We start from the raw sequence: 56,308 nt of genomic DNA, 5'->3' as shown, positions 1-56,308 counted from the left end.
TCATAGGCGGCGCGCTCGGCCTCCTGCACACTGTCGAAATAGGCGGTCATGGTCCGGGTCATCTGCGCTCTCCTCTCCGCATTTTCAGGGGGGCCTGGTTGCCGGATGGCATCGGCAGGTCGCCGCCTAACGGATGGGGGGGCATCCCGTTCATTGCGGTGCGCATCGCGCAAGGCAGTAAGCCCGGCAGGAACAAAGCTTCCGTCGGACCATTCAGCCAGTCAGGACCGTGACATGCGGGCGGAAGGCAAGGCGTGATGAAAAACGGTAGATTCAACATTGCCTACTGGGTGGCAGCGCTGCTCGGCCTGTTCGTCATCCAGTACTTCGCGGCGATGAACCAGCAGGTCGCCACCATCCCCTACAGCCAGTTCCAGCAATTGCTGAACGAGGGGAGGGTGGCGGAGGTCGGGGTCTCCGACCGCTTCATGCAGGGCACCCTGAAGGAGCCTCTGCCGGGCGGCCAGACCCGTTTCGCCACCACGCGCGTGGACCCGGAGATCGCGCGGGAGCTGGAAGGCCATGGCGTCCGCTTCACCGGACAGATCGAGAGCACGCTGCTCCGCGACATCCTCTCCTGGGTCATCCCCGTCCTGCTCTTCGTCGGCATCTGGATGTATCTCGGCCGGCGCATGGCGGCCGGCGGCGGGCTGATGCAGATCGGCAAGAGCCGCGCCCGGATCTATGTGGAGAGCGACACCAAGGTGAGCTTCGCCGATGTCGCCGGCGTGGACGAGGCAAAGGACGAGCTGCGCGAGGTGGTGGACTTCCTGCGCGAGCCCGAGCGCTATGGCCGGCTCGGCGGCCGCATGCCGAAGGGCGTGCTGCTGGTGGGCCCGCCAGGGACGGGCAAGACATTGCTGGCCCGCGCCGTGGCCGGCGAGGCGAAGGTCGCCTTCCTCTCCATCTCGGGCGCGGAGTTCGTCGAGATGTTCGTCGGCGTCGGTGCCGCCCGGGTGCGCGACCTGTTCGAGCAGGCGCGCACCCAGGCGCCGGCCATCATCTTCATCGACGAGCTCGACGCGCTCGGCCGCGCGCGCGGGATCGGCGCGGCCTATGGCGGCGGCGGCCATTCGGAGGCCGAGCAGACCCTCAACCAGCTCCTGGTCGAGATGGACGGCTTCGACCAGCGCTCGGGCCTCGTCATCCTCGCCGCCACCAACCGGCCGGAGATCCTGGACCCCGCCCTGCTGCGCGCCGGCCGCTTCGACCGGCAGGTGCTGGTGGACCGGCCCGACCGTACCGGGCGGGTGCAGATCCTGCACGTGCATCTGAAGCGGGTGAAGCTGGCGCCCGATGTGACGCCGGAGCAGATCGCCGCCCTGACGCCGGGCTTCACCGGCGCCGACCTCGCCAACCTGGTGAACGAGGCGGCGCTGCTGGCGACCCGGCGCGGCGCCGAGGCGGTGAGCATGGCCGATTTCAACAATGCCGTGGAGCGCATCGTCGCCGGCCTCGAAAAGCGCAATCGCCTGCTGAACAGGCGGGAGCGCGAGATCGTCGCCTATCACGAGATCGGCCACGCCCTGGTCGCCATGGCCCTGCCGGGAAGCGACCCGGTGCACAAGGTCTCCATCATCCCGCGCGGCATCGGGGCGCTGGGCTACACCATCCAGCGCCCGACCGAGGACCGCTTCCTGATGACGCGGGAGGAGCTGGAGCGGAAGATGATGGTCCTGCTCGGCGGCCGGGCGGCGGAGCTGGTGGTCTTCGGCCATCTCTCGACCGGCGCGGCGGACGACCTGCAGCGCGTGACCGACATCGCCCGCGGCATGGTCACCCGCTACGGCATGTCGGAGGCGCTGGGCAGCGTGGCCTATGAGCGCGACCCGCGCGGGCTGCTGGCCGGCCCGAACCCGCTGCCGGGCGGGCCGCGCGAGCGCGACTATGGCGAGGCGGCGGGCGACGCGATCGATACCGAGGTGCGGCGGATCGTGGACGGGGCGCTGGAGCGGACCGTGGCGCTGCTGCGCGAACAGCGGGAGGCGCTGGAGCGGACGGCGAAGCGGCTGCTGGAGAAGGAGACGCTGGACGAGAAGGAACTGGCGGAGCTGACGGGGCTTCCGGCGCCAACAAGGCAGGCCGCGGAGTAGCGAGGGGCTCTGCCCCTCGCGCCCCCCGCCAAGGGCCGGTTCGACGTATACGTCGAACCCCTTGGATCCCTCGAGTCAGGCCAAGGGCGCCACGGACAGTCCGCGGACCTTGTGCTTCTCGATCAGCTGGGCGACCAGGCCGCTGCGCTTCGCCTCCTCGACGAAGTCGCGCAGCCAGGCGGCGCCCGCCTCGTTCTCCCGCGCCGTGCCGATCGCCTGCTGCACCGCCATGAACTGGCCGTCCAGGATGCGGGCGCCGGGCAGGGTCTCGACATCGCTCAGCAGCCCCGGTCGCAGCCCGGCATAGACCTCCGCCTTGTCCTCGACGAACCTCTTGAAGGCCGCGCCGCCGCCGCCCGGCACTAGCACGAGCTGGGCATTCCTGATGTTCCGCTCCAGCCAGAGCGTATAGGCCGCGCCGGCGCTGGAGACGATGCGGATGCCGGGCCGGTCCACCTGCGCCATGCCGGTGACGGGAGAGCCGGGGGGCACCAGATAGGTCGCCTCGATCTCGCAATAGGCGGCGGTGAAGCTGATCTTCGCGGCGCGCTGCGGCTCGGCGCCGATATTGGCGATGTCCCAGGCGCCGGTGCCGCCGGCATCCGCGATCTCGTTCGGCCGGGCATAGGGCACCAGCTTCACCGGCACGCCGAGGCGCTCGGCGATGGTCCGCGCCATGTCGGGGGAGACGCCATCCGGCTCCCCCTCCGGCGTCCTGCCGGTGACGAGCAGGAAATTGCCCATGTTGATGGCCGCGCGGAGCACGCCGGTCGGGGCCAATTGGGAAAGGACGTCAGGGGACATGCGCGGGATTCCGTCGCTGCGAGGGCCTCGGGCGGCCAGGGGAGTGGCCGTGGCGGCGCCCGTGGCCGCCAGCAGCGCGCGGCGCCGCAGCATTGGCGTCTCCCCCGTTCCGTTCGGCGCGGATTAGATCGCGCCGGCGGCGGGAGGGCAAGCAAGCGCCCGGCGCGTCACGCCTTGCCGATCCCCTTGTTCACCAGGGAGAGGTCGAAAGCGCGCCGCCAGTCCAGCTCCTTCGGCAGGACACCTACCTCGGCGACCGCGGCATGGAAGTGGCGCCAGCGATCCTCTGTCATGGCGCCGATGCCGAGCGTCGCGGCATCGCCCGAGCGGACGATCCCCGCCTCGTTCATCATGCGGGTGCCGAAGGCGATCAGCTCATCCGACATCTCCGGATTCTGCTGCCGGATCAGCGCATTCGCCGCCGCGGTGTCGAAGCCGCCCGCCGGCCCCTTCAGGTACTGGTCCCAGCCTTCCATCGTCGCGTCGACGAAGCGCTGGATCACCTCCCGCCGCTCGGACAGGGTCCTGGCGCCGATATTGATGGTGGTGCCGTAATTCTCGAATCCGGCATCGTGCAGCAGCAGCGTCTCGGGATTCACCCCGGCCTGGCGGATGGAGAAGGGCTCGGAGCCGAGATAGCCCTGCTGCACCAGCATCCTGTCGGCCAGGAAGGGTTGCAGGTTGAAGGTATAGGGGCGGAGCTGGTCCTCCCGCAGGCCATATTTCTTCACCAGGAAGGGCCACCAGGTCACCCGTGCCTCGGCGCCGACCAGGATGGTGCGGCCGCGCAGCGCCTCGAATCCCGTGAAGCCGGTATTCGGATGCGCGATCAGGACCTGCATGTCCTTCTGGAAGATCGCCGCGATGCAGAGGAAGGGGATGTTCTCCCGCACGAAGTTGAGCGCGGCGAGGCCATTGCCCATGGACATGTCCACCCGCCCGCCGAGCAGGAGCTGCGCCGGGTTGATCTGCGGCCCGCCGGTGCGGAGTTCCGCCTCCAGCCCCGCCTTCCGGTAGAGGCCCGCCGCCTGCGCCTGATAGAAGCCGCCATGCTCGGCCTGGGCGCGCCAATTGGTGACGAAGGAGACGCGGTCGAGCCGCGGCTGGGCCCGCACCGGGCCGGGGGCGGCCAGCAGCAGCGGCGCGCCTGCGCCGAGCAGCCCGAGCGCCGCGCGGCGCGAGACGGTGAAGCGTTGGATGCTCATCGGTCGGGTCCCTCCCGCTCCGGACGCTGCCCGCGTCCGCTCCGGAAGGGAAGGTGGCGTGCGCGGGCGCCGGCGCAAGCGCTATCGGCCGGAGGCGGGCCGAAGCGGATGATGGGAGCGGCTGGCACAGCGATCGGCGCGGCAAACCGCGCGCCGTGAATGGTCAGGCTTCGGATGCGGTGTCCTGCGATGCCGTGGGCGGGGCATCTCACCGTTTTCGGGGCGAGCCACCGGAGGCGCTGGCCTACGCGGTGCCACCCTGACCATTGCCGGGAATGTCCTGGATTGTTCGGGATGTCCGGAACCGGCTGCATTTCATCCGGGGCAGCGCTGTCGCCGGCGCCGGCATCGCGCACCCACGCCCTGCAGTGAATTGCCCGCCCTCCTTCCTGCTTGGTAAACTGCGCCCCTGCCTCGTTCACGAGATCGCCGCGGTATGTCTCCACGTCAGCGCTGACATCTCAGGCAGGAGGCCGTCATGGTGGACACTTCCTTTCCCGAATTCCCGGTTCGCAGCAGGAACCGCCTGTGGACCGCTGATGGCACATGGGGCCTTGAGTACGAGCCGGACCGTGATGCCTGGCGCCTCTACAATGCCGATAACGCCGGCAGCGATTATGCCCTCCCTGCCGATATGGTCCGCCGCATCGTTGCCGAGGCAGGGACGGGCGAGAACCTGATGCGTCACTGGGACAATTGGGATAACTCGAGGTAGGAAATCCTGTGTTCCGGCCAGAATGCCGGATGATCGTCGGGCCGACTGCCTGGCCTGATGTTGGCCTGGGACATTGTCTGGAGGGGCAGACCCACGCCTCGGGGATGCCCGCTCTGCGGCGCTCTGCCCTAGGTGCGGAGCCGCAGCGGCCATAGCAGCAGCAGCGCCGTCCCCCAGCCCCAGGCGCCGTTCAGCAGCCCGGCCCGCGCCCAGACCTGCCGGTTGCCGCCGGCGAAGACCGGCAGCCCCTTGAGCCTCGCCACGAGGGTGAAGGCGACCAGGGACAGCGCCAGCGCCCCGAAGACGAAGCCGAAGAGCAGCGCCGGCGGTCGCAGCCGGTCCAGCAGCAGGGCGAGCAACACGCCCCAGACCCCGCCCCAGAAGGCCTGGGACAGCATGGTGGGCACTCCGAAGGGCGGCACCGGCGCCGGATTGAAGGGCGGCCCGACCTGCCCGAACAGCGCGACCGAGGCCGGGATGCCATTGCCGATATGGTGCAGCAGGAAGGCGGTGCCCTGGTGGAAGACCAGGACGGCAAAGAAACCGGCGAGGAAGCCGGACAGGAGCCTTCGTGCCATGCCGGACTTCTACCGCGCCCGCCATGGCCGCGTCATCCGCCACCTTGCGGCCCGGCGCGTGCCCGCGCACCCTGCCGGCCCTGATTGCCTGGAGGGATGACGCCGTGAACGGAGCCGAAAGCCTGGTGAAGACGCTGCTGGGGGCGGGTGTGGATGTCTGCTTCGCCAACCCCGGCACCAGCGAGATGCATTTCGTCGCGGCGCTGGACCGCGTCCCCGGCATGCGCTGCGTCCTCGGCCTGCAGGAGAACATCGTCACCGGTGCCGCCGATGGCTACTGGCGCCTGGCGGACAAGCCGGCCTGCACCCTGCTGCATTGCGGCCCCGGCCTGGCGAACGGGCTGGCCGGCCTGCACGACGCCCGCCGGGCGCGCTCCGGCATCGTCAACATCGTCGGCGACCAAGCGGTCTATCACCGCCCCTTCGACGCGCCGCTGACCGCGGATACCGAGGGCTGGGCGCGGGGCGCCTCCGCCTGGGTCCGCACCTCCACCCGCGCCGAGGATGTCGGGGCGGATGCGGCGGTCGCCGTCCAGGCCGCCCGCACCTCGCCGGGCCAGGTCGCGACCCTGATCCTGCCCTCCGACAGTTCCTGGAACGAGGGCGGCGTGGTCGCCGCGCCGCTGCCGGTGCCGGCCGCGCCGCAGGCCGATCCGCACAGCGTCCACCAGGTCGCCAGGCTCCTGCGGGAGAAGAAGAACGTCCTGCTGCTGCTCGGCGGCCTCGCCTTGCGGGAGGGGGCGCAGGTCCAGGCCAACCGCATCGCCGCCGCCACCGGCGCGAAGCTGATGGCCGAGGGCTCCAACGCCCGCATCCAGCGCGGCCAGGGCCGCCTGCCGCTCGACCGCGTGCCCTATGTGAACGAGCAGGCCGTCGCCGCCCTCAAACCCTATGAGCATATAGTGCTGGTCAACGCCAAGGAGCCGATCGGCTTCTTCGGCTATCCCGGTAAGCCCAGCCAGTTCTGGCAGCCCGGGACCGAGCTGCACATCCTGACCCGCTATGAGCAGGATGCCGAGGCGGCGCTGCGGGCGCTGGCCGAGGAGCTGGGGGCGCCCATGGTCTCCATGCCCGATCCGGGGCCCCGGCCGGAGGCGCCGCGGGGTGAGCTGAGCCCGGAAGGCCTGGCCCGCGCCGTCGCCGCGCTGATGCCGGAGGGGGCGGTGATCGTGGATGAATCCGTCACCTATGGCCGCGGCTTCTTCCCGCAGACCACGGCCGCCCCGGCGCATGACTGGCTGCAGAATTGCGGCGGCGCCATCGGCTACGGCCCGCCGGTCGCGGTCGGCGCCGCCATCGGCGCGGCCGGGCGGCGGGTGATCGCGCTCCAGGCCGATGGCAGCGCCATGTACACCCCCCAGGCGCTCTGGACCCAGGCGCGGGAGAAGCTGCCGGTCACCACCGTGCTGCTCTCCAACCGCAAGTACCAGATCCTGATCGGCGAGTACCAGAATGTCGGGGCCAATCCGGGCCGCACCGCGATGGACATGCTCGATCTCGGCAACCCCGATATCGGCTGGGTCCAGCTGGCCAACTCCATGGGGGTCGAGGCGGCGCAGGCCCGTACGCTGGAGGCACTTGGCGACCTCATGGCGCAGTCCTTCGCCCGGCCCGGCCCCTTCCTGATCGAGCTGCTGATCTGACGGCGGCGCGACCGCCATCCGCCCATACTGCGCCGCGGAATTCAACTCCGCACACTGAACAGGCTTTCCTAAGCTTCAGCTTTCGCGCAATGTGGCGGTAAGCCTGGGGGGCGCATGTCTGATGGAACGTGACGGGCCATCCGTCGCGATCCCTCCGCTCGCATGGCACCGGGCAGAGCGGGGGGCATAGCGCGTGACGATGCGGATAGCGGCGGATCCGGACAGGCAATGAACATGATCCCCCAGCCGCCGTCCGCGCCGGAGGGCGGGGCTTCGAGTCCGCCCGCGCAGACCGTCGCCCGGCTGCCGGCGCCGGTGGCCGAGCCGGCCGCCGAGCCGCCGCAGGACACCCCGGAGGCCGAGGCGCCGCCGCCGCGCCGCCGGCTCTGGATTCCTGCCTTGCTGCTGCTCCTCGCGGCCGGTGGCGGCTATGCCTGGCACGCCTCCCGCCAGGAGGTGCCGATCCCGCACTCCCCGCCGGCCTCGGTGACCGAGCCGCTCTCCCAGGGCGAGTTCCGCCTCTCGGACAATGAGGTGCGGGCCCTCCGGATCGAGGAGATGCAGCTGCGCGACTTCCGCGCCGAACGGGTGGCGGAGGGCCGCATCGCCATCAACGAGGACAGGGCGACGCCGGTCTTCTCGCCCTATAACGGGCGGGTGGTACGCGTCACCGCCCGGCTGGGGGACAGCGTCCAGGCCGGCGACCCGCTCTTCGAGATCGAGACGACAGACCTCGCCGGCGCCGCCCAGGACCTGCTCTCGGCCGCCGATGCCGCCAACAAGGCGCGCGCCACGCTGGACCAGGCGCGGCGCGAGGAGGCCCGGCAGGCCAGCCTGTTCAGCGCCCGCGCCGCCTCCCAGCGCGATGTCGAGCAGGCCCGGGTCGCGACCCTCGGCGCCGCCGCCGACCAGCGCAGCGCCGAGGCGATGCTGGCCGCGGCGCGGGACAAGCTCCGCGTCCTCGGCCGCACGCCCGAGCAGATCGCCCGGATCGAGCAGACCCGCCAGGTCGATGCCGTGGTGCCGGTGACCGCGCCGATCGGTGGCAGCGTGACCCAGCGCCGGGTCGGGTCCGGCCAGTGGCTCTCGACCGGCGCCTCCGAGCCCGTCTTCACCATCGCCGACCTCTCCACCATGTGGCTGGTCGCCGCGGTGCGGGAACTGGACGCGCCGCTGATCCGCGCCGGCCAGCCTGTGAAGGTCACGGTCGGCGCCCTGCCGGGCCGCGAATTCGATGCCCGGATCACCGCCACCAGCGCCGGCCTCGACCCTGTCACCCGCCGCATGACGGTCCGGGCCGAGGTGCAGGACCCCGAGCGGTTGCTGAAGCCCGAGATGTTCGCCACCTTCCGCATCGCGGTGGGAGAGGAGCAGCGCTCCGTCGCCGTGCCGGTGAATGCGCTGATCTATCGCGGCGCCGAGGCCAGCGTCTGGGTCGCGCTCGATGGCGGGCGCTTCATGCTGCGGCGCGTCACGCCGGGCATCCGCGCGGGCGAGATGGTCGAGGTGACCGACGGGCTGAAGCCCGGCGAGCGCGTGGTGACCGGCGGCGCCCTCTTCATCGACCGGGCCGCGCGCATCGACTGAGCCGGCCGCGCCGGTCCCCCCGGCCGGCCGCGCGCCGGCCCATCGCCATCGACCCCGGGCGGGACGGATCCGCCCCGCACCCTGCCGGAATCCCCGCCATGCGCCAGATCGTCGCCTTCTCGCTGCAGCGCAGGCCGCTGGTCATCCTGCTGTTCTTCGCCTTCGTGGTGGTCGGCCTGTTCGGCTTCACCCGGCTGAACATCGAGGCCTATCCGGACCCGGTCCCGCCGCAGGTGGTCATCATCACTCAGAACCCGGGCCAGAGCGCCGAGGAGATCGAGCGCTACGTCACCATCCCCGTGGAGGTGGCGATGGCGGGCCTGCCCAACCTCACCTCGGTCCGCTCCACCAGCCTCTTCGGCCTGTCGGACGTGCGGGTGCAGTTCAACTTCAACTACACCTACGACCAGGCGCTGCAGCAGGTGCTGAACCGGCTGGGCCAGCTCCAGGGCCTGCCGGAGGGGGTGGAGCCGCAGATCTCCCCGCTCTCCCCGATCGGTGAGATCATGCGCTACCGGCTGGTCGGGCCGCCCGGCTATTCGCTGGCCGATCTCAAGACGCTGCAGGACTGGGTGCTGGACCGCCGCTTCAAGCGGGTGCCCGGCGTGGTGGACGTCACCTCCTTCGGCGGCCTGACCAAGAGCTACAACATCATCGTCGACCTGCACCGCATGGCGGCGCATGGCCTGACCCTGCCGCAGGTGATCCAGGCGGTGCGCGCCGGCAATGCGACGGTCGGCGCCGGGACCATCCGCATCGGCCCGCAGGCCGCGGTGGTGCAGGGCATCGGCCTGATCCGCGGCCTGGACGATGTCCGCAGCGTGGTGGTCACGGCCGAGGGGGGCGTGCCGGTCCTGCTCTCGGACATCGCCACCGTCGAGATCGGCAACACCCCGAGGCTCGGCATCGCCGGGCATGAGGGCGATGACGACGTGGTGCTGGCCACCATCCTGATGCGTCGCGGCGAGCAGACCCTGCCCACCATCCGCGGCGTGCAGAAGGAGGTGGAGCGGATCAATGCCGGCGGCGTGCTGCCGCCCGGCGTGAGGATCGTCCCGCTCTATGACCGGGAGGACCTGGTGAAGATCACCACCAGGACGGTGGTGAAGAACATCATTGAGGGCGTCGCCCTCATCCTCTTCATCCAGTGGCTCTTCCTCGGCGATTTCCGCGGCGCGCTGGTGGTGGCGGCGACCATCCCCTTCGCCTTCCTCTTCGCCATCCTGCTGATGCTGAGCCGGGGCGAGAGCGCCAACCTGCTCAGCCTCGGCGCGCTCGATTTCGGCCTGCTGGTCGATGCCACCGTGATCATGGTGGAGAACATCTACCGCCATCTCGGCCTCGCCCGGCAGCACGCCCATCGCTACATCGCGCCCAGCGGCTCGAAGGAGCTCTCCGGCCTCTCGCTGACCGTGCTGCGCGCGGCGGGGGAGGTGGACAAGGCGATCTTCTTCTCCGCCCTCATCATCATCGCTGCCTTCATCCCGCTCTTCACCCTGGGCGGCATCGAGGGGCGGATCTTCGGCCCGATGTCGAAGACCTATGCCTATGCCATCATCGGCGCCCTGCTGGCGACCTTCACCATCACCCCGGCGCTCGCCGCGGCGCTGCTGAAGGAGGACAGCCGGGAGAGGGACACGCCGGTAGTCCGCGCCCTGCGCTGGGCCCATAGCCGGCTCTACGGCCTCGCCATGCGGGCGCGCGCCCTCTGCCTCGGCCTTGCCGCCGCGGTCTTCGGCGGGGCGCTGCTGCTGCTCTCCACCCTCGGGGCCGAATTCCTGCCGGCGCTGGAGGAGGGCAATCTCTGGGTCCGCGCCACCATGCCGGGCACCATCTCGCTCGAGGAAGGCAATGCCACGGTCAACCGCATCCGCGGCGTGCTGATGGAGTTCCCCGAGGTCATCACCGCCACCTCCCAGCAGGGCCGGCCGGATGACGGCACGGACAGCGCCGGCTTCTTCAATGCGGAGTTCTTCCTGCCGCTCAAGCCGCCGCAGGAATGGACCACGGGCAAGAATCGGGACGCGCTGGTGCATGCCATGCAGGAACGCCTGTCGCGCGAGTTCCTCGGCATCGAGTTCAGCTACGCCCAGGCCATCAGCGACAATGTCCAGGAGGCCGCCTCCGGCGTGAAGGGCGCCAACGCCATCAAGGTCTTCGGGCCGGAACTCGACATTATCGCCCGCAAGGCGGAGGAGATCCGCCGGGTGCTGGAGGGCGTGGAGGGCGTCGCCGACCTGGCCGTCTTCCGCTCGCTCGGCCAGCCCACCGTCGCGGTGCAGATCGACCGGGCGCGTGCCGCCCGCTTCGGCCTCTCGGTCGAGGACATCAATGAGGTGGTGCAGGCGGCGATCGGCGGGCGGGAGGCCGGGCGGCTCTACGAGCCCGGCGGCGACCGCAACTTCCCGCTGGTGGTCCGGCTGGACGCGCCCTTCCGCGACAGCCTGGAGACGATCGGCCGCATCCCGGTAGGGGGCACCCGTGCCGCGACGCTGGCCGATGTGGCGGAGATCCGCCTGGTCTCCGGCGTCTCCTACATCTACCGCGAGGATGGCAGCCGCTACCTGCCCATCCGCTTCTCCGTCCGCGGCCGCGACCCGGCCAGCACGGTGGCCGAGGCGCAGGAGCTGGTGGAGCAGCAGGTGCAGCTCCCGCCCGGCTACCGGCTGGACTGGGTGGGCGAGTTCCGCAACCTGCAGGAGGCGCTGGGCCGGCTGTCCGTGGTGGTGCCGGCGGCGCTCGCCCTGATCCTCGTCCTGCTTTACGTGCAGTTCAACACGCTCAGGGAGACGCTGCTGGTCTTCGCCATCGTGCCGCTCTCCCTGACCGGCGGTATCGCGGCGCTGGCGGTGGCGGGGCTGAACTTCTCCGTCCCGGCCGCCATCGGCTTCCTTGCCCTGTTCGGCATCACGGTGATGGAGGGCATCATCATGATGTCCCACTTCAACCACCTGCGGCTGGAGGGGATGCCCTGGCGCGCGGCGCTCGACCAGGCGGGCGTCGATCGCATGCGGCCGGTCTTCATGACCTGCTTCGCCAGCTTCACCGGCCTGCTGCCCATGGCGCTGGCGACCGGCATCGGCGCCGATGTGCAGAAGCCGCTTGCCCTGGTCGTCGTCGGCGGCATCGGCCTGGTGCCGCTCTTCATCCTGGTGGTCTTCCCCGTCATGATCGATCTCTTCGGCAAGCCGCGCCACCTGCGGCGCGAAGCCGCAGCCGCGCGGCCGCTGGGCGCGCGGGCATGAGCCTCCGGCTTGCCGCCGCCGCGGCGCTCGGCCTCGTCCTGCTGGCACCGCCGGTGCTGGCCCAATCCACGGCCCAGGCCGCCGCCGGCAGCCTGCCCCTGCCGGTTGGCCAGGCCGCGCGGCCGCTGACGCTGGCCGAGGCGGAGGCGCTGCTGGTGGAGCGGAACCTCGCCGTCATCGCTGCCCGCCGGGGCGTGGATGCGGCGCAGGCCAACCGGCTGGTCGCAGCCTCCCTGCCACCGCCGCAGGTGGTGGTGGGCAACAGCTTCGCCGAGTTCCGGGAAACGGCTGCCGGCGCCATCAAGGGCGCGCGCTTCATCAGCCCGTCCCACAATATCGCGGCCGGCCTGCAGGTGTTGGTGGAGCGCGGCGGCAAGCGGAGGCTGCGCACCCGCGTGGCGGAGGACCAGATCGGCCAGGCCGAGGCGCTGGTGCTGGATGCGGTGCGCACCCAGCTCTTCACCCTGCGCCAGGCCTTCCTCGGCGCCCTGCTGGCGCGGGCCAATCTGGAGGTCGCGCTCGGCAACCGGATGAGCCTCGACCGGACCGAGGCGCTGCTGCGGCGGCAGTTGCGGGACGGCGCCATCCCGGAGGGCGACCTGCTGCGCTTCCAGGCCAGCCGGCTGCAATTCGAATCCGACGTCACCAGCAACGCCCAGGCCTATGCGGCGGGCGTCGCGGCCGTCGCCGCCCTGCTCTCGGCCGACCCGGCCGCCTTCCAACCGGGCGCGGGGCAGATCCCCGCCCTCGGCATCAACCCGTCCCAGCCCGGCGCGCTGGCGCCGCCGCCGCCCGGGCCGCGCGGCCGCGCCGGCACGCCGCCCGGGCCCGCCAGCGCGCCGACCAGCGTGCAGACCATCCTCTCCCCGGTCGCCTTCGATATCCGCGGGCGCTTCGATCAGGTGCCCGCCCTCGGCATCGGGCGGGAGGAGCTGGCGGCGGCGATCGAGAGCCGGGCCGATGTCGTCGCCGCGCAGCGCCAGTTCGCGGCCGCCAGTTCCAACCGGCTGCTGGCGGAGGCCGGCCGCTCCCGCGACGTGACGCTGAACGGGAGCTGGTCGCGCTCGCGCCTCTCGCAGGACCTGCCGGAATCGACCGACCGGCTGAACGCGGTGAACAGCTTCGGCATCCAGCTCTCCGTGCCGATCTTCACCCGGCAGATCGTCGAGGGGAATGTCGGCATCGCCTCGGCCCAGGCCGGCCAGGCGGAGGCGCAGGCCCGTGCCGCGCTGCTGCAGGCGCGCGCCGAGTTCGCCGCCGCCTGGGCGGGGTACGAGCAGGCGCGGGCGCTGATCAATCTCTATGCCGGCGGCACGCTGAACCGGGCCGAGGCGGCCTATCGCAGCACGGAACAGGCCTATCTGGCCGGCGGGCGCGCGCTGCTCGATGTGCTGGACGCGCTGCGGGTGCTGAACGCGACGCGCCTGCAGGCGAACCAGGCGCGTTACGCCTATCTGCTGGCGCTGGCGCAGCTGGAGCAGGCGACGGGGGTTTCGGGGATCGCGCCGAAGCTGTGAGCCGGGGGGGGCTTGCCCTTCCCGGCCCCCTCCCACCAAGCCAGGGCCGGTGCGGGTCTCGGCACGGTTAGGTGCACACCATCAAGGGCGCGCGAGAGTGGGCGGCGCGGCGTTGCCGCCGGCCGCGGCGCTTCCCAAGCTGGCCTTCCACCACGAAAGGAAGCTTGCCCATGGCCCGGATCGCTCTCGTCGCCAGCCTCGCCCTTCTGCTCCAGGCCTGCAGCCCGACCTTCCGTTCGAGCGAGCCGCGCGACGTCATCGTGGCACCGCCCTCCGGGGCACCTGCCACCGTGGTCAGGTAAGCCGTCCAGGCGGGGCCGGCGTTAGCCGGCCTCGCCGCGCCGTGCGGCGCAGGCGCCCGGAATGGCCGGCAACTGCCCCAGCACCGCGCGGGTGAGCACCACGCCGCCGGCATGGACCGGCAGGCCGGCGCTGCGCAGCGCCTCCGCCGTCCAGGTGTTGCAGGTGTAGAGCAGCGAGTAGCCGCGCGACGACTCGTAGAACAGGCTGTCATGCAGCGGCCGGGGATGGGCCGGCACCGGCCGGCCGGCGGCATCCAGCGCCAGGCTTTCCCACAGGAAGGCCGAGAGGCGCGCGAGGCCGCCCTCCGGCAGGGGAAGGGCGATGGCGCCCTCCGGATAGGCCTCGGGCGGCGCGACGCGGAGGCCCTTCACCTGCACCACGCCAGGGCCGGGCAGGGGGCCAAGCAGCAGCTCCTCCACCGCGCCGGCGCCGGCCAGCATGAAGCTACGCTTGCCGAAGCCGAAGACCACCGTCCCGGCGCCGGGGAACAGCGTGCGGAAGCCGGCCAGTGGGCCGGCGAGATCCGCTGTCCGCAGCGCGATATCGGTGTGCCAGCCATGATCGACCACCCAGGCGAGCGGCCCTTCGGGCGCCGTGGCGCAGGGCAGGGGCGGCGGCGGCGCGGCGCAGCCGGCGAGGGCGGCCAGCGCCAGCGCCATGGCCTTGCGGCGTCCCGGGGCGGCAGCGATAGTCATGCGGAAACAGATGGTCCTGCGCTGGCGGTCCCGAGCGGTTCGCATGCGCGCCGGGCCGGCGCAAGCGGCGCCCACCGCGGGGGAGACGGACATGGATATGGAGATCCGCGGCAAGCGGGTGCTGATCACCGGCGGCTCGAAGGGCATCGGCCTGGCCTGCGCCCAGGCCTTCGCGGCGGAAGGCTGCGACCTTATCCTCGCCTCCCGCGACCAGGCGGCGCTGGAGAAGGCGGCGGGCGAGATCCGATCGCGCCACCAGGTGAACATCGCGGTGCAGGCCGGCGACCTCTCGGACCCGACGGCGCGCGTCGCGCTGCAGGCCGCCTTCCCCGAAATCGACATCCTGGTGAACAATGCCGGCGCCATTCCGGGCGGGACGGTGCATGACATCTCCCTGGAGCGCTGGCAGCAGGCCTGGGCGCTGAAGGTCTTCGGCTACATCCACCTGACGCAGCTCTATTTGCCGGGGATGGAGGCGAAGCGCGACGGCGTCATCGTCAACATCATCGGCATGGCGGGCCGGGCGCCGCGCGCCGACTATATCTGCGGCGCGGCCGGCAATGCCTCGCTCATCGCCTTCACCGCCGCGCTCGGCGGCAAGACGCCGGACAACAATGTGCGCGTCGTTGGCATCGCGCCCGGCGCGACCATGACGGAGCGGATCATCACCATCTCCCGAAGCCGCGCCCGGACGAAATGGGGCGATGAGAGCCGGTGGGAGGAGATGCTCTCCGGCCTGCCGCTGGGCCGTGCGGGCAAGCCGGAGGAGATTGCCGACCTCGCTGTGTTCTGCGCCAGCCCGCGGGGCGGCTACCTGTCCGGCTCGACGCTCGATGTGGATGCCGGCGCGCAATTCAGGGGGTAGGGCAGGGCGGGGCATTCCGTCCCATGCCCACCAGCGCCGGCGGGTGGGGCAGATTTGGCGGAACGGGCGGCAGCGATGGAATTCAGGCTCACCGAGGCGCAGCGCGCGCTGATCACGCCGGTGCGGGAGATGGCGCAGACCCGCTTCCGCCAGCGCGCCCTGCGCTGGATGGACGGCACCTTCCCCTGGGAGAATATTCGCGACCTCGCCTCGCTCGGCGTGCTCGGGATGAGCGTGCCCGAGGAATATGGCGGCCTCGGCCTGCCGGTCTTCGAGACGGCCCTCGTGCTCGAGGAACTGGCGAAGGTCTGCTACCCCACCGCCATGGCGGTGCTGGGCGAGGCGGGGGTGCAGACCCGCGTCATCGCCCGCTATGCGCCGGAGAGCATCCGCAGCCGCATCCTGCCGCAGGTGGTCAGCGGGGAGTGCATCCTCTCCATCTGCATGACGGAGCCGCATGCGGGCACCGATGTGGCGAATTACCGCACCAATGCCGTGCTGCGCGGCGACCGCGTGGTGGTGAACGGCGTGAAGACGCTGATCAGCCGGGCGGAGGAGGCTGGCATGTTCGTCGTCTTCACCCGGATCGATGGCCGGCCGGGGCGGGAGGGCATCGGCTGCGTCCTGGTCGAGCGCGGCACGCCGGGCCTCGCCGTCACCGGCAGCTTCCACACCATGGGTGGCGAGAACCTGCACGAGGTGCGCTTCGAGGATGTCGAACTGCCGCTTGAGAACCTTGTCCTCCGCGAGGATGGCTTCCGGAAGCTGCTGAGCGCCTTCAACACCCAGCGTTGCCTGAACCCGGCGATCAGCCTCGGCCTGGCGGAGGGCGCCTTCGACGAGGCGGTGCGCTATGTCCGGGACCGGCCGGTCTTCGGCAGGCCGATCGCCGATTTCCAGGGCGTGCGCTGGAAACTGGCCGACATGTACAAGGATATCGAGGCGGCGCGTGGCCTGCTCTACCGTGCCTGCTGGACCGCCGATCCCTTCCCGGACCCCTTCCTCGCCGCCACCGCCAAGGTGTTCTGCAACGAGATGGCGATCCGCGTGACGAGCGAGGCGGTGCAGCTGCATGGCGGCTTCGGCTTCACCGACGAGTACCCGGTGTCCCGCCTGTACCGCGGGGCGCGCTACGGCTCGCTCGGCGGCGGCGCCTCCGAGACCCTGCGCGACCTGATCGGCCGCAGGCTGGCGGGCGAGGATCCCGGTCCCGACGGCATCCTGGGCCTGGGATACTTCTAGTACGGATCGCGGACGGGCGTGAAGGCCCGGGAGCGGACTCTGCCCTGCAGCCAGAGACCGACAGCAGAGGGCTGGCCCCCTTGCCTGCGGCAGGTTGCATCTCCGCGCTGGAGGCTCTGCGCCCGTGGCGCCTCCCGCGGCAGGTCCGGCATGATCGGGGCGGGGCGGCCGATCAGGCGCCCAAGGCGGCGTCGAGCGTCACATAAGGGTCTCGCATCCGTCACACGGTCGTCGCGGCCGCTGCATTAGCCAGCCATGCGCGGACAGGAGACCGATCATGGCGCAGCGGGAGAGGGTGCTGTTCATCGCGGACCGGTTTGACGCCCCCGCCCGGCAGAGTCTTTCCATGCACGCTGCCCTTTCCCGCCCTTGGCACGGGCAACGTGGCGGAAAGGCCGTAGTGGTCAAGGAAACCCTGCAGACCATCTATGTGGCCGCCCTCGTCGCCTTCGCGACCTGGGGCTTCCTCGGCTGACCAGGGCCAGGGGCCCGGTTCCGCCATGCAGGAGGCTTCGGGCCGGAGCATCCGGTGCGGCTTCGTGGCCCGAAGACCGTGAAGGGGATCAACCCCATGCCGGGCCGGCATTTGGTCCGGCTTGCGGGATGTCCCGGGCGGCGTCGGCTTCCGGATAGCGACCGGGCCTTCGCGTCCTGCCGGGGAGCGGTGGAAGCGGGGCCGCCCCGCAGGATCTCCCGCGGTCGGCGTCAACCCGGCCCGGGGAAGGCAGGACCTTGCCCGCTACCTGCCGGCTTCCAGGCACTCCACCAGCAAGGTCAGCAGCCTCGCCCCGAACGTCCGCATGTTGCCGATCCGGTCGTCGCTCCCGGTGCGGATCATCAGCGTCCGCCCGACCGGGCCGGCCACCGCGATGCAGGCATGGCCGGCCGGGTCGCCGTAGCGGTTGCCGGTCGGGCCGGTCGCGCCGGTCTCGCCCAGGCCCCAGGTGGTGCCGAGCTTCGCCCGCACGCTCTCGGCCAGCAGCGCCGCATAGGGCTCGCTCGCCGGGCGGATGCCGTCCAGCTTCTCCGCCGGGATGGCCAGCAGCGCCTCCCTTGCCGCGCGGGTATAGACCACGGTGCCGCCGAGGAAATAGGCCGAGGCACCGGGCACCGCGAGCAGCGCCGCCGAGACGAGCCCGCCGGCCGAACTCTCGGCGACGGCGATGGTCTCGCCACGCGCCTTCAGCAGGGTGCCGGCGCGGGCGGCGATGGGCAGCAGGGTTTCCATGGGGCGTTCCTCCGCTTCGCCGGAACGCTAGAGCAGATCGCGGACGGGCGTGAGCGCCCGGGAGCGTGAATCTGCTCTGCAGTTGATGAACTACAGCGGAGTGGTGTGCATCTCCGAATGCAATCCGCAGCAGGCGGGGCCGGGGGGCAGCGACAAGCGCCGCGATTGACAGCCGCCGGGGCACCATGCTCGCCTCCGCCGTCCCGCTTTGAGGGCACGGAGGAAACCCATGGCCGCTTCCCTCCCCGATGCTGCGGTGGCGGAGTACCATCGCCGCGGCTACCACTTCCCGGTCCGTGTCTTCGCGCCCGGGGAGGCCGCCGGCCTGCTGGACCGCCTGAAGGCGACCGAGGCGCGGCTCGGCGGAAGGCTGGCGGGGCGGATGAACCAGAAGCCGCATCTCCTCTTCCCCTGGATGCATGAGGTCGTCGCCCATCCGGCGGTGCTGGACGCGGTGGAGAGCGTGATCGGGCCGGATATCCTCTGCTGGGCCAGCCAGTTCTTCATGAAGGATGCGGGCGATCCTGCCTATGTCTCCTGGCACCAGGACGGCACCTATTGGGGCCTGTCCAGCCCGGATGTCGTCACCGCCTGGATCGCCTTCACCCCGAGCCTGCCGCAGAGCGGCTGCATGCGCGTGGTGCCGGGCACGCATCTCAGCCCGGTGCCGCATACCGATACCTTCGCCCAGGACAACCTGCTCTCGCGCGGGCAGGAGGTGGCGGTGGAGGTGGATGAGCGAGAGGCGGTCGACATCACGCTGCAGCCGGGCGAGATGAGCCTGCACCACGTGCTGATCGTGCATGGCTCCGAGCCGAACCGGGCGAACTGGCCGCGGATCGGCTTCGCCATCCGCTACATCCCGACGCATCTCAGCCAGAAGGATGGCGCGCGCGGCAGCGCCCTGCTGGTGCGCGGCAATGACCGGCATCACCATTTCGAGCATGAGGTCCCGCCGGAAGCGGAGATGCACCCGGATGCCGTCGCCCGGCATGCCGCCGTGCTCGATCGGCAACTGGCCATCCTCTATGCCGGCGCGGCGGGGACGGGGAAGCTGGGGGCGACGCTGCGGCCGGGCTAGGGCGTTGACGGCGCGCCGGGCGGTGCCAGGATCGAGGCAACGGAGGAACAGTCCATGCTCTCGATCGAACCGACCGGCGCGGCGCCGGGCGCCACGCCGGGCCGGTCACCCGGAGGTGGGGTGCCGCACCGCCCCGCCACGGCGGGAAAGGCGGCCGCATGATCGCCCGTCGGACCCTCTTCGCCGCCACGCTCGCGGCCCCTGCCATCGCCCGCGCCCAGGGCGCCTGGCCGAACCGGCCGGTGCGCGTCGTCGTGCCCTTCCCGCCGGGCGGGTCGAATGACGTGGTGGCGCGGCCGCTGGCGGAGCGGCTGCAGGCCCGGCTCGGCCAGCCCTTCGTCATCGAGAATCGCGGCGGCGCGGGCGGCGCCATCGGCGCGGCGCAGGTCGCCCAGGCGCCGGCCGATGGCACTACGCTGATGGTCACCTCCTCCTCCTTCGCCACCTCGGCGGTCATCCAGAAGACGCCCTGGGATGCGGAGGGGAGCTTCGACGCCATCGCCGTGCTGGCCCGGGCGCCCTTCTTCATCCTGCTGAACCCGAGCCACCCGGCGCGGGACGTCGGCTCGCTGGTCCGGCTGGCGAAGGAGAAGCCGGGCTCGATCGACTACGGCAGTTTGGGCGCCGGCGGGATCAACCACTTCATCACCGAGTATTTCTGCCAGGCCGCCGGCATCCGCATGAGCCACGTGCCCTACCGCGGCACGGCGCCGGCGGTGACCGACCTAGTCGCGGGCAACATCCAGCTCCTGATCACGACGGTCGCCAGCGCCAATGCGGCGATCCGGGAGCAGCGGGTGCGCGTCATCGCCGCAACCGCGCCCATGGAGGGCGACAGGGGCGGCGGCCTGCCGCCGGAGGTGCCGCCGGTGCGAACCGTGAAGGAGCAGGGGGTGGATTACGAGGTGGCGATCTGGTGGGGGCTGCTGGCGCCGAAGGGCGTGCCGCCGGAGATCCGGCGCGCCATCCATGCCGCTGCCAACGAGGCGCTGGGCGATCCCACGCTGCGTCGCGTCTATGACGGCGAGGGAGACACGCCCTCGCCGGTCGGGCCGGAGGAATTCGCCAGCCTGCTGCGCGCCGACCTCGCCCGCTGGCGTCAGGTCGCGCAGGCCGCCAATATCCGCGCAGAATGAGCGAGAGACCCGTGCCGCATCGCCGCGAATTCGACCCCGCCGCCACCAGCGCCCTGCAGGGCCTGCGCGTGGTGGACCTCTCGCGCCTGGTCGCGGGCAACCTGCTGACCAAGGTGCTGGCCGATCACGGCGCCGAGGTGGTGAAGGTGGAGCCGCCGGAGGGCGACACGCTGCGCGCCTGGCGCACCCGGGGCATCTCCACCACCTGGAAGACGCTGAGCCGCAACAAGCTCTCGATCTGCCTCGATCTGCGGAACCTGGAAGCGATTGCGGTGGTGAAGCGGCTGGTGGACGGCGCCGCGATCTTCGTCGAGAGCTTCCGGCCCGGCGTGCTGGAGATGATGGGTCTCGCGCCCGAGCTGCTGCTGGCGATCAACCCGCGCCTCGTCATCGTCCGCGTCAGCGGCTGGGGCCAGGACGGGCCCTACCGCCACAAGCCCGGCTTCGGCACGCTGGTGGAGGGCTATTCGGGTTTCGCCGCCGTCAACGGCTTCGCGGACCGGGAGCCGGTGCTGCCGCCGATGTACATGGCGGATGGCTATGCCGGCCTCTATGGCGCGGCGGCGGCGATGATCGCGCTGCGCCATGCCGAGGCGACCGGGCAGGGGCAGGTGATCGACCAGACGCTCTTCGACCCCATCCATGTCATGATGGAGCCGCAGCACGCCAACTGGCAGCTCACGCGCCAGATCAAGCCGCGGACGGGCAGCCGCAGCACCAATGCCGTGCCGCGCAATGCCTATCGCACGAAGGATGGGGGGTGGGTCTGCCTCTCGGCCTCGACGCAGGGCATGACGGAGAAGCTGCTGCGCAGCATCGGGCAATCGGCGCTGATCACCGATCCCCGCTTCCGCACCAACACCGACCGGCTCCGGCACAGCGACGAGCTGGATGCCATCATCGCCGATTACATCCGCGGGATGACGCTGGAGGAGACGCTGGCGCATTTCGACAGGGCGGGTGTCACCATCGGGCCGATCATGGATGCCGGGATGCTGGCCGAGGACCGCTATGTCGTGGAGCGCGAGGCGGTGATCGAGGTGCCGGATGATGAGATGCCGGAGGGGTGGCTGCCGATGCACGGCATGGTGCCGCGGCTCTCCGCCACGCCGGGCATCCTGGCGCGGCCGGCGCCGAAGCTCGGCGAGCACAACCGGGCCATCCTGGAGCCGGTGCTGGGCGAGGCCGAACTGGCACGGCTGCGCGCGGCGGGGGTGGTGCGGGAAGGCTGACGCCCGGCAGCGGGAACACGCCGCGGCCGCGAGCCGGCGGCGGCGGCCGGTGCGCGTATGCCAGGACATAGGCGCCGGAGCTTCGCGATCTCCGGGGAACTGCCCGGCGGCTCGGCAACCGCTCGCCTGCGGAACCAGTTTCCGGAAGCGGGGTTTCCTGCCCGGGCGCACGCGCGCCAGGGAGGGAGGCCGGCCATGCGCCTGGAAGGCGAACGCGAAAGCGGGAATGTCGAGGACCGGCGCGGCCGCGGCGGCTTCGGGGGGCGCGGCGTCCCGATCGGCGTGGCCGGTGGCGGCCTCGGCACGGTGGTCCTGATCGTTGTCGCGCTCTTCCTCGGCGTCGATCCGCGCGTGATCCTCTCGGGTGGCGGTGAGCCGCCGCAGAGCCAGGTCACGGAAAGCCGCGGCAGGCCCGATGTCGCCCAGGATGACGGGCCGCGCCGCTTCGTCGCGCAGGTGCTGGCCACCACCGAGGATGCCTGGAGCGCCATCTTCCGCGAGGCGGGGCGGCAATACGATCCGCCGAACCTCGTGCTGTTCAGCGGCGGCACCCAGAGCGCCTGCGGCTTCGCCCAGACCGCGGTCGGCCCCTTCTACTGCCCGGCCGATCGCAAGGTCTATCTCGACTTCGCCTTCTTCCGCGACATGGAGCGCAAGCTGGGCGCGCCCGGCGAATTCGCCCGTGCCTATGTCATCGCGCATGAGGTCGGGCACCATGTGCAGAACCAGCTCGGCATCCTGCGCCGCATAGACCAGGAGCGGCGCGGGATGGGCGAGGTGGAGTCGAACGCCCTGCAGGTGCGCGTCGAGTTGCAGGCCGATTGCTTCGCCGGACTCTGGGCGGCGCGAACCGAGCAGATGAAGCGTTTCCTTGAACCCGGCGACATCGAATCCGGGATCGCTGCTGCCGCCGCCGTCGGCGATGACCGGCTGCAGCGTCGGTCGCAGGGCTATGTGGTGCCCGAAAGCTTTACCCATGGCAGTTCCGCGCAGCGGGTGCGCTGGTTCCGCATCGGGCTGGAGTCCGGGGATATCCGGCGTTGTGACACCTTCAGCACAAACCGGTTGTGACGGAACGCAGCGATTAGCGGGCCGTTAGGGGCACGCAAGCGGGCAACGGGCCCGCAAGGCCACCACACGGGAAATACCAATGCGCAAGACGATGTTCCGCCTGGCGCTGCTGGGCGCGGTTGCGGCCGTTCCTGCCTATGCGCAGGTCTCGCCCGCGACGCCGGATCGTACCACGCCGAATGCTGCGGCGCAGGACAGCACCACCCGTCCCGGCATGACGACGCCGGCGCCGGATGCGCGCAGCGGCGCCACCGCGCCCGGGCGTGACGCAACGAGCGGCGCCACGACCATGCCGGGCCGCGACACCGCCACCGGCGCCACCACGCCGACCCGCGACACCGATAGCGGCAACGCCGCGGTGCGCACGGATGACGGCACCCGGACCGCGACCACGCCGGCCCCGGGCGCGAACAGCTTCACCGAGGGGCAGGCGAAGAGCCGCATCGAGGCGGCGGGCTTCACCAACGTCTCCGATCTGCAGAAGGACGACCAGGGCATCTGGCGCGGCCGGGCGCAGCGCGGCGGCCAGCAGGTGAGCGTCGCACTCGACTTCCAGGGCAATGTCGTGCCCGGCCCGGCCCGCTGACCCAACAGGAACGGAGTAACTCCATGGCAACCCGCACCATCGCGCGGCTCTTCGACAGCTACGCGGATGCCTCGGCGGCCGTGCGTGATCTGGAAGCCGCCGGCTTCCAGCGTGACGACATCAGCCTGATCGCCAACCGCGGCGACACCGACACCGCGACGACCACGACGACGAGCGACACCACCACCGACCGCGATACCAGCTCCGGCGCCGGAACCGGCGCGACGCTCGGCACCATTGTCGGCGGCGGCGCCGGCCTGCTCGCCGGCCTTGGCGCGCTGGCGATCCCGGGCCTCGGCCCGGTCGTCGCGGCCGGCTGGCTGGTCGCGGCGCTCACCGGCGCCGGCGTCGGCGCAGCGGCGGGCGGCCTGCTCGGCGCGCTCACCGGCGCCGGCCTCTCCGAGGAGGAGAGCCATGTCTATGCCGAGGGCGTCCGCCGCGGCGGCAACCTGGTGACCGTTCGCGCCGATGACAGCCGCTCGGCGGAGATCGAGGCCATCATGCAGCGGCACAATGCCGCCAACACCGAGGAGCGTGCCGCCTCCTACCGTGCCGGTGGCTGGAACCGCTACGACGAGACCGCGGAGCCCTCCAGCGGCATCGGCACCGCGGCCGGCGTCGGCACCACCACCGCGGCGGGGCAGATGGGGACGCGGACCAATACCGGTACGCGCACCGATGCCTCGTTGGTCGGCGGCCCGCCGGATGGCGCGCCGGGCAACCCGCCGGGCACCATGGCCTCGCGAGGCCTGGACAAGGTGGCGGGCACCAATGTCAGCGGCGCGCATCCGGAGAACGAGACCCGCGGCGCCACCGGAAGCAGCAGGAGCACCGCCGGCAGCGGCATGGGCACCAGCGCGCCTGACGGTACGCCGGGCAACCCGCCGGGCACCCAGCTCTCCCGTGCCGCCGATGATGCGCTCGGCACGAACATGAGCGGCGCGCGGCCGGAGCATGAGACGCGCGGCACGACCGGCAGCGGCATGGGCACCAGCGCGCCCGATGGCACGCCGGGCAACCCGCCGGGCACCATGGCCTCGCGTGGGGTGGACAAGGTCGCCGGGACCAATGTCAGCGGCGCCCATCCGGAGAACGAGGCGAAAGGCGCGACCGGCAGCCGGACGCCGGGGACGGCGACGGGCGGCGTGACGCCGGATCGCAATCCGCGCCGGTGAAGGCGAGGGGGCTCTGCCCCCTCGTACTCCCCCGCCAGGGGGCAGGTGACCCCTGGACGCGGCCTGAGCCGCGCAGGCCCCGGCCGCGACCTGCTCCTGGGGCTCTGAACTGGAGCCTTTCCCGGGCTATCGTGCCCGGGCCAGCAGCCGGCGCGCCCGCTCCACCACCGGTTCGTCGATCATCTGCCCCTCGAAGCCGATCGCACCCAGGCCCTGCGCCAGGGCTGCCTCGAAGGCGGCGATCATGCGCTGCGCCCGCGCCACCTCCTCGGGCCGCGCGCCGTATTCCTCGTTGATGATCGGCACCTGGGACGGGTGCACGCAACTCGCGCAGGCGAAGCCGAGGGCGCGGGACCGCCGCAGCATGGCGCGATAGCCCTCGAGGTCCGAAAGCCCGGCCACCGTGCCGATGAAGCCGAGCGGCAGCACGCCCGCGGCGCGCGCCGCGATCACGGCCAGCATCTTCGGGACATAGAGCGCATCCGGCACCGGCTCCATGCCGAGATCGGTCGCCAGATCCTCGCCCCCGGCGCCGAGCGCGACCAGCCGCGCGTCCGCCCGCGCGATCGCCTCCATCACCGCCAGCGCCTGCGCGGTCTCGACCAGGCCGATGAAGCGGGTGCGGCCGACCGGCACGCCATGCGCCGCTTCCGACTCCGCCGTCATCTCCGCCAGCAGCCGGAGATGGTCCGGGCCCATCAGCTTGGTCAGCACCAGCACATCGGCGCCGGCGGCGACCGCCGCCTCGATGTCCTGCGCCGCCATGCGCAGCGGGCGGTTGATCCGCACGCAGACATCTGCGCCGCCCTGGCCTGCGCTGGGCACGGCTTTCGCCAGCGCGGCGCGGGCCGCCGGCTTCTCGGCCGGTGCCACGGCATCCTCCAGGTCCAGGATGATGGCATCGGCGCCGCGGGTATGCGCCTTGGCGACGAAGCTGTCGCGGGTCGCGGGGACATAGAGCAGGGACCGCCAGGTCGGGAGCGTGCGCATGGCCCCGAGGCTAGAGCAGATCGCCGATGGGCGTGAACGCCCGGGAGCGTGACTCTGCTCGAAAAACAAGGAGCACCAGCGGATGGGCGTTCAGGCATGAATGCAATCCGCTGGTGCCCGGTGGCGGGGCGTTGCGAAGCGCTTGCCGGCGCCCTGCATGCACGCGTATGCAATAACCATGGCCCGCACCCTCAAAGCCCCCCCGCCGGAGCCCGCCGGCAGCCTCGCCGACCGGGCCTATGACCTGTTCCGGGAAGGCCTGCGCACCGGCACCTTCCGCCCCGGCCAACGCCTGCTGGAGACCGAGCTCGCGGAGCAGCTCGGCATGAGCCGCACCCCGGTGCGGGAGGCGATCCGCCGCCTGCAGTCGGAGGGGCTGATTGCCCATCTGCCGGCCCGCGGGCTCTGCGTCGCCGCCTATGACGCCGCGCAGGTGGACGAACTCTATGTGATGCGGGAGGCGCTGGAGGGCACCGCCGCCCGGCTCGCCGCCCAGCATGCCGGCCGGCCGGAGATCGCCCTGCTGCAGCGCATGCTGGCGCAGGAGGAAGGGCTGACCGGCGAGGCGGCAGCGGAGCACAACCGGCGCTTCCACCGGGCGCTGCATCAGGCGGCGCATAACCGCTACCTGCTCCGCTCGCTCTCGGCGATTTCGGACGCGCTGCTGCTGCTGGGCCCGACCACGCTGGAGACGGCGGGGCGGGCCGCGGCGGCGCGGGCGGAGCATGCCCGGATCGTCGCCGCCATCGCGGCCCGGGACGGCGCGGCGGCGGAGGCGGCGGCGCGCGCCCATATCGCCGCGGCGCATGAGGCGCGGCTGGCCATGGCGGCGACCGAGCCGGCCTGAGCGCCATGGCGGGGACCGGGGCTGGACAGTGCCGTGCGTCTCTGTATACACGGGTGCACACGCAGGATCGCACAGGGGAACGCCATGGCCGGGACAGGCACCGAGGAATTCGACGTCATCGTGGTGGGCGGCGGCAACGCGGCCTTCTGCGCCGCCCTCTCGGCGCAGGAGAAGGGCGCGCGTGTCTGCGTGCTGGAGCGCGCGCCGGAGGATGAGGCGGGCGGCAACACCCGCTTCACCGCCGGCAACATCCGCTTCGCCTATCGCGGCGTCGAGGACCTGAAGGAGATCATGCCGGACCTCACGGAGGACGAGATCGCCAGCACCGATTTCGGCACCTACACCGAGGACCAGTTCTTCGACGACATGTTCCGTGTCACCCGGAACCGCACCGATCCGAACCTCTGCGAGATCCTGGTCCGCCGCAGCTTCGAGACGATGAAGTGGCTGCGTAGCAAAGGCGTACGCTTCGTCCCGATCTGGGGCCAGCAGGCCTTCAAGATCGATGGAAAGTTCAAGTTCTGGGGCGGCCTGACCGTCGCGGCCTGGGGCGGCGGGCCTGGCTTGGTGCAGGCGGAGACCGAGGCCGCGAAGAAGCGCGGCATCGAGATCCGCTACGCCACCCGTGCGCAGAAGATCCTCCATGACGGTTTCCGCGTGCAGGGCGTGCAGGTGAAGGCGCCGGGCCGCATCTACGACCTCAAGGCGCCCTGCGTGATCCTTGCCGCCGGCGGCTTCCAGGGCGATGCCGAGATGCGCACCCGCTATCTCGGGCCGGGCTGGGAGCTGGCGAAGGTGCGCGGCACCCGCTTCAACACCGGCGACGGCATCAAGATGGCGCTCGATATCGGCGCCAGCCCCTTCGGCAACTGGTCGGGCTGCCATGCCGTGCAGTGGGATTTCAATGCACCGGAATACGGCGACCTCGCGGTCGGCGATGCCTTCCAGAAGCACTCCTACCCCTGGAGCGTGCTGATCAACGCGAACGGCAGGCGCTTCCTGGATGAGGGCGCCGATTTCCGTAACTACACCTACGCGAAGTATGGCCGCATCGTGCTGGAGCAGCCCGGCAACTTCGCCTGGCAGGTTTTCGATGCGAAGGTCGAGAAGCAGCTGCGCGACGAGTACCGCATCAAGCAGGTGACCAAGGTCGAGGCGAACACGCTGGAGGAGCTGGCTTCGAGGCTGGAGGGCGTGGACGGCAAGGCCTTCCTCGAGGAGATCCGCGCCTACAACGCGGCCGTCCGCCAGGACATCCCCTTCAATCCGAACATCAAGGACGGGCGCTGCACCGAGGGCCTGGCGGTCAACAAGACCAACTGGGCCAACACCATCGACGAGGGGCCGTTCAAGGCCTTCCAGGTCGGCTGCGGCATCACTTTCACCTTCGGGGGCCTGCGCATCGATACAGAGGCTCGGGTGCTGGATGAGGATCAGGCGCCGATCCCGGGCCTCTATGCCTGCGGCGAGCTGGTCGGCGGCGTCTTCTACTTCAACTACCCCGGCGGCTCCGGCCTCATCAACGGGGCGGTTTTCGGCAAGCTGGCGGGCGCGACCGCGGTCGCGGACCTCAAGGCCAATGCGGGCGGCATGCCGGCGCCCGTGCCGGCCTGACGCCCCCGCCTTCCCCGCAGGCGGGGAAGGCGCGGCAGACCTGGTCCGGGCGCCCCCACGGCGGCCATTCCCGCCGCGTGGCGCCGCTGGCCCGAACCCTTCCCCCGCAGTGCGGGGGAGGGGCCCCTGCCTATTCCGCCTTGACGTTCGCCGCCCGCACCACCGGGCCCCAGCGGTCATATTCCGCCCGGACGAAGCGGTCGGTCTCAGCCGGATCCATGAACAGCGGCTCGCTGCCCATCTCGACCAGTCGGCGGCGCACCGCCGGCAGGTCCAGGATTTCCTTCAGGGCGGCCGCCATGCGCTCGGTCACCGGCCGCGGCGTGCCGCGCGGGGCGAAGAGGCCGGTCCAGGACCGTACGGCGTAATTCTCCACGCCCTGCTCCTGCACCGTCGGGATCTCCGGCCGGCTTGGCACCCGCACATCCGTCCCGACCGCGAGCAGCCTGAGACGCCCCGCCTCGGCCGGCGGAAGCACCGTCGGCAGGTTCATGAAGGCGAGCTCGATGGTGCCCGACAGCAGATCGGCCAGGGCCGGCCCGCCGCCGCGATAGGGCACATGGGTCAGGTCGAGCCCGGTGCGCAGCTTGAACAGCTCCCCCGCCAGGTGGTTGGAGGAGCCGACGCCGGAGGAGCCGAAGGTCAGGCCCTGCGGCATCGCCCGCACCTTGGCAATCAGTTCCGGGATGGTGGAGACGCCGAGGCGTGGGTTCACCGCGACCACGTTTGGCACATCGACCAGCATGGCGATGCCGGTCAGTGCCTCCCGCACATCGTAGCCGACCTCGGTCGAGATCAGCGGGTGGAAGACATGGTTGGAGGCGGAGGAGACCAGCAGGGTGAGGCCGTCCGGCCGGGCGCGCGCCGACTGGCCCATGCCGATGCTGCCGCCGCCGCCCGGCCGGTTCTCCACCACGAAGGGCTGGCCGAAGCGCGCCTCCAGATGCGGGGCGAGCAGCCGCGCGGCGATGTCGTTGGAGCCGCCCGGCGCCCAGGGAACGATGAGGGTGACGGGGCGGGAGGGCCAGACCTCCTGCGCCCCGGCGGCCAGCGGCAGCAGCAGGGCCGGCGCGGCGAGCGCGGCGCGGCGGCTCAGGCATGGCATCGGGCGTTCCTCCTGAAGATGTTGATCTGCTCGGCTATTAGGCGCGGAGCCGGTCAGGCGGAAAGGGCGGCGCGACGGGAGGTGGCAGGGCTGGCTGCTCTGGCGGCGCGCCGGGCGCTGCTCGGCCGCGACCTGCGGCCAAATGGCCTTGCGGATCCGTTGCCGGGCGGGATGCGCCTGGCTCCTGGTGGGGCCGGACCCGCGGCCAGGCAGGCCGGAAGGCGGGCGTACCGCGCCTGGCACAGGCGGCGGCAACGGGCGGCCGGGCTCGGGGAGGGGCGAAGCGACGACCGGCGGGCCTTCCGCCGGATGGGCCGGACTGCCGCCGCACCACGCGCCCGGCGTCGCGGCGTTGCCGCCGGGCGCGCATGCCGCCGGCATGGCCATTGGCGCGGCCGCGGGCCCCTGGCGCCGAAGGGCGCCGGCGGATGTCAGCTGCGGAACAGGCTGAGCAGCGATTGCGGCGCCTGGTTGGCGATGCCGAGCGCCTGGGTGCCAAGCTGCTGGCGGATCTGCAGCGCCTGCAGCCGGGCGCTCTCCTTCGCCATGTCGGCATCGATCAGCGCGCCCAGGCCGCTTTCCTGGGCATCCAGGATCGCCTTGTTGTAGGTGATCTGGCTGTCGACATAGTTCGCGTAGGAGCCGAAATTATTGAGCTGGGTGAGGGTGCGGGTGATGGCGGTGCCGACCGCGCCGGCCGCCGTCAGCGCCGCCGAGGCGGATGCCTGGTCCCAGCCATCCACGGTGGAGACCTGATCGTAGATCTGCGTCAGCGCGGAGTAGCTGCTGAAGCTGTAGTACTTGCCGCTGCCGTTGGTGATGACCTTCACCGCCGTGGCGCTGGCATCGTCCAGAATGTTGAGGCCGTTGTAGCTGGCATCCTCGATGAAGGTGCGGATGTTGTTGGTGAGCTGCTTGGCCTGGGCCTGGTACTGGGTGCGCTGCTCGTCGGTGATGGTGCCGTCGGCGAGCTTGACGACGATCTCCTTCAGCTTGTTCAGCGTGGTGGACACGTTCTGCAGGGCGGTCTGGGTGACGTCGAGCAGGCCCTTGACGCCGCCGAGCTGCTGGTTGGCGGAGTTGGTGGCCGCCATGTCGCCGCGGATGCGCTCCGCCACCGCGAAGGCCGCGCCGTCATCGCGCGCATCCGCCACGCGGTAGCCTGTCGAGATCCGCTTCTGGGTCGCTGCCAGCTCGTCTGACGTCCGGTTCAGGGACTGCAGCGCGACCATGGCGCCGACATTGGTGTTCACGGAGTTCAGCGGCATGGAGTTTTTCCCCGGCGGCCGCGGCCCGGATTCTCGGACCGCCCGGCAGGAGAGTCGTGCATGGGGGTTAAGACGCGGTTAAGCAGGCTGGGGGATCAGGAGGCCAGGACGGGAATGAGTGCGACCTCGCGGATAATTGACTTCGCCTGGGCTTTGTCCGGGGATGCTGGCAAAGTCAGACAGGCCGCTGCAGCCGGCTCCTGCACACGGAGTTCATTGCTGTCTGCGGCATGTGCCCAGGGGTTGACGGGACCTCGCGCGAAAGACGACTGACATGGGTATGAGCGATCCTGAGCGCGTAGCAGGCAATTTCACGGCAGTGCGGTTTCCCGTGGCTGGCCCGGTGCTGGTCACGCCGCGGCGGTTCGGCGATGCGCGGGGGTTCTTCCTCGAGACCTACAGCGCGCGCGACTTCGCCGCACTCGGGATCCCGGATGTCTTCGTGCAGGACAACCACTCGCTCTCGGCCCGGCCGGGCACCATCCGCGGCATGCATTTCCAGCTGCCCCCGCATGCCCAGGCCAAGCTGGTGCGGGTGCTGCGTGGCGCCATCCTCGACATCGCGGTCGATATCCGCCGCTCCTCCCCCACCTTCGGGCAGCATGTCGCGGTCGAGCTGACGGCGGAGAATGTGCAGCAGCTCTATGTGCCGGTCGGCTTCGCGCATGGCTTCTGCACCCTCACCCCGGATACCGAGGTGGCCTACAAGGTCACCGCGCTCTATGCGCCGGAATGCGACCGCGGCATCGCCTGGGATGACCCCGACCTCGCCCTGCCCTGGCCCTTCGCGGGCGACCAGGTTCAGCTCTCCGACAAGGACCGGCGCGCGCCAAGGCTGCGCGACCTGCCGGTTGCCTTCGACTGAGGCGGCCCGATGACGGCACCGCCCGCGGCGCCGGGATCATACCCCGCCCGCCCAACCCATGAGGCCCGATCCATGCGCATCCTGGTCACCGGCGGAGCCGGCTTCATCGGCTCGGCGGTCACCCGCCTCCTCGTGCAGGAGCGCGGCGCGACCGTGCTCGTCGTGGACAAGCTGACCTATGCCGGCGACCGCCGCAGCATCCGCGACTGCGAGGGGAAGCACGGCTTCCGGTTCCTGGAGGCCGATATCTGCGACACGCCCGGCATGCGCGCGGCGATGGCCGAGTTCCGCCCCGATGCGGTGATGCACCTGGCGGCCGAGAGCCATGTCGACCGCTCCATCACCGGCGCGGCGGACTTCATCCAGACCAACATCAACGGCACCTTCAGCCTGCTGGAGGCGGCGCGCGGCTACCATGCCTCGCTGGCGCCGGAGGCCAAGGCCCGCTTCCGCTTCCACCACATCTCGACCGACGAGGTCTTCGGCTCGCTCGGCCCGACCGGCGCCTTCAGCGAGACCACGGCCTATGACCCGCGCTCGCCCTACTCGGCCAGCAAGGCGGCTTCCGACCACCTGGTGCGGGCCTGGCACGAGACCTATGGGCTGCCGGTGCTGGTCACCAACTGCTCCAACAATTACGGCCCCTACCACTTCCCCGAGAAGCTGATCCCGCTGATCATCCTGAATGCGCTGGAGGGCAAGGAACTGCCCGTCTATGGCGATGGCAGCAACATCCGGGACTGGCTGCATGTCGAGGACCATGCCCGCGCCCTGGTGACGGTGGTCGAGCGCGGGACGGTGGGCGAGACCTACTGCATCGGCGGCCGGGCCGAGCGGCGCAACCTGGAGGTGGTGCAGACCATCTGCGACCTGCTGGACCAGCGCCGCCCGGCGGCGCGGCCGCGGCGGGAGCTGATCCGCTTCGTCGCCGACCGCCCCGGCCACGACCAGCGCTACGCGATCGACTGCGGCAAGATCGAGCGCGAGCTCGGCTGGCGCCAGCAGCAGAGCTTCGAGAGCGGCATCGCCGCCACCATCGACTGGTACCTGGCCAATGAGTGGTGGTGGCAGCCGCTGCGCGACAAGAAGTACAGCGGCCAGCGCCTCGGCCTGCTGACGGAAAAGGCGGGCTGATGCGCGTCCTCGTCATCGGCCGCACCGGCCAGATCGCGACCGAGCTGCTGCCGCGCCTCGCCGCCGCGGGACATGCGGCGGAGGCGCTGGAGCCGCCCGGCTTCGACATGACCGACCCGGCCCAGGTCGCCGCGGCCTTCGATCGCTTCCGGCCGGAGACGGTGGTGAACTGCGCCGCCTACACGGCGGTGGACAAGGCCGAGGACGACCGCGCGCTGGCCTTCGCGGTGAACGCCACCGGCCCACGCCTGCTGGGCGAGGCGGCGGCCCGCGCCGGCGTGCCCGTGCTGCACTACTCCACCGACTACGTCTTCGACGGCACGAAGGACACGCCCTATACCGAGGCGGACCCGCCCGACCCGGTCGGCGCCTATGGCGCCTCCAAGCTCGCGGGGGAGCTGCTGCTGCACAATGCCCAGCCCCGCAGCGTGACACTGCGCACCGCCTGGGTCTGCTCCCCCCATGGCGGCAATTTCGTCAAGACCATGCTGCGCTTCGGCAAGGAGCGGCCGGAGCTGCGGGTCGTCGCCGACCAGCATGGCGCGCCGACCTTCGCCGCCGACCTGGCGGAAGCGGCGGTGACCCTGCTGCCGCGCCTCGTCGCGGCGCCGGCCGGCGACCCGGTCTTCGGCATCACCCATCTGACGGGCACGCCCTGGACCACCTGGCATGGCTTCGCGGAAGCCATCTTCGCGGGCGCCGCGCGGCGCGGCCAGGCGGCGCCGAAGGTGACGGCCATCACCACCGCCGACTACCCGACCAAGGCGCGCCGCCCGGCCAATTCCCGCCTCGACTGCACCCGCGCCGCGACCGTGCTCGGCATTCCCCCGAAGGACTGGCGCGAGGGCCTGGAGCGCTGCCTCGACGCGCTGATGAAGGAATCCACCCCATGAAGGGCATCGTCCTCGCCGGCGGCAGCGGCACCCGGCTCTACCCGGCGACGCTTGCCGTCTCCAAGCAGCTGCTCCCGGTCTTCGACAAGCCGATGGTCTACTACCCGCTCTCGGTCCTCATGCTGGCCGGGATCCGGGAGATCATGATCATCTCCACCCCGCATGACATGCCGCTGTTCCAGCGCCTGCTCGGGGATGGCAGCCAGTGGGGCCTCAGGCTCGAATACCAGGTGCAGGAGAAGCCGAACGGCATCGCCATGGCGCTGGTGCTGGCCGAGCAGTTCCTCGCCGGTGGCCCCTCCGCCCTGGTGCTCGGCGACAACATCTTCCACGGCGCCGAGCTCGACCAGCGCATGGAGGAGGTGCGCGCCGAGCGGGGGGCCGCGGTCTTCGCCTATCGCGTCGCCGATCCCGAGCGCTACGGCGTGGTCGAATTCGATGCCGAAGGCCGCGCCCTCAGCATCGAGGAGAAGCCGGCGCAGCCGAAGTCGGACTGGGCGGTGACCGGCCTCTATTTCTATGACGGCCGCGCGCCGCAGATCGCCCGCGCCCTGAAGCCCTCGCCGCGCGGCGAGCTGGAGATCACCGACCTGAACAAGGTCTATCTCGAGGAAGGCTCGCTGCGCGTCGCCCGGCTCGGCCGCGGCTATGCTTGGCTCGACACCGGCACGCACGAGAGCATGCTGGAAGCCGCCGAATTCGTCCGCGTCATCGAGGCCCGCACCGGCCAGAAGGTCGCCTCGCCGGAGGAGATCGCTTGGCGCAAGGGCTTCATCAGCGACGACCAACTCCGCGCCGTCGCCAGGCCGCTCCGCAACAGCGGCTATGGCCGGTATCTCGAGAACCTGATCCTGCACGCGCACGGCTGACCGCCCCCGACATGCCGGACGGCGTCCCCCCGCCCGGGTCCGGCCTGGTCCACGCGACCCGCGCCCTGCTCGGCCGTGATCCGGCCGAGGCGGAGGCGCGCGCGCGCCCGGCCGACCCGATCGCCGCGCTGGCGGCCTCCCAGGAATTCGGCGCCCAGCTCCTCCGCCTCGCCGCCGGGCTGCCGACGCGCCACGTCACCCTGCCGCCCTCTGCCCTGGCCGCGGCCTGGGACTGGGCACGGGCGAGCGGCCTGCTGAGCGGGGCGGCGGCGGCGCTGCCCGCCTCGCCGGGCGCGCTGCTTCCCGGCCTGCTGCACCTGCCGCCCGTCGCGGCGCGCATCGCCGCGCTGCCCGGGGCGCAGCAGGCGGCGCTGCGCCAGGCGGCGGCCGAACCGGGCCGCACGGCGGGGCACCTGCTGACGCGCGCGGCCGGGCCGGAGGATCATGCAAGGCTCGCCGGCCTGCTCTTCGGCCCCGGCGCCATGGCGGCAGCCGCCGCCGAGGCGCCCGCCGTGCCGCTGCTCCTGCCGCTCCGCCACGCCCTGGGCAGCGAGCGCTTCCGCCAGGCCATCCTGCGCCCACTGGCAGAGGGCGGTCCGCTCCCGGGGGAGGGGCTGTCCGGCCCCGACCTGCTGGCCTGCGCCGAGTGGCTCGCGCGGCGGCTCGGCGCCGGGCCCAGCCCCGGCGCGCCGCCCTTCCATGGCGCGCTGCTCGCCACCCTGCTGCGCCTGCCGGCGGTGGCGGAGATGCTCGGCGGGCTCTGGCCGGTCGAGCGGGCGGCCGTATCGGCCGCGCTGCCGGATGTCGCCGCGGGCCTGCACCAGTTGCGTATGCCGGTCCTGCCGGATGACGCGGCGCATGCCTCGCTCGCCGTGCTCGGCCGCCCGCTGCAGGGAGAGCCGCCGCCGGTGGCCGGCACGCGCTGGGACCTGCTGCGCGGCCTGCTCATGGGGGCGGAGTTCCGGGGCGAGGTGCTCCATCGGCTGGTGGAGGAGGCCGCGCCACCGCATGCCGGCCTCTCGGCCGGGCAGTGCCGCATGGCCGCCGCCTGGTTGCGGGACCGGCTGGCGCTGCATCCGCCTGCGCCCGGGAGCGAGCCGCCAGGTGGCGTCACCCTGCTGCGCCGCCTGCTGGCCCTGCCGGCCATCGCCGGGGAGCTTGCCCGGCAGCATGGCTATCTCTGGACGGATGCCGAGGAGGCGCTGGCGCGCCAGGGCGAGGCGGAGGCGGCAGGCCTCGCCGGCGGCATCGACTACGTCACCGGCGACCGGATCGTCGGCTGGGCCCGCCGCGGCGACGGCACGCCGGCCGAGGTCGAGGTGCTGTGCAACGGCCGCCTCCTCGGCACCGCCCGCGCCCACACGCCGCGCCCCGCCGCCGAGGATGGCGCGCGCGGCTTCCGGCTGGCCTGGGACGGACGCCGGACGATCGAGGGCCGGGCGCGCTTCCAGCTCCGCGAACCCGGCACCGGCCGCCCCATCGGCGCCGCCTTCGCGCTGGACCCGCTGCTGGCCGAGGCGCGGCCGGCGCTGCAGGCGATCACCACCCAGCTTGCCGAGGCCCGCGCCACGCTGCAGCGGCTGGAGGGGATGCTGCCGCAACTCGAGAGCTTCGCCGCCTGGCCGCCCGAGCTCTATGCGCAGTTCCGCCGCCAGCACGCCGTGCCGCCGCCCGGGCCGGTCCCGGACGGCCCGGTGATCGACATCGTCATCGATGCCACCGCCGGCACGGTGCGCGGGTTGCGGCGGACGCTCGACAGCCTCGCCGCGCAGGGCTGGGCGCGCTGGACGGCGACGATCCTGGCGCCTCCCGCGGCGCGGGCGCTCGCGGATCAGGCGGCGGCGCGCGACCCGCGCATCCGCGCCTGGCCGGTGGAGGCGGATGCCTCCCGGGACGAGCGCGCGGCCGCCGCGGCCGGGCAGGGCGGGCTGGTCCTGCTGCTGCCGGCCGGCACCCTGCTGGATCCCGCCGCGCTCGCCTGGTTCGCGCATGCCGCGAGCCTCGCGCCCGGCGCCGCCGGCTTCCTGGTGGACGAGGACGAGGCGGTGGAACCCTTCCGCGGTCTCACCTCGCACCGCGCGCCGGTGCTGCGCGGTGCGCTCGACGAATGGTCGCTGGCCTTCGCCGATCCCGGCGGCGCGCTGCTCTGCGCCGCCCGCCCGGCCCTCGCCGCCGCCTGGGCGGCGCCGGGCACAGAGGAATCACGTTGGGCGCTCTGGGCGGCGCTGCGGCGGCAGGGGCCGGTGGGGCACATCCCGCGCCGCCTCGCCTCCGTGCTGCGGGCCGAGCAACCCGCGCCGGCGGCACCCGTCGGCCCGCCGGCCGCGCTGCGCTGCCTGCTGCGCCGTCCCTGGCTGCTGGACGACCCGGCGCAGTGGGAGGCGCCGCCGAGCCGCATCACGGTCATCGTCCCGACCCGCGATGGCGGCCCGCTGCTGCGGCAGGCGCTGGCCTCGCTGGCGGCGAAGGCCGCCGATCCGGCGCTGCTCGACGTCCTGGTCATCGACAATGGCAGCACGGCGCCCGAAACGCTGGCGATTCTCTGCGCGGGCGAGGCGGCCGGGCGCTTCCGCCTGCTGCGCCTTGCGGAACCCTTCAACTGGTCCCGCCTGAACAACCTTGCGGTGCGGGAGGTGCCCGGCGACCTCCTGCTCTTCCTCAATGACGACACCCGCATGCTGACCGCCGGCTGGGACCGCATCCTGCGCCGGCTGCTGGCCGAGCCGGAGGTTGGCGCGGTCGGCGCCCGGCTGCTCTATGAGGACCGGACCATCCAGCATGCCGGCGTGCTCTGCGGCCTGGAGAGGCTGGTCGGCCATGAGGGGGTCGGGGAACCGGGGGAGGCGCCGGGTCCCCTCGGCCGCTGGCAGACCCTGCGGGCGGCGGGCGCCGTCACCGGCGCCTTCCTCGCCTGCCGGCGGGAGGCTTTCGAGGCCGCCGGCGGCTTCGACGAGCAGGCCCTGCCGGTCAGCTTCAATGATGTCGATTTCTGCCTGAAGCTGCGCGCCGCCGGCCTCGCGGTGCTCTACGAGCCGCGCATCGCGCTGCTGCACTACGAATCGAAGAGCCGCGGGCATGACGATGCGGACCCGATCAAGCAGGAGCGGGCGGAGGCCGAGCAGGGCCGGCTGATCGATCGCTGGGGGGAGGCACTGCTGCTCGACCCCGGCTGGAACCCCCATTGGAGCCGCTGGACGAGGCCCTTCGCGGCGTTGCGCGAACCAAGCCCGGAGGAGATCGCGCGGCATCTGGCGGCGAGCTGCCGCGAGAGGCCCTGGGCGCTGTAGGGCGAAGCGCGGGACGCCGCGACCGGCCGCGCGCGTGAACCTGCCCGCAAACCGGAAGGCTGCAGCGGAGTGGCGCTCCGTCCCGAACGCCATCCATCCTCGCCGCGCCCTGTGCCGGAGGGCGCGGCCCGGTCAGCAGGCCGCGCTGACGCTCGGCTCCGCCGCTGCGCGCTCGGTCACCGGCTCGGCAGGCGCCGCGACCACGCATCCCGCCGGCAGGCGGATGATGCAGCGCAGCCCCTCGGCCCGCCACTCCCGGCTGATGCGCCCGCCGAGCTGGTCGCGCACCGTCGCCTCCAGGATGCGGGTGCCGAAGCCGACGGGCGCCGTGCCGGCCGGCGGCGGCACCGGGCGGCGCTCCTGCCAGATCAGCTCCAGGCCACCTTCGGGCAGCGGCTGCCAGGTCAGGGACAGCGTCCCGCCCGGCTGCGCCAGCGCGCCGAACTGCAGCGCATTGCTCGCCAACTCATGCAGCACCATGGCCATGGGCTGGGCCGCGACGGAGGAGAGCAGCACGGGCGGCCCGGCCAGCACGGGCATCGGCGCCTCTCCGCCGGGCCGGCGCCGCTGGAACTCGGCCGCGACCAGGCGATGCAGCGCGGCGCCCTGCCAGCGGGACTGCGCCAGCAGGGTATGGGCGCGGGCGAGGGCGGCGATGCGCGCCTCGACCCGCGGCAGGAAGTCGGCGGGGTCCTCCGCGCGCGTCAGGCGCAGCAGCGCCTGGACGACCGCCAGGGTGTTCTTGGCGCGGTGGTCCACTTCGCGGAGCAGGCGCTGCTGCTGCTCCTCCGCCCCGCGGCGCGCGGTGATGTCGCCGATCACCCCATGGAACAGCGTGCCGCGCGGTCCCCGCCAGGCCTGGGCGCGCAACTCGATCCAGCGGGGTGCCCCACCGGCGGACGGACGCAGGCGGAGCGCGCATTGCGTCGGCTCCCCGTTGCGGCGGGCGCTGGCCAGCGCGGCGTCGAGGATCGCGTGGTCGCCCGGCTCCAGACGGTCGCGCAGCGCGGCGATGGGCACCTGCCCGAACGGGTGCCAGCCGAGGATCGCCGCCGCCCTGGCATCCCAGCTGACATCGTCGGCCGCCTCGTCCCAGGACCAGCAGCCGAGCTCGGCCGCGCCGAGGGCAAGGCGCAGCCGCGCCGCGCTCTCGGCCAGGCTGGCATTGCGCAGCGCCTCGCGCCGCTCCTCGGCCGCGGCGGCGGCCAGGCCGCGCTGCTCCCGCCGCCAGGCCAGCAGGGCGAGCAGCAGCATGGCGAGGACGGCGGCGCCGACCGCCAGCAGCCCGGTGCTGGCCGGCGGGGCGGCGGTGCGCGTGGCGAGAACCAGCAGGGGCCAGCCCTCGACCGGCTGCCGGACGGTGAGGACGGGGTCCTGCTCCGTCACGGCAGGCTCCGCGCTGCGCGCCAGAACCTCCCCATCCCGGGTCAGCAGGTCCAGGCGGATGCCGTCCAGCTGCTGTCCCGGGCCGCGCAGCGCGGCCGCGAGCACAGCCGGATCAGGCTCGGCCCGCAGCAGCCGGCTGATGCGCCGCGCCGACTCGCCGGGTTCTTCCGGCAGGCCGGCCAGCGCATCCTCGATGCGCCGCAGCGCCTCGGCCTGCCGGGCCAGGGCGACCGCCACGCGGCCGGCGGCGGCGCTGGCGTGGTGGCTCAACTGGCCGGCCTCGGTCCAGAGCGTCGGGACCAGGCGGCCGAGCGGGATGAGGCAGAGCGGCAGCAGCAGGGCGGCGAGGGACAGCAGGACGGAGGCCCTGACCTGGAGCCGGCGCAGGACGGCGCGGGACGGGGCGCCGGGCGCCGCCATGACCGGTAGCCGATGCATGGTGCTGCTGTAGCCCACCGTGGCATCCGTCGATTCTGCACCGGGCCCCCTTGCCCGGTGCGGCAGGACGGCAATCTGCGCCTTCGGGCGAACGGTGGCAGTTCGAAATATCGTGAAAAGAGAATTGCTCGAGGCTTCGTGTAACCCATGGGTTCATCGACAGCGGCGGCAAGGGGCTCCTATCCTGTGCGGCCGGCCGCCTCACCCCGGCCTCCCCTCGGCAGATCATCCCTGGCCCGACTGCCGGCGGCAGTCCAGTCGCCAGCGGCGGAGACCCGACCGCATGCCCGACGCGCCCCGCGACCTTGCCCCCGACCAGCCCGCGCCGGGCGAGGTGCGCCTGCTGCAGCCCGGCCTGCTGCGCGCCCGCATGCCGCTGCCCTTTCCGCCGGGCCATGTGAATATCTGGCTGCTGGAGCATGACGGTGGCTGGCTGGCAGTGGATACCAGCGTCTCCAGCCTGACCACGCGCGGGTTGTGGGACCAGGTTCTGGCGCAGCCGGCGCTGGGCGGGCGGCCGCTGACCGGGCTGCTGGTGACCCATTTCCACCCGGACCATATCGGCCTGACCGGCTGGCTCTGCGGGCGCTTCGGCCTGTTCCCGATGATGACGCGCATCGAATGGCTGATGGCGCGCGCACTCTGGTACGACAGCGGGCCGGACATGATGGCGCAGCAGATCGTGCACTACACCCGCGCCGGCTGCCCGGCGGAATACCTCTCCTTCGTCGAGGGGCGCGGGCCGCTGTACCAGCGGGCGGTGGCGGAACTGCCGCGGGCCTTCCACGCGCTGAAGGATGGCCGCCCCCTGCGGATCGGCGGCTCCGAATGGCGGGTGATGACGGGGGCGGGGCATGCGCCGGACATGGCGACGCTCTACTGCGCGGAGCGCGGCGTGCTGATCTCGGCCGACCAGATCCTGCCGCGCATCTCACCCTATATCGGCCTGCATCCCGGCGAGCCGGAGGCGGATCCGCTGGGCGACTTCCTCGCCTCCAACGAGCGCTTCCGGGCTCTGCCGGAGGACACGCTGGTCCTGCCCCCCCATGGCGAGCCCTTCTCCGCGCTGCATCGGCGGCTGGACCAGCTGGCCGGGCACCATGCGGAGCGGCTGGACACCCTGGCCGAGGCCTGCCGGGAGCCGCTGACCGCCTGCGAGGCGGCGCAGGTGCTCTTCCCGCGCGCCGCCGGCGAACTGCCGCAGATGGGTTTCACGGTCGGCGAGACGCTGGCGCATCTGCGCCGGCTGGAGCGCCAGGGCCGCGTGGTGGCGGAGCCCGGCCCCGCCGAGGCGGTACGCTACCGCATGCGGGCCTAGTGCAGATCGCGGAGGGGCGTGAACGCCAAGGCGCGAGACTCTGCTCGAACAGCAAAGAGCACCAGCGGATGGCGTTCAAATAGGAACGCCATCCGCTGTAGGGCACAGAACGGCTGCGTGGACCCATGCAGGCGACGTGACGGGGTCGTCCCAGGCAACGGGCCGGACCGCGTGGACACACGAAGAAGAATGAAGGGTTGCAGGGGGAGAGTTCTCTCTCCCTGCTTCAGCGGTGGATGGACACTGAGGTTCTGATCATCGGTGCCGGGGCCGCCGGCATTGCGGCGGGCAGGCGATTGCGGGCGGTCGGCCGCTCCTGCCGGGTGCTGGAGGCCGGCGGCCGGCTCGGTGGCCGGGCCTGGACGGACACCGCCTCGCTCGGCGCGCCCTTCGACCAGGGGGCCTCCTGGATCCATGTGGCGGAGCGCAATCCGCTGACGCCGATCGCCCGTGCCATGGGTTTCACGCTGCGGGATGAGCGGCGGCGGGTGCGGGACATCCTGCTGGTGGGTGGCCGGCGGGCGAGCGCGGCGGAGCGCGCGGCGCATGACGCCGCGGCCGAGGTCTGGGAGGCGGCGGCGGCCGCGCGCCTCGCCGCGGGCGGACCCGATATCCCGCTGGCCGAGGCGGTGCCGCGGGACGGGCCCTGGGATGCCACCCTCTCCCACTGGTTCAGCGCCATCATCTCCGGCGTGGAGGCGGAGAGGTTCAGCCTGCGGGACTATGTGGCGACCGCGCTGGACGGGGCGAACCTGCAAGTGGCGGAGGGTTTCGGCACGCTGGTGGCGCGGCTGGGCGAGGGGCTGCCCGTCACGCTGCAGGCGCCGGTCGCCCGGCTCCGCTGGGGCGGGGACGGCGTGGCGGCGGAGGGGCCATGGGGTGTGCTGCGGGCGCGGGCGGCGATCGTCACCGTCTCGACCGGCGTGCTCGCGGCGCAGGGCATCCGCTTCGCGCCGGACCTGCCCGAGGCAGTCCAGGCCGCGATCGCCGGCCTGCCGCAGGGCCTGCTGTCCAAGATCGCGCTGCGGGCGGCGGGGGCGGGGCGGCTCGGCCTCGGCCCCTTCGCGCGGCTGGGGCGGCGGGTGGAGGGGCCAGGGGATCACCCGATGTCCTGGATGCTCTGGCCCTGGGGCCGCGACCAGGCAGTGGGCTTCATCGGCGGCGAGGCCGCCTGGGCGCTGGCGCGGGAAGGGCCGGCGGCAGCCGAGGCCTTCGCGCGCGCCGAACTGGCCCGCTACTTCGGCGCGGCGGAAGTCGACCGGAGCTTCGCATCCGGCGCGGTGGTGACGGGCTGGGCGGAGGACCCGCTCTTCCGCGGCGCCTACAGCCATGCGCGCATCGGGTGCCATGGCGCGCGGGCGGTGCTGCGGGATGCGGCGCTGGCGGAGGGGCGGCTGCGCTTCGCCGGCGAGGCCTGCCATACGCGCCGCGCCGGCACGGTCGGCGGCGCCTGGGAGAGCGGCGAGCGGGCGGCGGAGGCGGTGAGCGCCGCGCTGGCGGGGAAGCCGGCTGCCTGACGAGGGCGGATTGCCGTCATGCCCGAACGCCAATCCGTCGGGGATCATGGATGGCCGGTCGGTTTTGCGCTCCCGGGCTTTCGCGCTGCTCCGCGACGGGCACCGGCCGCCTGGGGAATTATCCGCCCGCCCCACGCTGACGACGCCGCGCGGGCGGGGCATGCTGCGCGCAATGACTCGCACCGAATTCGCCGCGCGCGCCGCGGCCCAGGCCGAAGGCGTGGTGGACGTGACCCGGGCGCCGGTCGCCCTCGCTTCGTCCAGCCCGCCCGGCGATACCCGCACCTGCGCCGAGGCCGCCGCGCTGCTCCGGCAGGCGGTGCCCCGCATGGCGGTGGCGCTGCACGCAACCTCCGATCGCGTCCCCCATCCGCTCGCGCGGCTCCGGGTCGGGGGCCCTGGCCGGCGCCTGGTCCTCGACGGCCATCCCGGTAGCTGCCCGGTCATGCTGCGGGATGGACGGCGCTGCAGGCGCGGCACGGCCGACATGACGGGCGGCATCGTCGCTCCTGTCCTGGCGCTGGCCGCGCCCGACCTGCTCCCGGCGTGACCGGCATGGGAAACGTGCCGCGGGCGATGCTGTGGATGCTCGCCTCCGGCCTGCTCTTCACCTGCCTGAACGCGCTGCTGCGCGCGCTGGCCCAGCAGCTCGACCCCTTCGTCGCGCAATTCCTGCGCTACGGCGCGGGGCTGCTGGTCATGCTGCCCTTCATCCTGCGCGCCGGCCTGGCTGCCTACCGGCCGAAGGGCCTCGGCGGCCAGCTCTGGCGAGGCGCGGTGCACACGGCCGGGCTGATGTTGTGGTTCGTCGCCGTGCCGCATGTGCCGCTGGCGGAGATGACGGCGCTCGGCTTCACCACGCCGCTCTTCATCATGTTCGGCGCGATCCTCTTCCTGCGGGAGAGGATGGTGCTGGCGCGCTGGATCGCGGCGCTGGCCGGCTTCGGCGGCGTGCTGGTGGTGGTCTCCCCGGGGCTCACCGGCGCCGGCAATCCCTATGCGCTGGTCATGCTGGCCAGCTCGCCGCTGTTTGCCGCCTCCTTCCTCATCACCAAGGCACTGACGCGGCGGGACTCGCCCGCCGTCATCGTCGCCTGGCAGGCGATCACCATCACGCTCTTCACCCTGCCGCTGGCGGTCTGGGCCTGGACCTGGCCGACGCCGCTGCAATGGGGGCTGTTCCTGCTGGCGGGCGCGCTGGGCTCGGCCGGGCATTTCTGCCTGACGCGGGGCTATTCGCTGGCCGATATCTCGGCGACGCAGCCGGTGAAGTTCCTGGAGCTGATCTGGGCCTCGCTGATGGGCTTCGCGGTCTGGGGCGACCTGCCCGGGCCGGCGACGCTGCTCGGCGGCCTCATCATCTTCGCCGCCACCACCTGGATCGCGCGCCGCGAGGCGCGGGCGCGCAAGGAGAGTGCCGCATGACCGAGCCGCCGCTGCTGCCCGAGATGCCGCTGGTCCCGCCGCGGGCCGAGTTCGTCTGGGAGGCGCTGGTGGAGATCGCGCCGACGCGGATGCTGGGGGAGGGGCCGCTCGGCGAGCGGCGGATCGTGCCCATCACCGGCGGGCGCTTCGCCGGCCCGCGCCTCCGCGGCCGGGTGCTGCCGGGCGGCGCCGACCGGCAGCTCCTCCGCCGCGACGGGGTGAAGCGGCTGGAGGCGCTGTACGAGCTGGAAGCGGAGGACGGCGCGGTGATCACCGTGCTCAACCGCGTTGTCATCGCGCCGAGGGAGGGCCTGCCGGACTACCGCGCCTCGACCCTCGAGATCACGGCGCCGGAGGGACCGCATGGCTGGCTGAACCGGCTGGCCTTCGTCGGCACGCTGCACCCGCTGGCACCAAGGCCGGCTGTGCTCGTGCGGGTGTTCAGCCTGGGGCTCTGAGCGGCGCGGCTTGCCTCCTGCCGGCCGGTTCACGCCTCCGCGCTGCGCCCTCCGGCGACCGGACGGCTCAGGCGCGCTCGATATGCCCGCGGATGGCGCCATCCCGGTTCACCCAGCCCTTCTTCGTGGCATAGGCGAGCATGCCTTCGAAGCCCTGCGTCCATGCCGCGTCGCCGGCGCGGCCGGAAGCCTGGCGCAGCCAATCGGGCGAGATCCAGGCATGCTCGTCCTCCAGGGTGCCGGCGCTGCCGAGCGCGCGGGCAAGGGCTTCGCCCTGCAGCCCGTCCGTGACGAGCAGCTTGAAGCCCTTCAGGTCCTCGGGCGCGTCGAGCCGCGCGCCCTGCGCCGAGACATGGACGATCATCGGCCGTTTCCTCCCTGGTCGGTTGGCCCTTTCGGCCAATTCGCGGGATCCAAGGGGTTGGACGTGTACGTCCAACCGGCCCTTGGCGGGTCGGCGGCACTGCCGCCGACGGCTGGGGAAGGCAGAGCCTTCCCCAGGGCATCACCCGCGCGCCTTCGCTTCGCGCCGGCGCCTGTGCAGGACGAACTCGGTGTAGCCGTTGGGCTGGGTCGCGCCCTCGAAGACCAGGTCGCAGGCCGCCTTGAAGGCCGGGCCGTCGAAGGCCGGCGCCATCGGCGCATAGGCCGGGTCGCCGGCATTCTGCTTGTCCACCACCACCGCCATGCGGCGCATGGTCTCCTCGACCTGTTCCCGCGTGGCGATGCCGTGGCGCAGCCAGTTGGCGATGTGCTGCGCGCTGATGCGCAGCGTCGCGCGGTCCTCCATCAGGCCGACATCGTTGATGTCCGGCACCTTGGAGCAGCCGACGCCCTGGTCCACCCAGCGCACGACGTAGCCCAGGATGCCCTGGGCGTTGTTGTCGAGCTCCGCCTTCACCGCATCGGCCGGGAAGTTGGTGTCCACGGCCAGCGGGATGGTCAGGATGTCGTCCAGCTTCGCGCGACGGCCGCCCTTCGCCAGCTCCTCCTGCCGCGCGGCCACGTCCACCTCGTGGTAGTGCAGCGCGTGCAGCGTCGCGGCGGTGGGGGAGGGGACCCAGGCGGTGTTGGCCCCGGCCTTGGGATGGCCGACCTTCTGCTCCAGCATCGCCGCCATGGCGTCCGGCGCCGCCCACATGCCCTTGCCGATCTGCGCCCGGCCGCGCAGGCCGCAGGCGAGGCCGGTATCGACGTTGTTGTCCTCGTAGGACCTGATCCAGGCCGCGCCCTTCATGTCGTTCTTGCGGATGACGGCGCCCGCTTCCATCGAGGTATGGATCTCGTCGCCGGTGCGGTCGAGGAAGCCGGTGTTGATGAACACCACGCGGTCGCGGGCGGCGCGGATGCATTCCTTGAGGTTCACCGTGGTCCGGCGCTCCTCATCCATGATGCCCATCTTGAGCGTTGCGCGCGGCAGGTTGAAGGCATCCTCGACGCGGCCGAAGAGCTCGTTCGCCCAGGCCACCTCTTCCGGCCCGTGCATCTTCGGCTTCACGATGTAGACGCTGCCGGTGCGGCTGTTCAGCTTCTTCACCCGCAGGTCGTGCAGGGCGATGGCGACCGTCGCCATGGCGTCCAGGATGGTCTCCGGCGTCTCGGCCCCATCCAGCGTCACCGCATCCGTCATCATGTGGTGGCCGACATTGCGCACCAGCATGAGGGACCGGCCATGCAGGGTCAGGCCGCCGCCCGAGGGCTTCAGCCAGATGCGGTCGGCGTTCAGCCGGCGGGTCAGCGTCTTGCCGCCCTTCTCGAAGCTCGCCTCCAGCGTGCCGTTCATCAGGCCGAGCCAGTTGCGGTAGACCTCGACCTTGTCCTCGGCATCCACTGCCGCGACGCTGTCCTCGCAATCGACGATGGTCGTGACCGCGCTCTCCATCACCAGGTCGGCGATGCCGGCCGGATCCTCCTTGCCGATCGGATGGTCGCGGTCGATGTGCAGCTCGGCATGCAACCCGTTATGGACGAAGAGCAGCGCGGCGGGCGCATGCGGCTCGCCCTGGTAGCCGACGCACTGACCGGGTTGGGCGAGGCCGACCGAGCGGCCGTCCTGCAGCGCGACGGCCAGCGCGCCGGCGGCGATGGCATAGGACTTCGCCTCGCGGTGGGAGGCGCCGCCGGCGAGCGGCGCGACCTTGTCCAGCACGCCGCGGGCGTAGTCGATCACCTTCTTCCCGCGCGTGGGGTTGTAGCCCTTGCCGCGGTCGGCGCCGCCCGTCTCCGGGATCGCATCCGTGCCGTAGAGCGCGTCATAGAGGCTGCCCCAGCGGGCATTGGCGGCGTTCAGCGCGTAGCGGGCGTTGGAGACCGGGACGACGAGCTGCGGGCCGGCGATCTGGCCGAACTCGGCATCCACATTGGTGGTGCCGACCTGGAAGTCCGGCCCCTCGGGCACGAGGTAGCCGATCTCCTGCAGGAAGGCCTTGTAGGCGGCGACATCGACGGGCTTCGCCGGGTTGGCGCGGTGCCAGGCATCGATCTTCGCCTGCAACTCGTCACGCTTCCTGAGCAGCGCGGCGTTGCGCGGGGCGAGATCCTTCAGGATGGCGGCGTAGGAGGACCAGAAGCGCTCCGGCGTCACGCCGGTGCCCGGAAGCGCCTCGTTGTCCAGGAAGTCGCGCAGGGTACGCGCGACCTTGAGACCCGCAACCTCGACCGTATCCGCCACTGACCGTCTCCGTTTCCGCTTGTCCCGGGGCCCCGGAGGCCGGGGCGAGCGGGCTACCTAGGCGGAAACCGGGCGGGCGCAAAGGGGTACCCGGGGACGCCGCCCTCCCGGACCGGTCCGGGCCGGCCGCTACGCCGCCAGGGGGCCCGTTTCGGCCGCCGCGGCGCGGAGGCGGGGCAGCACCTCCCGGCCGAAGCGGATCAGGGATCGCTCGACCGCAGCGCCGGGCAGGCCGGTGAAGCCCATATACAGGCTGTAATGGGTCGGGCGGAGCAGGCGCATATCGGCGGCCAATTGCTCGACGATCCTCTCCGGCGCGCCGATCAGCCCGTGCTCCAGCAGCCAGTCCACCGTCGGCTCCCCCTCGAAGGCGACGGGGCGGAGATGCACGCCATCCCGCGGCGGCACGGCGGCGCGGAGCGAGAGGGTGTTGCGGGCCATGTTCAGCAGCCCCTCGGCGGCCTGCCGCGCCTCCGCCCTGTCCTCCGTCACGAACAGGTAGCGCTGGATGCCGAGCGGCATGGGCGCCGGCCCGCCCGCGGCGCCCCAGCCCTCGAGGATGCCCTGCCGCATCGCCACCGTCTGGGCGCCGAGCCGGTAGCCCTGGCTGATCATCGGCGTCGCCCCGGCCCTGACGCCGCGCGCCAGCACCGAAGGCGTGGCGGTGGCGACGAACATCGGCGGCATCCGGCCGGAGAGGGTGCGGGCCGCGACCGGCGTGTCCTCGATCCGGTAATGCTCGCCCATATGGTGCACGCGCCCGGTGGTCAGCGCCTGCTCGACGATGTCCCAGCCCTCCAGCAGGCGGGCGTAGCGCGAGTCGAAGGGCACCTGGAAGCTGCGGAATTCATGCGGCTGGTGGCCCGGCCCGAAGCCGAGGAGAACGCGTCCGCCGCTGATCTGGTCCAGCATCGCCACTTCCTGCGCGACGCGCAGGGGATGGTGCAGCGGCAGCACGACGACGGCGGGGCCGAGCAGGATGCGGCTGGTCACCGCGGCGCAGTGCATCGCCATCATCAGCGGGGAGGCGCAGACCGAGGCGGAGGAGAAGTGGTGCTCCGCGAACCAGCTGGCGTCGAAGCCAAGCTCCTCGGCCAGCCGAACCTGGCGGACGGTATTCGCCAGAACCTCGGCCGGCGTCTCGCCCGGATGGTTCATCGACATCAGGTTGAAATAGGCGAATTGCATGCCCGGTCCCGCGGCTTGTGCGATGCGGCAACACCTCGCATCGGGCGCGGCCGGGCGCAAGGCATCCTGCCCCCGGCCGGCCTCTGGCGGGCTGCGTTCCGGACCGAACGGCAATCCGCTGCGGCCCCTTGTTCCCGGGCGGATTCCCGCCGTCTGCGGTCTGCTCCGGACCACCCGATGCGCGGGGTGACGCGCGTCGGGCGGCCCACCTGCTGTCTGGACGAGCGGATGACGCCGCCTGGGCGGATCCACTCAGGCATCGTTTGCTCTACAGCGGATTGCGTGCGGAACTGAACGCCCATCCGCCGCAGGTCATTGATGGCAGAGCAGAGGCTCGCTCCCGGGCGTTCACGCCCGTCCGCGATCTGCCCTAGCGGTCCAGCACCGAGCGGTCGTTCTTGGCGACCAGGCTGCGGAAATGCGGCTCCAGCTGCGGCTCGGAGAGGCCCCAGCTCCGGGCGAACTGCATGACCAGCTGCTGCTCGCCCTGCTCGGCCTCGCCATCGCTCATGGCGCTGTCGATCATGTTCAGCAGGATACAGAGCTTCTGCTCCGGCCGCAGCCGCGCGGCGCTGTCGGCCAGGAACTGCGCCGGCGGCGTCGCGCGGACATAGCGCAGCGCGGCCTCGAGCTGCTGGCGTGTCGCGCCGCGGCCGAGGACGGAGACGAGATGGCCGATCTCCTCCTCATCCATCTCGCCATCCGCGCCCATGCAGTAGATCAGCGAGACGGCGAGGCAGGTGCGCGGCGTGAGGTCGAGCGAGGCAGATTGCGGTTTGAACAGGCCGAACATGCGGTGAGTTCCCGGTGGATGGCCGCGCCAGCGGGCCGGCGCGGAGGGCGGGGCACTTACCGGATGATTACGGCTCTGTCACGCGCCGCCTCACGGCAAGGGGCGGGGTCCTTGAAGCAGGTGGACCGGCCGGACCGGGCACGCATCGTGCCCCCGGACCGGCGGGTGGGGGCGCGATCCGCAGCCGCTGGCACCCGCCTACAGCCCGGCGCGGTCCAGCCGCAGGATCGCCCGCGCCATGGCCTGGGCGCGCGGCACCATGCTGGCGACTTCCAGGTACTCCTCCGGGCTGTGCGCCTTGCCGCCGACCGGGCCGACCGCGCAGATGGTCGGGGCCCCGACCGCGGCGGTGAAGCCGGAATCGGCGCAGCCGCCGGAGAACTCGCCGGTGATGGAAAGGCCGCTCTCACCGGCCGCCGTCCGGTACATCTCGAACAGCTTCGCCGCCGCGGGGGTCTGGGTCAGCGGCAGGAACTCGCCGCGGATGGTGAGTGTCGCGCGGGTGCCGGGGACGAAGCTCTTCGCCACGATGTCGTGGATCCTGCCCATGATCTCGTCGCGGTCGACCGGCTCGACATAGCGCAGGTCGATCTGGCCCTGCGCCCAGGGCGCGACGGTGTTGACGCTCTGCCCGCCGGAGACCAGGCCGACATTCAGCGTGATGCCGCGCTTCAGGTCGGTCAGCGCATGGATCGCCTGGACCTTGCGGGCCAGCTCCTCGATGGCGCTGATCCCGGCCTCGAAATTCCCGCCGGAATGCGCCGCCTTGCCCTCGATCTCGAAGATGGAGAAGACGCCGCCCTTGCGCCCCGTGACGACGCCGCCGGAGGGGCGGCCCGGCTCGCTGTTGAACACCACCCGCGCCTCGCGCGCCGTGCTCTCGATGACCTCGCGCCCCTCCGGGCTGCCGATCTCCTCATCCCCGGTGAAGAGGCCGAGCAGCGGGCCGGGCGCGCCGCCGAATTTCTGGAAGGCCGCCAGGACGAACATGTTCATCACCAGCCCCGCCTTCATGTCGGCGACGCCGGGGCCGGTGGCGATGCCGTTCTCGATCCGGAAGGGGCGGCGCGCCGGCTCGCCCTTCGGGAAGACGGTGTCGCGATGGCCCATCAGGACGATGGAGCGCTGCATGTTGCCGCTCGCGGGCGCATCGCCGCCCGCGACGCGGGCCTTGAGGCAGTCGCCATGCTTCTCGCGCGGCACCACCTCCACCGGGATGCCGTGCCCGGTCATGAAATCCTGGACGATTCTGCCGACCGCATCGACGCCGGCCTTGTCGTAGCTGCCGCCATCGGTGTTCACCATGGCTTCCAGCACCTTCAGCATCGCCTCCTGCTGGGTGGCGAGCCAGGCGGTGATGGCGGATTCGGTGCTTTCGGCGGTCATGCGTCGCTCCGGCGGCTGGGGCAGGTCGCGCAGGGGCGTGACGGCCCGCGCGCAGGATCCTGCCCGACGAAGAAGGATCCATGGCGGGCCGCATCCGGCCTGGACGCGAACCGCCATGGAAGGGGCGCGAAGCCTGCGGCCCGCCGCCGGGACGCGCAAGCCCCGCCGGCGCGCCCTACTCGATCTTGCCGATGCGTTGCACCGCCCGCACCAGCCGGGCGGTGTCGGCGCGGAGGAATTCCTCGAAGGCCGCGCCGTCCCGGTAGTCGAGCGCGTTGCCGCCGGCGGCCAGCGCGCGCTGCAGGTCCGGATCGCGCGCGACGGTCGCCATGGCCTGCCGCAGCGCCTCCCGCAGCGGGGCGGGCGTGCCGGCGGGGGCGAAGATGCCGGCCCAGATGTAGTATTCGGCCTCCGGGAAGCCCCGCTCCATCAGCGTCGGCACCTGCTCGAAGCCGGCGATCCGTGTCGCGCCCCAGCTTGCCAGCACCCTGAAGGCACCGCTGCGGAGATGCGGCGTGATCGGCCCCGGCCCGCTCGCCATCAGCTGCACCTGGCCGGAGAGCAGCGCGGTCAGCGCCGGCCCGCCGCCCTGGAAGGGGACATGCAGCAGGTTGACCTGCGCGGCGGTGGTCAGCATCGCCATCGGCACGTGCAGCGCGCCGTAATTGCCCGAGGAGGAGTAGGGAATGGCGCCCGGCCGGCGCCGGGCATCCTCCAGCAGCGCCTCCAGCGTCTGCCAGGGCGCCGCGGCCGGCACGACGAGGAAGGTGGGATCGGCGGTGAAGAGCGCGATGGGCGCGAACTGCTCCATCTCATAGGCCGGCTGGCGGCCGAGGAGCTTCGCCGCCTCCGGGATCACCGCCATGGAGGAGAGGCCCATCAGCAGCGTATGCCCATCCGCCGCGGCGCGGGCGACCGAGGCATTGCCGATCTCGCCCGCCGCCCCGGCGCGGTTCACCACCGGCACGGGCTGCTTCCACAGCCGCTCCAGCCCCGCCGCGACCGGGCGGGCCACCACATCGCCCTGCCCGCCGGGCGGGAAGGAGACCACCATGGTGACGGCGCGGGCCGGGAAGTCGCCGGCCTGGGCGCGGGCGGCAAGGGGCGTGGCCGCCGCGGCGAGGGCGGCCAGCAGGGGGCGGCGGTGCAAGGGCGTCTCCCGGGTTATCGTTCTGCCCGGGAGGATAGGCGGTCCGGCGCGCGGATTCACGCCTCCGCAGGGCGGGGCGGCGCCCCGCCCCCCGCGGCGACCGGCTCCGGGTCAGCCGACCGGGTTCTCCAGCACGCCGATCCCCGGTACCTCCACCCGCACGATATCGCCGGCCCTGAGGAATTTCGGCGGGGTGAAGCCGATGCCGACGCCGACCGGCGTGCCCGTCGCGATCACATCGCCCGGCTCCAGCGTGATGCCGGCGGAGATCGCCTCAATCAGGGTCGGGATGTCGAAGATCAGGTCGGCGACCGAGGCGTCCTGCCGCTTCTCGCCGTTCACATGGGTGATGACCCGCAGCGCCTTCGGGTCCGGCACCGCATCCGCCGTCAGGATGGCCGGGCCCATCGGGCAGAAGCCGTCGATCCCCTTGCCCAGCACCCATTGCCGGTGGCGGTGCTGCAGGGTGCGCGCCGTGACGTCGTTGACGATGGTGTAGCCGAAGACGTGGCGCAGCGCGTCCGCGGCCCTGATGCCGCGCCCGCCATGGCCGATGACGACGGCGAGCTCGCCCTCGTAATCCACGGAACTGGTGGGGTCGAGATGCGCCGGGATCGTCTCGCCATGGGCGATGATGGCGGTGGCGGGCTTGGAGAAGACCACCGGCGCTTCCGGCACCACCTCCTTCGCGCTGGCATCGAAGCCGGAACCGGCGAATTCCCTGGCGTGCTCGTGGTAGTTCTTGCCGACGCAGAAGACGTTCTTGGGCGGCCGGGGGATCGGGGCGCAGAGGGTCGCGCCCTCCGCCACCGGCGCCTTGGTCGCCGCCGCCTTCGCATGCTGCAGCGCCGCCGCACCGCCGGCGATGAAGGCCGGCATGTTGCCGCCCGAGAGCGCCGGATCGGCTGCCGCGAGGTCGAGCACCGCCCCATCCTCCCGCAGCGCGCCGATATGGGTGCCGAGCCTCTGGGGATATTTGAACGTCACCAGCCGCATGGGGCTTTCCTCTCCCGGCTCGCGGCGGGCTGCCTCGGCCAGGCGGCCCGCCGCGGCATGTTGTCGTCCGGCCGCGATCCGGTCCGGGCGCGCTGAAAAGCAGACTCAGCCCGGATTGGCCAGGGGGATGGCGGTCGGCAGTTCCGCCGCCCGCTCCAACGCCCGCGCGGCGCGGAAGGCCAGGTCGTCCCGGTAGAGCGCCGCCGCCACCTGCACCGCCCGCGGCATGCCGTGCTCATCCAGCCCGACCGGCACGCTGATGGCCGGCTGGCGCGTCAGGTTGAAGGCGAAGGTCCAGGGCGCCCAGTCCCGCCACAGCGCCTCGGTCGGGCGCAGCGTCGGCTGGTCGGCGGCGAAGGCGGCGGTCGGGGTGCAGGCGGTCAGCAGGATGTCGTAGCGTTGGTGGAAGCGGGCCATGGCATGCGCCGCCTCGATGCGCAGCGCCTCGGCGCCGAGGAAATCGGTAGCCAGCATGCCGCGCTCGCGCTCCGCCACCTCCTCCAGCCCCCGATCCAGCAGCGGGCGCTTCTCCGCCGGGGTGGTGGCGACCAGGCGGGCGAGGGCCACGCCCCAGACCCGGCCGAAGATGGCGCGCGTGTCGGGCAGGCCGGGATCGGCCTCCTCGACGATCGCGCCCTGCTCCTCCAGCAGCTTCGCCGCGCCCACCAGCGCCGCCTCGCCATCCGCGTCCAGCGGCGGCTCGAAGCCGAGGCGCCGGACGAGGCCGACGCGCATCCCGGCGACGCCCTCCTCGATGCCGCGGCGCCAGTCCTGCGGGTCATCCGGCAGGCTGAAGGGGTCGCGCAGGTCGTGCCGCGCCATGGCCGAGAACATCAGCGCCGCATCGCGCACGGTGCGGGTCATCGGCCCCGCCACGGCGACATTGGCGAAGGCGCCGAGCGGCCATTGCGGGATGCGGCCGAAGCTCGGCTTCACGCCGACCAGGCCACAGAAGGCGGCGGGGATGCGGATGGAGCCGCCGGCATCCGTGCCGATATGCAGCGGCCCGAAGCAGGCCGCGCCCGCGGCGCCGGCGCCGCTGCTGCTGCCGCCGACGGTCCGCTCGCGGTTCCAGGGGTTGCGGGTGATGCCGTGCAGCGGGCAGTCGCCGGGCGATTTCCAGCCGAATTCCGTGGTGGTGGTCTTGCCGAGGATGACCGCGCCGGCCTGCTTCAGGCCGAGCACCGAGGGCGCGTCCTCGGTGGCCGGGGTCGCATCCGTGGTCTTGCTGCCGCGCCGGGTCGGGAAGCCCGCCAGGTTCAGCAGGTCCTTCACCGTCGCCGGGATGCCATCCAGCAGGCCCATCGGGCGGCCGGCCATCCAGCGCGCCTCGCTCTCGCCGGCCTGCTGCAGGGCGCGGGGATTCATGGCGGCGAAGGCGTTGACCCAAGGGTTGTAGAGCGCGACCCGCTGCAGCACCGCCTGCAGCACCTCCACCGGGGAGAGGGCGCGGCGGGCATAGAGGCCGAGCAGCGTCTCGGCGGACATCAGGGCGGGGTCGGTCGGGGGCATCGGGCATCCTGGGCCAGTCCGCGCCAATCTGCGCCGCGGGCGGCGTCGGGGAAAGCCCCGATGGCAGGCCGGCCCAGGGCCCCGCCCAACGGCGCGCCAGCGCCGGTCCGGCGCTGCGGCCCGGCCATCCCCGCGCCGCGGCGGCGAGGCACCACCCGCGTGAGGCTCGCCGCCGATTGACATTCAGGAAAACCCCACAAGTTCTCGCGACAATCGGCGGGATATGGCTGGGGAGCCTTGATGGACCGCGCAGAGGCCGAGCGCATCGTGCTGTCGAAGGGATGGCTGGCCGGGCAGGCGCCCGCCTTCCAGGCGGCGCTGCTGCGCGTGGCGGAGCTCCTTCGGTTCCAGAAGGGCGACTGGGTCTTCCGCTTCGCGGATCCGCCGGGCGGACTTTACGGCGTCACCGCCGGATCCTTCGGCGTCTACATCGTCACGCCGCATGCCGGTCCGGACCTGTCGCACATCCTGCGGCCGGGCTGGTGGTTCGGGCAGGGGCCGATCCTTGGCGGCAGGCAGCGGCTCTTCGGGACCCGCGCCATGGAGGCCTCCTGCGCGCTGCACCTGCCGCTGGAGGCCGGCCGGGAACTGGTCCGCGATCCCGAGGCGGCGCGGGCCATCAGCCAGATCGGCCAGATCGGGATGCAGGTGGCCGTGGAGAATGTCTCCGACCTGATGATCCGCCGGGCGGATCGCCGGATCTGCGCCGTGCTGCTGCGGGTGACCGGCGCGATCGAGGATGCGGTGCTGCGGCCGACCGGGGAGGTGCGGCTGACCCAGTCGGAACTGGCGCGGATGGCCAATGCCTCGCGCGACCTCGTCAACCGCACCCTCGCGCGGTTCGAGGCCGCGGGCTGGCTGCGCCTCGGCTACAACAAACTCGCCATCCTCGATCCGGAGGCGCTGGCGGATTTCGCCTATGCGCGGAAGAACGGGCGGCCGGCAGCGCCGCCCGCCCCATGGACCTCCTCCCGCCCGGGCCTGTAGCGCGGGGCGGCGGCCCGCCCGGCGGTCAGGCGGCCATCCTCACATGGCTGCGGCACCGCATCAGCGGCTGGATGCGCTGGCCGAACCGGTCCATGCCTTCCAGGAAGTCGTCGAAGGTCAGCATGATGCCCTTCACCCCGGGCATGCCCGCCGCCTCATCCAGCATGCGCGCGACATTGGCATGGGAGCCGACCAGCGTGCCCATGTTGAAATTGATGGGGGAGGGGGAGCGCTGGATGGCGGCCGCCATCGAGGTCGCTTCCGTGTTCACGTCCTGCGCCGCATGGCCCAGCAGATGCGCCAGGGCCTCCCTGTCGGCGCCCCGGTTGTAGAGGTCCCATTTCGCCATCGCCGCCTCGTCCGTCTCGTCGGCGATGACCATGTAGAGGATGTAGGAGCCGACATCGCGCCCGGTCTTCGCGGCATGCTCCAGCATCCGGCGCGGCACGTCGATGCATCTGGTCGGCTCGTTCACCCCCTCGCCGAGGGCGAAGTTCACGTCGCAATACTTCGCCGCGAATTCCATGCCGCGGTCGCTCTGCCCGGCGGCCACCAGCGGGATGCCCTGCTTCGGGCGGGGGCTCAGCTTGCAGTCCTCCATCCGGAAATACTCGCCCTTGAAGTCGCTGTGGCCGCTCTCCCACAGCTCCTTCAGCACCTGCACATACTCGGTGCTGTAGTCGTAGCGCTTGCCGAAATGCTGGTCGCCCGGCCAGAGCCCCATCTGGCTGTACTCCACCTTGTGCCAGCCCGAGACGATGTTGACGCCGAAGCGGCCGCCCGAGACGTCGTCGATGGTGCTGGCCATCCGGGCGACGATGGCGGGCGGGATGGTCAGCACGGCGGTGGTGGCGAAGAGCCGGATGCGCTTCGTGACGGCGGCCAGCGCCGACATCAGGGTGAAGCTCTCCAGCCCGTGATCCCAGAATTCCGTCTTCCCGCCGAAGCCGTGCAGCTTGATCATCGAGAGGGCGAAGTCGAAGCCGTAGCCCTCGGCCTTCTGCACCACCTGCCGGTTCAGCTCGAAGCTCGGCATGTACTGGGGGGAGGTGGCGGAGATGAGCCAGCCATTGTTGTTGATGGGAATGAAGACGCCGATATCCATCGAACCCCTCCTGCGCAGGATTGCCGCGAAGCCTCGCGCTGCGTCACAGCAATCGCCGTGCCAGGAGCGGCGCATGGGGGAGGAGCAGGCATGAGCAGCACCGCAGCAAGGCCGTGGGAATGGCCGGAACCGCAATGGCGCCGCATCGTCGGCAATGCCCGCGCCGGCCGCAGCCTGCGCCCGCATGGCTGGCCGGACGGCGCGCGCTGCGCCGTCGCCCTCTCCTTCGACGCGGATCACGAGACGCTGACGCTGCGCGACGGCGATGAGAGCCCGATGAAGCTGAGCCAGGGCCAGTACGGCAACCGGCAGGGCGTGCCGCGCATCCGCGCGCTGCTCGCGCGCCACGGCATTCCCGCGAGCTTCTACTACCCGGCCGTCTCCGCCCTGCTCTATCCGGAGGAGGTGCGCGCCGTCGCCGATGAGGGTCACGAGATCGGCATCCATTCCTGGATCCATGAGACCAACACCACCCTGCCGCCCGGCCTGGAGCGCGAGCTGACGCTGCGCGCCGCCGATGTGCTGGAGAGGCTTGCGGGCCGCCGTCCCGTCGGCATCCGCACCGCGAGCTGGGACTTCTCGGTGGATACGCTGTCCATCATCCGGGAGATGGGGCTGCTCTATGACAGCAGTCTGATGGCCGATGACGAGCCCTATGAGCTGCTCGACCAGGGCGAGCCGACCGGCATCGTCGAACTGCCGCCGGAGTGGATCCGCGACGACGCGCCCTATTTCATGTTCAACCGCACGGGCTCGCAGCGCCCCTACACGCCGCCTTCCGCGGTGGAGGAGATCTTCCGCGCCGAGTTCGACGGCGCCTGGGAGGAGGGCGGGCTGTTCCTGCTGACCATGCACCCGCACATCATCGGGCACCGCAGCCGCATCGCGCTGCTGGCCCGGTTGATCGAGCACATGCAGGCCAGGGGCGGCGTCTGGTTCGCCACCCATGAGTCGGTGGCGCGCCATGTCAAGGCGGCGGCGGGGCTCTAGCAGCCTGTCGGGTTTGGGTTTGCTGGCGACGGGTTTGTTGGATTGTGGATCAGGCGGCTGGCCGCAGGCGATGCAGCCTACGGCAGTTGTAGGCGAGGGCGACGAGGGTCCATTC

49 protein-coding genes (1 of these 49 cut by a window edge) are annotated in these 56,308 nt (G+C 72.0%); 30 read left to right on the top strand and 19 right to left on the bottom strand.

Annotation, left to right across the window (positions count from 1 at the left end; genetic code table 11):
• A protein-coding gene (locus tag LHA35_RS15755) for a YsnF/AvaK domain-containing protein (RefSeq protein ID WP_226609590.1) crosses the window boundary here: on the bottom strand, positions 1-62 show its start. 790 nt of this gene lie to the left of the window's left edge; 62 of the gene's 852 nt are visible here — the first part of the coding sequence; the start codon lies at positions 60-62; its stop codon lies beyond the left edge, outside the window.
• Between the two features lie 195 nt (positions 63-257).
• Here LHA35_RS15755 and ftsH point away from each other — a divergent pair, with 195 nt between their 5' ends.
• Complete coding sequence (gene ftsH, locus LHA35_RS15750; RefSeq protein WP_264185574.1) at positions 258-2,093, top strand: ATP-dependent zinc metalloprotease FtsH; 1,836 nt, start codon at positions 258-260, stop codon at positions 2,091-2,093.
• Positions 2,094-2,168: 75 nt separating this feature from the next.
• Here ftsH and LHA35_RS15745 read toward each other — a convergent pair whose 3' ends face one another.
• Both LHA35_RS15745 and LHA35_RS15740 read right to left on the bottom strand, forming a co-directional pair.
• Positions 2,169-2,897 carry a transporter substrate-binding domain-containing protein gene (locus LHA35_RS15745; protein WP_226609586.1) on the bottom strand — a complete coding sequence of 243 codons (729 nt, stop codon included), beginning with the start codon at positions 2,895-2,897 and terminating at the stop codon, positions 2,169-2,171.
• A 167-nt stretch (positions 2,898-3,064) separates the two neighbouring features.
• Positions 3,065-4,102: an ABC transporter substrate-binding protein gene (locus tag LHA35_RS15740; protein ID WP_226609584.1), complete on the bottom strand. Its 1,038-nt coding sequence runs from the start codon at positions 4,100-4,102 to the stop codon at positions 3,065-3,067.
• Between the two features lie 478 nt (positions 4,103-4,580).
• On the opposite strand from LHA35_RS15740, the gene LHA35_RS15735 reads away from it, so the two are divergent.
• Positions 4,581-4,817 (top strand): hypothetical protein, encoded by a 237-nt coding sequence (locus LHA35_RS15735; RefSeq protein WP_226609582.1) that lies wholly within the window; start codon positions 4,581-4,583, stop codon positions 4,815-4,817.
• 128 nt (positions 4,818-4,945) lie between these two features.
• On the opposite strand, the gene LHA35_RS15730 is transcribed toward LHA35_RS15735, so the two are convergent.
• Positions 4,946-5,395 (bottom strand): hypothetical protein, encoded by a 450-nt coding sequence (locus LHA35_RS15730; RefSeq protein WP_226609580.1) that lies wholly within the window; start codon positions 5,393-5,395, stop codon positions 4,946-4,948.
• Positions 5,396-5,499: 104 nt separating this feature from the next.
• On the opposite strand from LHA35_RS15730, the gene LHA35_RS15725 reads away from it, so the two are divergent.
• The 5 genes from LHA35_RS15725 (at position 5,500) to LHA35_RS28670 (ending at position 13,689) form a co-directional block, all read left to right on the top strand.
• Positions 5,500-7,038 (top strand): acetolactate synthase large subunit, encoded by a 1,539-nt coding sequence (locus LHA35_RS15725; protein ID WP_226609578.1) that lies wholly within the window; start codon positions 5,500-5,502, stop codon positions 7,036-7,038.
• Positions 7,039-7,266: 228 nt separating this feature from the next.
• Entirely contained in the window at positions 7,267-8,625 is a 1,359-nt protein-coding gene (locus LHA35_RS15720; protein WP_226609576.1) for an efflux RND transporter periplasmic adaptor subunit, read from the top strand.
• A 98-nt stretch (positions 8,626-8,723) separates the two neighbouring features.
• Entirely contained in the window at positions 8,724-11,870 is a 3,147-nt protein-coding gene (locus LHA35_RS15715) for an efflux RND transporter permease subunit (RefSeq protein ID WP_226609574.1), read from the top strand.
• Positions 11,867-13,387 carry a TolC family protein gene (locus LHA35_RS15710; RefSeq protein ID WP_226609572.1) on the top strand — a complete coding sequence of 507 codons (1,521 nt, stop codon included), beginning with the start codon at positions 11,867-11,869 and terminating at the stop codon, positions 13,385-13,387. The genes LHA35_RS15715 and LHA35_RS15710 overlap by 4 nt, the downstream gene beginning before the upstream one ends.
• 170 nt (positions 13,388-13,557) lie before the next feature.
• Positions 13,558-13,689 carry a hypothetical protein gene (locus tag LHA35_RS28670; protein WP_264185573.1) on the top strand — a complete coding sequence of 44 codons (132 nt, stop codon included), beginning with the start codon at positions 13,558-13,560 and terminating at the stop codon, positions 13,687-13,689.
• Positions 13,690-13,710: 21 nt separating this feature from the next.
• Here the strand turns inward: LHA35_RS28670 and LHA35_RS15705 are convergent, their stop codons facing one another.
• Positions 13,711-14,385, bottom strand: coding sequence for a DUF2459 domain-containing protein (locus tag LHA35_RS15705; protein ID WP_226609570.1), 675 nt, complete (start codon positions 14,383-14,385; stop codon positions 13,711-13,713).
• A gap of 91 nt (positions 14,386-14,476) precedes the next feature.
• Between LHA35_RS15705 and LHA35_RS15700 the strand changes: the two genes are divergently transcribed.
• The 3 genes from LHA35_RS15700 (at position 14,477) to LHA35_RS15690 (ending at position 16,967) form a co-directional block, all read left to right on the top strand.
• Positions 14,477-15,250, top strand: a complete 774-nt coding sequence (locus LHA35_RS15700; RefSeq protein WP_226609567.1) for an SDR family oxidoreductase — start codon at positions 14,477-14,479, stop codon at positions 15,248-15,250.
• A gap of 75 nt (positions 15,251-15,325) precedes the next feature.
• Positions 15,326-16,492, top strand: a complete 1,167-nt coding sequence (locus LHA35_RS15695; protein ID WP_226609565.1) for an acyl-CoA dehydrogenase family protein — start codon at positions 15,326-15,328, stop codon at positions 16,490-16,492.
• Positions 16,493-16,769: 277 nt separating this feature from the next.
• The gene (locus tag LHA35_RS15690; RefSeq protein WP_226609563.1) at positions 16,770-16,967 is read left to right on the top strand and encodes a hypothetical protein; all 198 of its coding nucleotides are present in this window, start codon (positions 16,770-16,772) and stop codon (positions 16,965-16,967) included.
• A 264-nt stretch (positions 16,968-17,231) separates the two neighbouring features.
• Here LHA35_RS15690 and LHA35_RS15685 read toward each other — a convergent pair whose 3' ends face one another.
• Positions 17,232-17,720 carry a CinA family protein gene (locus tag LHA35_RS15685; protein WP_226609561.1) on the bottom strand — a complete coding sequence of 163 codons (489 nt, stop codon included), beginning with the start codon at positions 17,718-17,720 and terminating at the stop codon, positions 17,232-17,234.
• Positions 17,721-17,949: 229 nt separating this feature from the next.
• Here LHA35_RS15685 and LHA35_RS15680 point away from each other — a divergent pair, with 229 nt between their 5' ends.
• The 6 genes from LHA35_RS15680 (at position 17,950) to LHA35_RS15655 (ending at position 24,001) form a co-directional block, all read left to right on the top strand.
• Positions 17,950-18,801: a phytanoyl-CoA dioxygenase family protein gene (locus LHA35_RS15680; protein WP_226609558.1), complete on the top strand. Its 852-nt coding sequence runs from the start codon at positions 17,950-17,952 to the stop codon at positions 18,799-18,801.
• A gap of 158 nt (positions 18,802-18,959) precedes the next feature.
• The gene (locus LHA35_RS15675) at positions 18,960-19,937 is read left to right on the top strand and encodes a tripartite tricarboxylate transporter substrate-binding protein (protein ID WP_226609556.1); all 978 of its coding nucleotides are present in this window, start codon (positions 18,960-18,962) and stop codon (positions 19,935-19,937) included.
• Positions 19,934-21,169 carry a CaiB/BaiF CoA transferase family protein gene (locus LHA35_RS15670; RefSeq protein ID WP_226609553.1) on the top strand — a complete coding sequence of 412 codons (1,236 nt, stop codon included), beginning with the start codon at positions 19,934-19,936 and terminating at the stop codon, positions 21,167-21,169. The genes LHA35_RS15675 and LHA35_RS15670 overlap by 4 nt, the downstream gene beginning before the upstream one ends.
• A gap of 195 nt (positions 21,170-21,364) precedes the next feature.
• Positions 21,365-22,240, top strand: a complete 876-nt coding sequence (gene ypfJ / locus LHA35_RS15665) for a KPN_02809 family neutral zinc metallopeptidase (protein WP_226609550.1) — start codon at positions 21,365-21,367, stop codon at positions 22,238-22,240.
• A 79-nt stretch (positions 22,241-22,319) separates the two neighbouring features.
• Positions 22,320-22,826 (top strand): hypothetical protein, encoded by a 507-nt coding sequence (locus LHA35_RS15660; RefSeq protein WP_226609548.1) that lies wholly within the window; start codon positions 22,320-22,322, stop codon positions 22,824-22,826.
• Between the two features lie 23 nt (positions 22,827-22,849).
• Positions 22,850-24,001 (top strand): general stress protein, encoded by a 1,152-nt coding sequence (locus LHA35_RS15655; protein WP_226609546.1) that lies wholly within the window; start codon positions 22,850-22,852, stop codon positions 23,999-24,001.
• Positions 24,002-24,127: 126 nt separating this feature from the next.
• Here the strand turns inward: LHA35_RS15655 and LHA35_RS15650 are convergent, their stop codons facing one another.
• Positions 24,128-24,991: an HpcH/HpaI aldolase/citrate lyase family protein gene (locus LHA35_RS15650; protein WP_226609544.1), complete on the bottom strand. Its 864-nt coding sequence runs from the start codon at positions 24,989-24,991 to the stop codon at positions 24,128-24,130.
• Positions 24,992-25,169: 178 nt separating this feature from the next.
• Between LHA35_RS15650 and LHA35_RS15645 the strand changes: the two genes are divergently transcribed.
• Positions 25,170-25,838, top strand: a complete 669-nt coding sequence (locus LHA35_RS15645) for a GntR family transcriptional regulator (RefSeq protein ID WP_226609541.1) — start codon at positions 25,170-25,172, stop codon at positions 25,836-25,838.
• Between the two features lie 84 nt (positions 25,839-25,922).
• Positions 25,923-27,452 carry an FAD-dependent tricarballylate dehydrogenase TcuA gene (gene tcuA / locus LHA35_RS15640; protein WP_226609539.1) on the top strand — a complete coding sequence of 510 codons (1,530 nt, stop codon included), beginning with the start codon at positions 25,923-25,925 and terminating at the stop codon, positions 27,450-27,452.
• 130 nt (positions 27,453-27,582) lie between these two features.
• On the opposite strand, the gene LHA35_RS15635 is transcribed toward tcuA, so the two are convergent.
• Positions 27,583-28,557 (bottom strand): Bug family tripartite tricarboxylate transporter substrate binding protein, encoded by a 975-nt coding sequence (locus LHA35_RS15635; protein WP_226609537.1) that lies wholly within the window; start codon positions 28,555-28,557, stop codon positions 27,583-27,585.
• 431 nt (positions 28,558-28,988) lie between these two features.
• Entirely contained in the window at positions 28,989-29,825 is an 837-nt protein-coding gene (locus tag LHA35_RS15630) for a flagellin (protein WP_226609535.1), read from the bottom strand.
• Between the two features lie 280 nt (positions 29,826-30,105).
• Here LHA35_RS15630 and rfbC point away from each other — a divergent pair, with 280 nt between their 5' ends.
• From rfbC to LHA35_RS15605, 5 genes are all read left to right on the top strand, one after another.
• Entirely contained in the window at positions 30,106-30,690 is a 585-nt protein-coding gene (gene rfbC, locus LHA35_RS15625) for a dTDP-4-dehydrorhamnose 3,5-epimerase (RefSeq protein WP_226609532.1), read from the top strand.
• 72 nt (positions 30,691-30,762) lie between these two features.
• Complete coding sequence (rfbB, locus tag LHA35_RS15620) at positions 30,763-31,824, top strand: dTDP-glucose 4,6-dehydratase (RefSeq protein ID WP_226609530.1); 1,062 nt, start codon at positions 30,763-30,765, stop codon at positions 31,822-31,824.
• Entirely contained in the window at positions 31,824-32,717 is an 894-nt protein-coding gene (gene rfbD, locus LHA35_RS15615; protein WP_226609528.1) for a dTDP-4-dehydrorhamnose reductase, read from the top strand. The genes rfbB and rfbD overlap by 1 nt, the downstream gene beginning before the upstream one ends.
• Complete coding sequence (gene rfbA / locus LHA35_RS15610) at positions 32,714-33,586, top strand: glucose-1-phosphate thymidylyltransferase RfbA (protein WP_226609526.1); 873 nt, start codon at positions 32,714-32,716, stop codon at positions 33,584-33,586. Before rfbD ends, rfbA begins: the two co-directional genes overlap by 4 nt.
• Before the next feature lie 11 nt (positions 33,587-33,597).
• On the top strand, positions 33,598-36,873 hold the full coding sequence (locus tag LHA35_RS15605) for a glycosyltransferase (RefSeq protein WP_226609523.1): 3,276 nt from the start codon (positions 33,598-33,600) through the stop codon (positions 36,871-36,873).
• A 132-nt stretch (positions 36,874-37,005) separates the two neighbouring features.
• On the opposite strand, the gene LHA35_RS15600 is transcribed toward LHA35_RS15605, so the two are convergent.
• A complete protein-coding gene (locus LHA35_RS15600; RefSeq protein ID WP_264185572.1) occupies positions 37,006-38,697 on the bottom strand; it encodes an HWE histidine kinase domain-containing protein in 1,692 nt (563 codons plus the stop codon).
• A gap of 283 nt (positions 38,698-38,980) precedes the next feature.
• Between LHA35_RS15600 and LHA35_RS15595 the strand changes: the two genes are divergently transcribed.
• The 5 genes from LHA35_RS15595 to LHA35_RS15575 all read left to right on the top strand — a co-directional run bounded on the left by LHA35_RS15595 (position 38,981) and on the right by LHA35_RS15575 (position 43,415).
• Positions 38,981-40,015 carry an MBL fold metallo-hydrolase gene (locus tag LHA35_RS15595; RefSeq protein ID WP_226609521.1) on the top strand — a complete coding sequence of 345 codons (1,035 nt, stop codon included), beginning with the start codon at positions 38,981-38,983 and terminating at the stop codon, positions 40,013-40,015.
• Positions 40,016-40,251: 236 nt separating this feature from the next.
• Positions 40,252-41,532, top strand: coding sequence for a flavin monoamine oxidase family protein (locus tag LHA35_RS15590; protein WP_226609518.1), 1,281 nt, complete (start codon positions 40,252-40,254; stop codon positions 41,530-41,532).
• 172 nt (positions 41,533-41,704) lie between these two features.
• Positions 41,705-42,082, top strand: a complete 378-nt coding sequence (locus LHA35_RS15585; protein WP_226609516.1) for a zinc-binding metallopeptidase family protein — start codon at positions 41,705-41,707, stop codon at positions 42,080-42,082.
• 5 nt (positions 42,083-42,087) lie between these two features.
• Positions 42,088-42,957 carry a DMT family transporter gene (locus tag LHA35_RS15580; RefSeq protein ID WP_226609663.1) on the top strand — a complete coding sequence of 290 codons (870 nt, stop codon included), beginning with the start codon at positions 42,088-42,090 and terminating at the stop codon, positions 42,955-42,957.
• Complete coding sequence (locus LHA35_RS15575; protein ID WP_226609513.1) at positions 42,954-43,415, top strand: DUF3237 domain-containing protein; 462 nt, start codon at positions 42,954-42,956, stop codon at positions 43,413-43,415. The genes LHA35_RS15580 and LHA35_RS15575 overlap by 4 nt, the downstream gene beginning before the upstream one ends.
• A 67-nt stretch (positions 43,416-43,482) precedes the next feature.
• On the opposite strand, the gene LHA35_RS15570 is transcribed toward LHA35_RS15575, so the two are convergent.
• The 8 genes from LHA35_RS15570 to LHA35_RS15535 all read right to left on the bottom strand — a co-directional run bounded on the left by LHA35_RS15570 (position 43,483) and on the right by LHA35_RS15535 (position 53,111).
• Entirely contained in the window at positions 43,483-43,779 is a 297-nt protein-coding gene (locus LHA35_RS15570) for a hypothetical protein (RefSeq protein ID WP_226609511.1), read from the bottom strand.
• A 141-nt stretch (positions 43,780-43,920) separates the two neighbouring features.
• Positions 43,921-46,086, bottom strand: coding sequence for a malate synthase G (locus LHA35_RS15565; RefSeq protein WP_226609509.1), 2,166 nt, complete (start codon positions 46,084-46,086; stop codon positions 43,921-43,923).
• A gap of 129 nt (positions 46,087-46,215) precedes the next feature.
• Positions 46,216-47,274: an LLM class flavin-dependent oxidoreductase gene (locus tag LHA35_RS15560; protein ID WP_226609506.1), complete on the bottom strand. Its 1,059-nt coding sequence runs from the start codon at positions 47,272-47,274 to the stop codon at positions 46,216-46,218.
• A gap of 370 nt (positions 47,275-47,644) precedes the next feature.
• Positions 47,645-48,067, bottom strand: coding sequence for a tellurite resistance TerB family protein (locus LHA35_RS15555; protein ID WP_226609504.1), 423 nt, complete (start codon positions 48,065-48,067; stop codon positions 47,645-47,647).
• Between the two features lie 198 nt (positions 48,068-48,265).
• Complete coding sequence (locus LHA35_RS15550; RefSeq protein WP_226609502.1) at positions 48,266-49,453, bottom strand: M20 family metallopeptidase; 1,188 nt, start codon at positions 49,451-49,453, stop codon at positions 48,266-48,268.
• Positions 49,454-49,628: 175 nt separating this feature from the next.
• Positions 49,629-50,603 (bottom strand): tripartite tricarboxylate transporter substrate binding protein, encoded by a 975-nt coding sequence (locus LHA35_RS15545; RefSeq protein ID WP_226609500.1) that lies wholly within the window; start codon positions 50,601-50,603, stop codon positions 49,629-49,631.
• Positions 50,604-50,714: 111 nt separating this feature from the next.
• A complete protein-coding gene (locus tag LHA35_RS15540; protein WP_226609497.1) occupies positions 50,715-51,599 on the bottom strand; it encodes a fumarylacetoacetate hydrolase family protein in 885 nt (294 codons plus the stop codon).
• A 105-nt stretch (positions 51,600-51,704) separates the two neighbouring features.
• Positions 51,705-53,111 (bottom strand): amidase, encoded by a 1,407-nt coding sequence (locus tag LHA35_RS15535; protein WP_226609495.1) that lies wholly within the window; start codon positions 53,109-53,111, stop codon positions 51,705-51,707.
• 240 nt (positions 53,112-53,351) lie between these two features.
• Here LHA35_RS15535 and LHA35_RS15530 point away from each other — a divergent pair, with 240 nt between their 5' ends.
• Positions 53,352-54,098: a Crp/Fnr family transcriptional regulator gene (locus LHA35_RS15530; RefSeq protein WP_226609492.1), complete on the top strand. Its 747-nt coding sequence runs from the start codon at positions 53,352-53,354 to the stop codon at positions 54,096-54,098.
• Positions 54,099-54,123: 25 nt separating this feature from the next.
• On the opposite strand, the gene rutA is transcribed toward LHA35_RS15530, so the two are convergent.
• The gene (gene rutA / locus LHA35_RS15525) at positions 54,124-55,203 is read right to left on the bottom strand and encodes a pyrimidine utilization protein A (protein ID WP_226609490.1); all 1,080 of its coding nucleotides are present in this window, start codon (positions 55,201-55,203) and stop codon (positions 54,124-54,126) included.
• Positions 55,204-55,293: 90 nt separating this feature from the next.
• Here rutA and LHA35_RS15520 point away from each other — a divergent pair, with 90 nt between their 5' ends.
• Positions 55,294-56,193, top strand: coding sequence for a polysaccharide deacetylase family protein (locus LHA35_RS15520; RefSeq protein WP_226609488.1), 900 nt, complete (start codon positions 55,294-55,296; stop codon positions 56,191-56,193).
• The last annotated feature ends 115 nt before the right edge of the window (positions 56,194-56,308 follow it).

This window comes from Roseicella aerolata, assembly GCF_020523605.1.
Lineage (GTDB): Bacteria > Pseudomonadota > Alphaproteobacteria > Acetobacterales > Acetobacteraceae > Paracraurococcus > Paracraurococcus aerolatus.
This window is presented reverse-complemented; position numbering and strand designations above follow the sequence as displayed.

Coding starts and splice junctions, on each gene's coding strand:
- ftsH (WP_264185574.1), top strand. CDS start 258: ATGAAAAACGGTAGATTCAACATTGCCTACTGGGTGGCAGCGCTGCTC.
- LHA35_RS15745 (WP_226609586.1), bottom strand. CDS start 2,897: ATGTCCCCTGACGTCCTTTCCCAATTGGCCCCGACCGGCGTGCTCCGC.
- LHA35_RS15740 (WP_226609584.1), bottom strand. CDS start 4,102: ATGAGCATCCAACGCTTCACCGTCTCGCGCCGCGCGGCGCTCGGGCTG.
- LHA35_RS15735 (WP_226609582.1), top strand. CDS start 4,581: ATGGTGGACACTTCCTTTCCCGAATTCCCGGTTCGCAGCAGGAACCGC.
- LHA35_RS15730 (WP_226609580.1), bottom strand. CDS start 5,395: ATGGCACGAAGGCTCCTGTCCGGCTTCCTCGCCGGTTTCTTTGCCGTC.
- LHA35_RS15720 (WP_226609576.1), top strand. CDS start 7,267: ATGAACATGATCCCCCAGCCGCCGTCCGCGCCGGAGGGCGGGGCTTCG.
- LHA35_RS15715 (WP_226609574.1), top strand. CDS start 8,724: ATGCGCCAGATCGTCGCCTTCTCGCTGCAGCGCAGGCCGCTGGTCATC.
- LHA35_RS15710 (WP_226609572.1), top strand. CDS start 11,867: ATGAGCCTCCGGCTTGCCGCCGCCGCGGCGCTCGGCCTCGTCCTGCTG.
- LHA35_RS28670 (WP_264185573.1), top strand. CDS start 13,558: ATGGCCCGGATCGCTCTCGTCGCCAGCCTCGCCCTTCTGCTCCAGGCC.
- LHA35_RS15705 (WP_226609570.1), bottom strand. CDS start 14,385: ATGACTATCGCTGCCGCCCCGGGACGCCGCAAGGCCATGGCGCTGGCG.
- LHA35_RS15700 (WP_226609567.1), top strand. CDS start 14,477: ATGGATATGGAGATCCGCGGCAAGCGGGTGCTGATCACCGGCGGCTCG.
- LHA35_RS15695 (WP_226609565.1), top strand. CDS start 15,326: ATGGAATTCAGGCTCACCGAGGCGCAGCGCGCGCTGATCACGCCGGTG.
- LHA35_RS15690 (WP_226609563.1), top strand. CDS start 16,770: ATGGCGCAGCGGGAGAGGGTGCTGTTCATCGCGGACCGGTTTGACGCC.
- LHA35_RS15685 (WP_226609561.1), bottom strand. CDS start 17,720: ATGGAAACCCTGCTGCCCATCGCCGCCCGCGCCGGCACCCTGCTGAAG.
- LHA35_RS15680 (WP_226609558.1), top strand. CDS start 17,950: ATGGCCGCTTCCCTCCCCGATGCTGCGGTGGCGGAGTACCATCGCCGC.
- LHA35_RS15675 (WP_226609556.1), top strand. CDS start 18,960: ATGATCGCCCGTCGGACCCTCTTCGCCGCCACGCTCGCGGCCCCTGCC.
- LHA35_RS15670 (WP_226609553.1), top strand. CDS start 19,934: ATGAGCGAGAGACCCGTGCCGCATCGCCGCGAATTCGACCCCGCCGCC.
- ypfJ (WP_226609550.1), top strand. CDS start 21,365: ATGCGCCTGGAAGGCGAACGCGAAAGCGGGAATGTCGAGGACCGGCGC.
- LHA35_RS15660 (WP_226609548.1), top strand. CDS start 22,320: ATGCGCAAGACGATGTTCCGCCTGGCGCTGCTGGGCGCGGTTGCGGCC.
- LHA35_RS15655 (WP_226609546.1), top strand. CDS start 22,850: ATGGCAACCCGCACCATCGCGCGGCTCTTCGACAGCTACGCGGATGCC.
- LHA35_RS15650 (WP_226609544.1), bottom strand. CDS start 24,991: ATGCGCACGCTCCCGACCTGGCGGTCCCTGCTCTATGTCCCCGCGACC.
- LHA35_RS15645 (WP_226609541.1), top strand. CDS start 25,170: ATGGCCCGCACCCTCAAAGCCCCCCCGCCGGAGCCCGCCGGCAGCCTC.
- tcuA (WP_226609539.1), top strand. CDS start 25,923: ATGGCCGGGACAGGCACCGAGGAATTCGACGTCATCGTGGTGGGCGGC.
- LHA35_RS15635 (WP_226609537.1), bottom strand. CDS start 28,557: ATGCCATGCCTGAGCCGCCGCGCCGCGCTCGCCGCGCCGGCCCTGCTG.
- LHA35_RS15630 (WP_226609535.1), bottom strand. CDS start 29,825: ATGCCGCTGAACTCCGTGAACACCAATGTCGGCGCCATGGTCGCGCTG.
- rfbC (WP_226609532.1), top strand. CDS start 30,106: ATGAGCGATCCTGAGCGCGTAGCAGGCAATTTCACGGCAGTGCGGTTT.
- rfbB (WP_226609530.1), top strand. CDS start 30,763: ATGCGCATCCTGGTCACCGGCGGAGCCGGCTTCATCGGCTCGGCGGTC.
- rfbD (WP_226609528.1), top strand. CDS start 31,824: ATGCGCGTCCTCGTCATCGGCCGCACCGGCCAGATCGCGACCGAGCTG.
- rfbA (WP_226609526.1), top strand. CDS start 32,714: ATGAAGGGCATCGTCCTCGCCGGCGGCAGCGGCACCCGGCTCTACCCG.
- LHA35_RS15605 (WP_226609523.1), top strand. CDS start 33,598: ATGCCGGACGGCGTCCCCCCGCCCGGGTCCGGCCTGGTCCACGCGACC.
- LHA35_RS15600 (WP_264185572.1), bottom strand. CDS start 38,697: ATGCATCGGCTACCGGTCATGGCGGCGCCCGGCGCCCCGTCCCGCGCC.
- LHA35_RS15595 (WP_226609521.1), top strand. CDS start 38,981: ATGCCCGACGCGCCCCGCGACCTTGCCCCCGACCAGCCCGCGCCGGGC.
- LHA35_RS15590 (WP_226609518.1), top strand. CDS start 40,252: ATGGACACTGAGGTTCTGATCATCGGTGCCGGGGCCGCCGGCATTGCG.
- LHA35_RS15585 (WP_226609516.1), top strand. CDS start 41,705: ATGACTCGCACCGAATTCGCCGCGCGCGCCGCGGCCCAGGCCGAAGGC.
- LHA35_RS15580 (WP_226609663.1), top strand. CDS start 42,088: ATGGGAAACGTGCCGCGGGCGATGCTGTGGATGCTCGCCTCCGGCCTG.
- LHA35_RS15575 (WP_226609513.1), top strand. CDS start 42,954: ATGACCGAGCCGCCGCTGCTGCCCGAGATGCCGCTGGTCCCGCCGCGG.
- LHA35_RS15570 (WP_226609511.1), bottom strand. CDS start 43,779: ATGATCGTCCATGTCTCGGCGCAGGGCGCGCGGCTCGACGCGCCCGAG.
- LHA35_RS15560 (WP_226609506.1), bottom strand. CDS start 47,274: ATGCAATTCGCCTATTTCAACCTGATGTCGATGAACCATCCGGGCGAG.
- LHA35_RS15555 (WP_226609504.1), bottom strand. CDS start 48,067: ATGTTCGGCCTGTTCAAACCGCAATCTGCCTCGCTCGACCTCACGCCG.
- LHA35_RS15550 (WP_226609502.1), bottom strand. CDS start 49,453: ATGACCGCCGAAAGCACCGAATCCGCCATCACCGCCTGGCTCGCCACC.
- LHA35_RS15540 (WP_226609497.1), bottom strand. CDS start 51,599: ATGCGGCTGGTGACGTTCAAATATCCCCAGAGGCTCGGCACCCATATC.
- LHA35_RS15535 (WP_226609495.1), bottom strand. CDS start 53,111: ATGCCCCCGACCGACCCCGCCCTGATGTCCGCCGAGACGCTGCTCGGC.
- LHA35_RS15530 (WP_226609492.1), top strand. CDS start 53,352: ATGGACCGCGCAGAGGCCGAGCGCATCGTGCTGTCGAAGGGATGGCTG.
- rutA (WP_226609490.1), bottom strand. CDS start 55,203: ATGGATATCGGCGTCTTCATTCCCATCAACAACAATGGCTGGCTCATC.
- LHA35_RS15520 (WP_226609488.1), top strand. CDS start 55,294: ATGAGCAGCACCGCAGCAAGGCCGTGGGAATGGCCGGAACCGCAATGG.